Annotated in this window: 45 protein-coding genes, 1 tRNA gene and 1 other RNA gene; 9 read left to right on the top strand and 38 right to left on the bottom strand. The window is 66.3% G+C overall.

What is annotated here, in order from left to right; genetic code table 11:
• Positions 1-841 precede the first annotated feature (841 nt).
• Positions 842-1,288, top strand: an RNA gene (gene rnpB, locus GF399_09080) — RNase P RNA component class A.
• A 56-nt stretch (positions 1,289-1,344) separates the two neighbouring features.
• Here rnpB and GF399_09075 read toward each other — a convergent pair.
• From GF399_09075 to GF399_09065, 3 genes are all read right to left on the bottom strand, one after another.
• The gene (locus tag GF399_09075) at positions 1,345-2,148 is read right to left on the bottom strand and encodes a hypothetical protein (GenBank protein MBD3400471.1); all 804 of its coding nucleotides are present in this window, start codon (positions 2,146-2,148) and stop codon (positions 1,345-1,347) included.
• Positions 2,145-3,155 carry a hypothetical protein gene (locus tag GF399_09070; protein MBD3400470.1) on the bottom strand — a complete coding sequence of 337 codons (1,011 nt, stop codon included), beginning with the start codon at positions 3,153-3,155 and terminating at the stop codon, positions 2,145-2,147. The genes GF399_09075 and GF399_09070 overlap by 4 nt, the downstream gene beginning before the upstream one ends.
• Positions 3,156-3,258: 103 nt before the next feature.
• Entirely contained in the window at positions 3,259-4,098 is an 840-nt protein-coding gene (locus GF399_09065) for a hypothetical protein (GenBank protein ID MBD3400469.1), read from the bottom strand.
• 130 nt (positions 4,099-4,228) lie between these two features.
• Here GF399_09065 and selB point away from each other — a divergent pair, with 130 nt between their 5' ends.
• On the top strand, positions 4,229-6,679 hold the full coding sequence (selB, locus tag GF399_09060) for a selenocysteine-specific translation elongation factor (GenBank protein ID MBD3400468.1): 2,451 nt from the start codon (positions 4,229-4,231) through the stop codon (positions 6,677-6,679).
• A 37-nt stretch (positions 6,680-6,716) separates the two neighbouring features.
• A tRNA-Sec gene (locus tag GF399_09055) sits at positions 6,717-6,814 on the top strand.
• 148 nt (positions 6,815-6,962) lie between these two features.
• Here GF399_09055 and GF399_09050 read toward each other — a convergent pair.
• The 5 genes from GF399_09050 to GF399_09030 form a co-directional block, all read right to left on the bottom strand.
• Entirely contained in the window at positions 6,963-7,760 is a 798-nt protein-coding gene (locus GF399_09050) for a methyltransferase domain-containing protein (protein ID MBD3400467.1), read from the bottom strand.
• Positions 7,761-7,779: 19 nt separating this feature from the next.
• The gene (locus GF399_09045) at positions 7,780-8,349 is read right to left on the bottom strand and encodes a hypothetical protein (GenBank protein MBD3400466.1); all 570 of its coding nucleotides are present in this window, start codon (positions 8,347-8,349) and stop codon (positions 7,780-7,782) included.
• 6 nt (positions 8,350-8,355) lie between these two features.
• Positions 8,356-8,541 carry a hypothetical protein gene (locus GF399_09040; protein MBD3400465.1) on the bottom strand — a complete coding sequence of 62 codons (186 nt, stop codon included), beginning with the start codon at positions 8,539-8,541 and terminating at the stop codon, positions 8,356-8,358.
• Between the two features lie 135 nt (positions 8,542-8,676).
• On the bottom strand, positions 8,677-9,027 hold the full coding sequence (locus GF399_09035) for a hypothetical protein (GenBank protein MBD3400464.1): 351 nt from the start codon (positions 9,025-9,027) through the stop codon (positions 8,677-8,679).
• A 251-nt stretch (positions 9,028-9,278) separates the two neighbouring features.
• Complete coding sequence (locus GF399_09030) at positions 9,279-10,157, bottom strand: radical SAM protein (GenBank protein ID MBD3400463.1); 879 nt, start codon at positions 10,155-10,157, stop codon at positions 9,279-9,281.
• Between the two features lie 107 nt (positions 10,158-10,264).
• Here GF399_09030 and GF399_09025 point away from each other — a divergent pair, with 107 nt between their 5' ends.
• Positions 10,265-10,750 (top strand): hypothetical protein, encoded by a 486-nt coding sequence (locus GF399_09025; protein ID MBD3400462.1) that lies wholly within the window; start codon positions 10,265-10,267, stop codon positions 10,748-10,750.
• Positions 10,751-10,840: 90 nt separating this feature from the next.
• Here GF399_09025 and GF399_09020 read toward each other — a convergent pair whose 3' ends face one another.
• The 17 genes from GF399_09020 to GF399_08940 all read right to left on the bottom strand — a co-directional run bounded on the left by GF399_09020 (position 10,841) and on the right by GF399_08940 (position 26,186).
• The gene (locus tag GF399_09020) at positions 10,841-11,023 is read right to left on the bottom strand and encodes a hypothetical protein (GenBank protein ID MBD3400461.1); all 183 of its coding nucleotides are present in this window, start codon (positions 11,021-11,023) and stop codon (positions 10,841-10,843) included.
• Positions 11,016-11,264: a hypothetical protein gene (locus tag GF399_09015; protein ID MBD3400460.1), complete on the bottom strand. Its 249-nt coding sequence runs from the start codon at positions 11,262-11,264 to the stop codon at positions 11,016-11,018. Before GF399_09015 ends, GF399_09020 begins: the two co-directional genes overlap by 8 nt.
• A gap of 273 nt (positions 11,265-11,537) precedes the next feature.
• A complete protein-coding gene (locus GF399_09010; protein ID MBD3400459.1) occupies positions 11,538-11,729 on the bottom strand; it encodes a hypothetical protein in 192 nt (63 codons plus the stop codon).
• A gap of 99 nt (positions 11,730-11,828) precedes the next feature.
• Positions 11,829-12,023: a hypothetical protein gene (locus GF399_09005; GenBank protein ID MBD3400458.1), complete on the bottom strand. Its 195-nt coding sequence runs from the start codon at positions 12,021-12,023 to the stop codon at positions 11,829-11,831.
• 34 nt (positions 12,024-12,057) lie between these two features.
• Positions 12,058-12,735, bottom strand: a complete 678-nt coding sequence (locus GF399_09000; GenBank protein MBD3400457.1) for a hypothetical protein — start codon at positions 12,733-12,735, stop codon at positions 12,058-12,060.
• Between the two features lie 417 nt (positions 12,736-13,152).
• Positions 13,153-15,609: a hypothetical protein gene (locus GF399_08995; GenBank protein ID MBD3400456.1), complete on the bottom strand. Its 2,457-nt coding sequence runs from the start codon at positions 15,607-15,609 to the stop codon at positions 13,153-13,155.
• Between the two features lie 18 nt (positions 15,610-15,627).
• Positions 15,628-16,470, bottom strand: coding sequence for a 3-methyl-2-oxobutanoate hydroxymethyltransferase (gene panB, locus GF399_08990; protein ID MBD3400455.1), 843 nt, complete (start codon positions 16,468-16,470; stop codon positions 15,628-15,630).
• A gap of 29 nt (positions 16,471-16,499) precedes the next feature.
• Entirely contained in the window at positions 16,500-16,973 is a 474-nt protein-coding gene (gene folK, locus GF399_08985; GenBank protein ID MBD3400454.1) for a 2-amino-4-hydroxy-6-hydroxymethyldihydropteridine diphosphokinase, read from the bottom strand.
• On the bottom strand, positions 16,970-18,136 hold the full coding sequence (locus GF399_08980; GenBank protein ID MBD3400453.1) for an aminotransferase class I/II-fold pyridoxal phosphate-dependent enzyme: 1,167 nt from the start codon (positions 18,134-18,136) through the stop codon (positions 16,970-16,972). Before GF399_08980 ends, folK begins: the two co-directional genes overlap by 4 nt.
• A gap of 24 nt (positions 18,137-18,160) precedes the next feature.
• Complete coding sequence (locus GF399_08975) at positions 18,161-18,565, bottom strand: hypothetical protein (protein MBD3400452.1); 405 nt, start codon at positions 18,563-18,565, stop codon at positions 18,161-18,163.
• An 8-nt stretch (positions 18,566-18,573) separates the two neighbouring features.
• Complete coding sequence (locus GF399_08970) at positions 18,574-18,948, bottom strand: hypothetical protein (protein ID MBD3400451.1); 375 nt, start codon at positions 18,946-18,948, stop codon at positions 18,574-18,576.
• A gap of 113 nt (positions 18,949-19,061) precedes the next feature.
• Positions 19,062-20,000, bottom strand: coding sequence for a tetratricopeptide repeat protein (locus GF399_08965; GenBank protein MBD3400450.1), 939 nt, complete (start codon positions 19,998-20,000; stop codon positions 19,062-19,064).
• A 154-nt stretch (positions 20,001-20,154) separates the two neighbouring features.
• A complete protein-coding gene (locus GF399_08960) occupies positions 20,155-21,357 on the bottom strand; it encodes a PQQ-binding-like beta-propeller repeat protein (protein ID MBD3400449.1) in 1,203 nt (400 codons plus the stop codon).
• A gap of 562 nt (positions 21,358-21,919) precedes the next feature.
• Positions 21,920-23,047: a radical SAM family heme chaperone HemW gene (gene hemW, locus GF399_08955; protein MBD3400448.1), complete on the bottom strand. Its 1,128-nt coding sequence runs from the start codon at positions 23,045-23,047 to the stop codon at positions 21,920-21,922.
• Positions 23,048-23,401: 354 nt separating this feature from the next.
• The gene (locus GF399_08950) at positions 23,402-24,700 is read right to left on the bottom strand and encodes a hypothetical protein (protein MBD3400447.1); all 1,299 of its coding nucleotides are present in this window, start codon (positions 24,698-24,700) and stop codon (positions 23,402-23,404) included.
• Positions 24,697-25,386: a hypothetical protein gene (locus GF399_08945; protein MBD3400446.1), complete on the bottom strand. Its 690-nt coding sequence runs from the start codon at positions 25,384-25,386 to the stop codon at positions 24,697-24,699. Before GF399_08945 ends, GF399_08950 begins: the two co-directional genes overlap by 4 nt.
• Before the next feature lie 128 nt (positions 25,387-25,514).
• On the bottom strand, positions 25,515-26,186 hold the full coding sequence (locus GF399_08940) for a tetratricopeptide repeat protein (GenBank protein ID MBD3400445.1): 672 nt from the start codon (positions 26,184-26,186) through the stop codon (positions 25,515-25,517).
• A 606-nt stretch (positions 26,187-26,792) separates the two neighbouring features.
• On the opposite strand from GF399_08940, the gene GF399_08935 reads away from it, so the two are divergent.
• The 5 genes from GF399_08935 (at position 26,793) to rpoD (ending at position 35,090) form a co-directional block, all read left to right on the top strand.
• The gene (locus tag GF399_08935; GenBank protein MBD3400444.1) at positions 26,793-27,584 is read left to right on the top strand and encodes a hypothetical protein; all 792 of its coding nucleotides are present in this window, start codon (positions 26,793-26,795) and stop codon (positions 27,582-27,584) included.
• A gap of 46 nt (positions 27,585-27,630) precedes the next feature.
• Positions 27,631-28,920, top strand: a complete 1,290-nt coding sequence (locus GF399_08930; protein ID MBD3400443.1) for a hypothetical protein — start codon at positions 27,631-27,633, stop codon at positions 28,918-28,920.
• A gap of 148 nt (positions 28,921-29,068) precedes the next feature.
• The gene (locus tag GF399_08925) at positions 29,069-30,031 is read left to right on the top strand and encodes an MreB/Mrl family cell shape determining protein (GenBank protein ID MBD3400442.1); all 963 of its coding nucleotides are present in this window, start codon (positions 29,069-29,071) and stop codon (positions 30,029-30,031) included.
• A 1,388-nt stretch (positions 30,032-31,419) separates the two neighbouring features.
• Entirely contained in the window at positions 31,420-33,201 is a 1,782-nt protein-coding gene (locus tag GF399_08920; protein MBD3400441.1) for a DNA primase, read from the top strand.
• A 116-nt stretch (positions 33,202-33,317) separates the two neighbouring features.
• Entirely contained in the window at positions 33,318-35,090 is a 1,773-nt protein-coding gene (rpoD, locus tag GF399_08915; GenBank protein MBD3400440.1) for an RNA polymerase sigma factor RpoD, read from the top strand.
• 166 nt (positions 35,091-35,256) lie between these two features.
• Here the strand turns inward: rpoD and GF399_08910 are convergent, their stop codons facing one another.
• The 13 genes from GF399_08910 to GF399_08850 form a co-directional block, all read right to left on the bottom strand.
• The gene (locus GF399_08910; protein MBD3400439.1) at positions 35,257-36,312 is read right to left on the bottom strand and encodes a hypothetical protein; all 1,056 of its coding nucleotides are present in this window, start codon (positions 36,310-36,312) and stop codon (positions 35,257-35,259) included.
• A 1,112-nt stretch (positions 36,313-37,424) separates the two neighbouring features.
• Positions 37,425-38,276: an S-methyl-5'-thioadenosine phosphorylase gene (mtnP, locus tag GF399_08905; protein ID MBD3400438.1), complete on the bottom strand. Its 852-nt coding sequence runs from the start codon at positions 38,274-38,276 to the stop codon at positions 37,425-37,427.
• Between the two features lie 92 nt (positions 38,277-38,368).
• Positions 38,369-39,511: a hypothetical protein gene (locus tag GF399_08900; protein MBD3400437.1), complete on the bottom strand. Its 1,143-nt coding sequence runs from the start codon at positions 39,509-39,511 to the stop codon at positions 38,369-38,371.
• A 21-nt stretch (positions 39,512-39,532) separates the two neighbouring features.
• A complete protein-coding gene (locus tag GF399_08895) occupies positions 39,533-39,682 on the bottom strand; it encodes a hypothetical protein (GenBank protein ID MBD3400436.1) in 150 nt (49 codons plus the stop codon).
• Positions 39,682-41,679 carry an NAD-dependent DNA ligase LigA gene (gene ligA / locus GF399_08890; protein MBD3400435.1) on the bottom strand — a complete coding sequence of 666 codons (1,998 nt, stop codon included), beginning with the start codon at positions 41,677-41,679 and terminating at the stop codon, positions 39,682-39,684. Before ligA ends, GF399_08895 begins: the two co-directional genes overlap by 1 nt.
• On the bottom strand, positions 41,676-42,149 hold the full coding sequence (locus GF399_08885; protein MBD3400434.1) for a hypothetical protein: 474 nt from the start codon (positions 42,147-42,149) through the stop codon (positions 41,676-41,678). The genes ligA and GF399_08885 overlap by 4 nt, the downstream gene beginning before the upstream one ends.
• 226 nt (positions 42,150-42,375) lie before the next feature.
• The gene (locus GF399_08880) at positions 42,376-42,981 is read right to left on the bottom strand and encodes a hypothetical protein (protein MBD3400433.1); all 606 of its coding nucleotides are present in this window, start codon (positions 42,979-42,981) and stop codon (positions 42,376-42,378) included.
• Positions 42,971-44,200 carry a hypothetical protein gene (locus GF399_08875; protein ID MBD3400432.1) on the bottom strand — a complete coding sequence of 410 codons (1,230 nt, stop codon included), beginning with the start codon at positions 44,198-44,200 and terminating at the stop codon, positions 42,971-42,973. Before GF399_08875 ends, GF399_08880 begins: the two co-directional genes overlap by 11 nt.
• Before the next feature lie 2 nt (positions 44,201-44,202).
• Positions 44,203-44,658, bottom strand: a complete 456-nt coding sequence (locus GF399_08870) for a hypothetical protein (GenBank protein ID MBD3400431.1) — start codon at positions 44,656-44,658, stop codon at positions 44,203-44,205.
• A gap of 154 nt (positions 44,659-44,812) precedes the next feature.
• The gene (locus GF399_08865; GenBank protein MBD3400430.1) at positions 44,813-45,547 is read right to left on the bottom strand and encodes a DUF92 domain-containing protein; all 735 of its coding nucleotides are present in this window, start codon (positions 45,545-45,547) and stop codon (positions 44,813-44,815) included.
• Positions 45,548-45,552: 5 nt separating this feature from the next.
• Positions 45,553-47,463 (bottom strand): tRNA uridine-5-carboxymethylaminomethyl(34) synthesis enzyme MnmG, encoded by a 1,911-nt coding sequence (gene mnmG, locus GF399_08860; GenBank protein MBD3400429.1) that lies wholly within the window; start codon positions 47,461-47,463, stop codon positions 45,553-45,555.
• Between the two features lie 373 nt (positions 47,464-47,836).
• The gene (locus GF399_08855; protein ID MBD3400428.1) at positions 47,837-48,475 is read right to left on the bottom strand and encodes a hypothetical protein; all 639 of its coding nucleotides are present in this window, start codon (positions 48,473-48,475) and stop codon (positions 47,837-47,839) included.
• Positions 48,475-49,458, bottom strand: coding sequence for a hypothetical protein (locus tag GF399_08850; protein ID MBD3400427.1), 984 nt, complete (start codon positions 49,456-49,458; stop codon positions 48,475-48,477). Before GF399_08850 ends, GF399_08855 begins: the two co-directional genes overlap by 1 nt.
• Positions 49,459-50,180 lie beyond the last annotated feature (722 nt).

The following is a 50,180-nucleotide window of genomic DNA, read 5'->3' as shown; positions in this document are numbered from 1 at the left end:
TTATAATTAAACTTCGTAATAGAAAACAAAAGGAATCAATCTGTAAATTGAGCATGGAATCGATACGTCAAATTTTAGGCGATGAAAAAACTATTCGAGCATCCTTTTTTGAACCATATATCTTTGGATTCATCAAAACAGGAAAACTTACAAATATACTTATGAGGTTATAGTTACCTGTAAGATTACGTAACACATCTCGTATTCCATACGATTTAGCTACCACAAAAAACCGCTATAATATATATAAAGGAGCTATTGGAATATTGTATGGACAATACACAAGAATTTTACGACACCTACTTGAGTTGAACAACACACCAACAGAAGAAGTGGAGTTTAACAATAGGTTGTGTATTATTGCAAAAAAGCATTCATTAAGATATATACCTGTTAATACACATAAACCATATCTTAGAAGTATTTTATTATGCATCGTCAGCACAATGAACCCCAAAAGGTTCTTAGGCATTGTAAGTTTTGATTCACCAGAGCCTGATGCCTTTTCCTCAGATGACAAAGACATCCTGGCTTTGGTGCCATCACTACTTAGAAAGCTGGCAGACACGCTTACTCATTTGGGTCGGGATTAACGGAGGAACAATGACGCCCAAGCCCCGGATTAAGTGGGAGATAACTGAGGAAGAAGAGGGCACGATCATCCGTATTGGACGGTTCGAAGCTGGCGAAGAGGATGCTACGAAGAGTCGGACTAATTGCTCAAATGGATTCGGCTAGTCCTTCCTGAACGTACCCAAAGGGATGTTCTTTTCTATTCGGCCCCCAATATCGTAACCGACCAAAGCCTTGACAATCCCCCGTTTTGTGCTATCTTACCCCGTGCGGCGCGACGGGCGGCCGCGTCCCCGGGAGCCGGACTGGGTTCAACGAGCCCAAGCGGTTCCGACTAACGGGGCGAGGAAAGTCCGAACTCCGCAGGGCAGGACGCCGGGTAACCCCCGGGACGCGACAAGCGTACGGAAAGTGCCACAGAGAGGGGATCCACCAGGATCCCGCAGACCGCCCAAGTCCGCCTCGGCGGACCGGCAAGGGTGAAAAGGTGGGGTAAGAGCCCACCAGTGGCGCCGGCGACGGCGTCGGCTCGGTAAACCCCGTCCGGAGCAAGACCAAATAGGAGACGATGGGTGGCCCGCCCCAGGCGTCTCGGGTAGGTCGCTGGAGCCGCGGGAGCGATCCCCGGCGTAAGATGGATGGTCGCCGTCCCGTCGGAGGGGAAACCCGACCGCACGACGGGAGACAGAATTCGGCTTACAGTCGCGCCCACGTAACACGGGCCGCCCGCTGAGGGCGGCCCGCCTGTTCAGGCCCGTCGCGTCAGCGGCCTCAGTCGCCGTCGACGCGGTTGATCTCGATATCGCCGCGGCCCAGCACCGCCTGGATCCGCGGTCCGTCGCCACTCAGCTCGAAGCTTTCGCTCAGCAGCTCGGCCCGCGCTTCCCCGCCCCCGAGGTTCGTCCGCACCTCGCCGAGGGAGCTCTCGGCTTCCAGGCCCAGGTTTGCCGGCACCTCGGCCAGCTCGATGACAATATCGCCGTTGCCCAGCTCGACGTCCAGCCGACCGGCGTAGCCCGGGGCCAGGCGCACCGTACTGTCGCCGTTGCCCTGGGTCACCAAGGCCTCGGCGGCGTAACCCTCAGGCAGCCCGAGCTCGAGATCGCCGTTGCCCAGGGTCGCGTCGATTCCGCCGTTGACGTTTTCGACCAGGATGTCACCGTTGCCCAACTCGATGTCCAGATCGCCGGCCTCGGTGATCACGGTGACGTCACCGTTGCCACATTTCACCTCGATATCGACGCTCCGGGGCAGCTCGACCCGCAGGCGCATCCCCAGCCGCTCGCTTTCCCCGCCGCGCTCGAAAGCCAGTAGGAGCAGGCCCGCCCGGGGTTCGATGCGACACAGGTCCAGCCACTCGTTGGGGATCAGCGTCAGGCCGTCGGCGAAGGGGGTCAGCTCGAGTACGAGCCGCGCGCCGTGCCCCGGTTCGATGGTCACCGGGCCGTTTTCCCACTCGACGCGCAGGGCGTCGAACTCGGCCGCAGCGAGCTCGGTTCGCCAGCCGGGCTCGGTTGACGCGCCGGCCGTCAAGGCGCCAAGCAGGGCGATGACCAGGGGTATCGTCTTCTTCATGCCCCTCCTTCTTCGTCCGTGGAACCGGCGGCGGCCTCGGGTTTTATCGGTGCGGCGTTCTCGTCGTAACGGATGGTCAGCCCGCCGTTGGTGGTGTCGAGAAGCAACTGCGGGCCGTCACCGCTGCGCATGATACTGCCGCCGGCCTGGCCCGAACGCAGCTCGGCGCCGGGGAGATCGCAGACCACTTCGCCGTTGGTCGTTTCGGCCTCGACGGCCATGCCAGCGGGAACGGTTCCCAGGACGACGTCGATTGAGCCGTTGCTGGTGTCGCCGCTGGTGGTGCCGCTGAAACCGCCGTAGCTGATGTTGAGTGAGCCGTTGGAGGAGTCGAGCACGACATCACCGCGCTGGACGCCCTCGACGCGGAGAACGAGACCGCCGTTGGAGCTGCTCAGCTCCACAGCGCCGTCGTGGTCCCCACTGATGATGACCTTGACCGAGCCGTTCGAGGAGTCGGCGCGGATCTCACCCCTCGGGCCGCCGAGCAGGCTGATGTCTACCTCGCCGTTCGAGGTGTCGACGGAGAGCGGACCGGCCGTGTCCCGGACCAGGACGTCGCCGTTCGAGGTATCGACACGCAGACCGTCGAGCCCGTTGACGGTCACGGCGCCGTTGGAGGTGTCGATCTCGGCGTTGAAGCCCCGGGGCACCAACAACCGCAGACTGACGGCGACGGTCTGGAACAGCTCGCGGTCGTAGCGACAGAAGAGCCGACCCTCACCCAGCTCGAAGGTCAGCTTGTCCAGCCAGACCGCAGGCTCGAGGGGCTCCCCGCCGCGCCAGCCCACGGCGGTCAGACGGACCGTCTCGCCGTCGTCGGCCCGGACCTCGATATCGCCGTTGGACCAATCGACGACGAGACGCTCCATTTCCGCCGGGTCCAGCTCGCTGGTGTGCTGATAGCGGGGATCGACGTCGACACCGTGATCGTCGGCGATGGAGCAGGCGCTGAAGGCCAGGGTGCTGAACAGGCAGAGCGTTATCGGTACCAGGCTGCGGGACATGACCACCCCAGGGTTGTTGGTCTCGTTAAGATTGGATACCCGCACCCCAACCGTGGTTTCACCGAACCCGGGGAATCTACCGCAACCCCGAAAAGCCTGCGAATCAGCGCCGCCGCGGCGGCGGGGTCAACTCCACCTCGCGGGGCGCCGTCAGACGGAAGCCGACGATCGGCCGCGCCAGCCCCTTGACCCGCTGCTCGAAACGCTCGATGGCCAGGCGCTCGCCGTGCTCGACGAGGAAGCGCTGGACCCGGGGATCGGTCTGCAGCTCACTGCCGAAGACGACGTCGTTGCCGTGGGACAGCCGCTCGATGCGCGAAACGCGATTGATGGTGTTGCCGAAGAAGTCCAGCCGGTCGTTGAGGTTGACCGAGATCGCCGGACCGCGATCCAGACCGACGCGGACGATGATGTCACCCTCATGGAGCCGCTGACGCCGGTTGAACAGGGCCAGGTTGCCCTGGACACCGACGGCGGCGCGCAGGGCGTCTACCGGGTCGCGGAAGGCCGCCATCACTGAATCGCCGATCGTCTTGACCACGGCCCCGCGCTGCTCCTCGACGACGTCGAACAATACGGCGAAGTGATCGCGCACCAGACGGTAGGCTCGGGAATCGCCCAGGCGTTCGTAGAGCTGGGTCGAACCGCGGATGTCGGTGAACATAACCGAGATGTCGGCCACCTGGAGGCTCTCGTCGGTGGGCAGCACATCGTCGGGAAACAGCTCCCGGAAGGCGTGCAGGGTGAACAGCTCGACGGCCCGGGTGTCGTCATCAGACAGCATCGCCTTGGCCGGCGGCTCGGGCAGGCCGCCGACGGCCAGACCCTCGTTCAAGGAAAAGGTGATGGCCACGTTCTGATCCAGTACGCTGGTGAAGTTGGCCTCGCACATCCGACAGTAATGCTCCCCCTGGACCTCGCGCAGGCTGCGCGAGGCGTCCATCCGCCCGGTTCAGGTGGGGCAGAAGTGCTCCCAGTGGAGATCGAGCAGACCCACCTTGACCGCGCCGACTAGCAGCTTGAGGAAGTAGTGCAGATCGGCGCCCAGCTCCGCGGCCAGCACCCCCGGACGGATGCGCGCCAACTCACCCGGCTCGGCCCCGCGCAGCCAAACGCCGAACCACTCCAGCCAATCATCGTTTATCTCCAGGTTGCGCAGCTCCGCCAGCCTCGCCTCCAGCCGTTCCTCATCCAACATGGCCCCACCCCCAAATCGGTTGAACTGCATTCAGCATTACCAAAGTATAGTATCATTCCCCCGTGAGGTAAAGCGGCTCCCGTTTGTCACCACGCCCCGCGCCAGGTACAATGTAACCGTTAAACCACAGGTACCAGCGACCGCTGAAAAAGCCCCCGTCGAACCGGCAACCCCGGATAGGCGCCAAGCCGGAACTGGCACGGTTTTTGCGGAGGCGGGCGGCTATCATCGTCATCAGCGGCCGCCGAGATGCAAAAACCGTGCCAGTTCCGGCCGTCGATTTGGAACCGTTGCCGCAGCCCGGCGACCGTTTTTCAGCGGTCGTCTCAACCCGCCAGAGGATATGAGCGAGCAGGAACAACCGCGAGAACTAGGCCTGATCATCGGCACCGCCGGCCACGTTGACCACGGCAAGAGCAAGCTGATCGAGGCGTTGACGGGTACGGATCCGGACCGCCTCGACGAGGAGCACCGTCGTGGCATCTCGATCCGCCTGGGTTTCGCTTTCCTGCAGACGCCGGAGGGCGAACTGGGCATCGTCGACGTCCCCGGCCATGAGGGTTTGGTCAGGGAGATGGTCGCCGGAGCCACGGGCTTCGACGCCGTGTTGTTCGTGGTGGCCGCCGACGAGGGGCTGATGCCCCAGAGTCGGGAGCATCTCGAAATTCTCGATCTGCTGCTGGAGCGCCGGACGCGACCGCCGGGGGTGGTGGCGCTGACCAAGGTCGACCTGATCGAGGATCCGGAGTGGCTGGAGCTGGTGGCTGAGGAGCTGCGCGAGCAGCTCACGGGCACGGTGCTCGAGGGCGCGCCCGTGGTGCGGACCAGCGCCAGGACCGGCGTCGGCTTGGAGGAGCTGCGGGAGCGGTTGTTCACCGTCGCCTCGTCTTGTAAGCGTCTGGAGCGTCCCGGAGCGGCCTTCCGCCTGGCCGCCGACCGCGCCTTCACCGTCGAGGGTTTTGGTTCCGTAGTTACCGGAGCGGTTCGCTCGGGCAGCCTGGCCGTCGGCGACGAGGTCGAGCTGCTGCCCGGCGGCGCCGGGGGCCGGGTGCGCAACCTGCAGACCAACCAGCGTGACCGTCAGGTGGTCGCGGCCGGTCGCCGGGTGGCCGTCAACCTTTCCGGGTTGCCCAAGCGCGGCGTCAAGCGGGGCGACGAACTCATCGCCCCGGGCTGCTTCGCCGCGACGCGGCGGCTGGACGTCCGCCTGCGGTTGCTGAACTCCAGCAAGCCCCTGGCCGACCTGAGCGAGCTGAAGCTCCTCGCCGGTACCCGGGAGGAGCTCTGCCGGGTGGTTCTGCTGGAGGGCGGTAAGCTCAAGCCGGGCGGGGACTGCCTGGCCCAGCTCGAGCTGCGCCGCCCCCTGGTCTTCGCCCGCGGGGACCGCTTCATCCTGCGGGTGCCCAGCCCGCCGCGCACCGTGGCCGGCGGCCGGGTGATCGATCCCCTTGCTCAGCGCCATCGTCGCAGCCGTTCCAGCTACCGCGCCGCCCTGGGCGAGCTCGAGAGCGCCGACGACGCCACGGCGCCGCTGTTGTGGCTCAAGCACAACCCCCTGCCCGACAAGGCGCTGACCGCCGCCGATATCGCCCGTCGCGAGGGACTCATGCCCGGTTACGTCAAGTCTCTCCTGGCGGAGTCGGCGGAGCGGGACCGGGTCGTCCATCTGGGTGGCGAGCGCTGGCTGCACCCGCGCTGGCGCACCGAGGTCGTGGATAAACTGTCTCGTGGTCTCGCTCGTTTCCTGCAGAAACACCTGCCCTATCAACCGCTGGATCGGGGTCAAATCAAAGCCTTGCTGCGCGACAAGAAGGTCGACGACGGCCTGTTGTCCGGGGCCGTCGAGGAGCTTCTCGAGCGCGGCTCGCTGCTGCGCTACGGCTCGGCTTACGCCCCGGCTCCCCAGGGCGCTCCGCCGAATAAGCTCCTGGACGTCGTCGAGGAGCTCCGCGGGCTTCTGCGGGTGAGCGATCCCGCCCTGTTGCTGCCCGAGGCCGCCGTTGAGCTCAACCGCTCACCGGAGCGCGTCATCGAGGCGGCCCACTATCTGCGGGCCGTGGGCGAGGCGGCGCTGCTGACCGAGGTCTACCTTTGGCCCGCCGCGATCTACCGCAAGCTGCGCCGCCGGGTGCTCGATGAGCTCGAGGACGGCGGGGAGCTGCGGGTGGCCGACTTCAAGGACGCCGTCGGGTTGTCGCGCAAGTTCGCCACCCAGTTCCTCGACCACCTCTACGAGGCCGGGATGACGGACCGCCGCTCGGGTAGTCACCGGCTGTTGGACGCCGGTCGGGGCCGTTTTGACCCCCTCGACCCAGGGCTTGCGTGAAGGCTGACAATCGGTTATCCTAACGGCTACGCACCGGGGAAGCTAGCAGGCGTCTGGTGAGCCTCGCGGACTTCAAATCCGTTGTGGGGCCCTAACCCGGTCCCAGGTGGGTTCGATTCCCACTAGCTTCCCCCAATTCCAACCCGAGACTGACCGACCGGAGGCCGACGGGCCTCCGGTTTGCATATGGTATTGAACACGTGGTGGAGCAATCTGCCGGGAGTGGCCACCGCTGTCTCAGATCGCGAAGAGGGCTGATGAGGAACGGCGGGTAACGGCGCCGTCAGGTTCGCTCCCGCGCGAAGACGAAGTACTGGTTGCCGTCGGCGCCGCTGAGGCCGTCGTCCACGGCCGTAGGGCTGAAATCCGCGGCGTAGACGCCGCGGAGGTTGAAACCGGCCCCCGCGGCCTGGGCGACGAGTTCATCGAAATACCACAACCGCAACAGGTGGGGCTCGTCGAGGACCAGCCGCCGTCCGTGGTCGTCGACGACCATCCGGCAGCGCTGGTGGGACAGCCGCCGCTCCGGCTCCTCGCGCTCCACGGACCAGGTGGTCTCGACCCGCACCCCGTCGCGCTCGCAGGTCCAACCGCTCGGCTCTCCGCTCGGCGGTCCGTCCCAGGCGCAGGACAACTGGACGACGTACAACCCGCCCGGCTTCAGCGCCGCGGCTATCAAGGCGAAGTGGCGGCGGATGTCGCCGTCGGTCGGCAGGTAGCCCAGGCTGTTGATGACGTTGACGGCGGCGCCGTAGCGCCCCGGCGGCCGGAAGGCCTCCATCGACCCGGCTGTGACCCGCGCCCGGTCGCCCAGCCCCTCGTTTTCGAGCAGCCCGACGGCGTAGGCCGCCATCCGGGGATTGGCGTCATAGCCCAGCACACTGAAGCCCCGACGCGCCAGGCCGCGCAGCAGCCGTCCCGGGCCGCAGGCCGGCTCCAGCACGCGCTCGACCCCGCCGGGGACGTGCTCTGTAAACAGCCCGGCCAGGAAATCGATCTCGGCGGTCACGTCCCAGCTAAAGGCGATGTCGTAATACAACGGCTGATCGTAAAGCGGCGGATCGTAGTTCGACTCGGTCATGGCGTCTCGGCGTAAGCGTTCATTCAAACCGCGCCTCGGCCAGGCAGCAATCCTCCCAGTGATCGCCCGGGTAAACCGCCTCGATGGTCATCCTGACCCGGTCGACCCCACCGCCGGGGCGCAGCTCAAAGCTTTGGGGGTTCAAGGTGTCTTCCAGTTCGATGGTTTCGGACTTTCCCGTCGAGTAGTCCAGGCGCAGCCGGGCCGGACGGGCGTTGCCGTCGAAGAGCTCTTCGCTGGCCGCATAGCCGTTGATTATCGTCAGGCCGCTGAATTCTCGGGGTCGCTCCCAGGAGTACTCCAGCCACTCGCCGACGCCGTCGCCCGGAGCGCCCTCGTACCAGCAGGTCGATGGATCATTGTCGTCGGCGTGGACGGCGTGCAGGCGGAAGGGGTCCCCGACGGACTCGACCAGGGTCGTAGACGCACGGTGATGAGTGCGGGGATCGTACCCCTCGGGCCACTCGTAGAAAAAGCGATAGACGTCGACCTCCGTCCGTTCGTCGACCTGCGCTTCATAGTCATCGAGCCGTAAAGAAAAGCCGCCGGCCTCCAGTTCCACCTCCGCCGTTCGGGACGGTTCCGGCATGATGATCTACGGGTCGCCGTCGGCCTCAATCAGACTCTCCCAGGGCCAGTCTTCAAAATCGATCCTCAACTCGACGCGCTCGACGGCCCCGGCCCAGTATGAACCCGGTGCGAGGTCGTAGCTGTCCACGGCTACATCTAGCGCCGGATAGTAGCATTCATCGACGGGCAACCCCCAGAGTCCGTGTTTCATGCCGAGGATGCCGCCCATACCGCTCAACGGTCCCACCAGGCGGACGCTGACATCGCCGTGCGGCGGCAGCTCGACATTCCATACGGCGTAGCAGTATTCATCATCGTCGCCGTGGATCGTAAAATCGACGTTTTACTAGTCGACGCCGTCCTTCAGGTAAACGGCTATCTCGTCTCCGTAATAGGGTTCATAATACGGCAGGGCCAGTCTGACGCCGTGGTGCTGGTCGGTCAGGTTCCGGTAGAGGCAGGTTGCATCCAGTCCTACCCTACATAAATTATCACGGCGCGCCGCGAACCATATCGAAACCTCCTCCTTCACCAGCTGAATGCTCTCGTTCTCGCTCTGCGGCCACTTCCAACGGGACAGATACTCCTCGAGTCGCCAGGCTTCAACCGGAGCTCCCGAATAGAAGGGCAGTTGAGGACCGAAGTTGGCTCCGACCGCGGTTATCGTCAACAGGATGAGAAGCTGGGTCTTTTTCACATAGCACGCGCTCGACTCCTGCGTCGTACTGTCGTTATCCGCCGGCGCAACGCTCTAACAATACGTTAACACTATATAACCTCCGGATATCATTTTCCAGCTTTATCCAAGCCTCTACAACCCAGCCGGATTGACCGATCGCCCGTCAATCGCTATCGTTCGTTGAATATCGCTGGATGGGGACTCGGCGCTCGTAGTAAAGGGGCGGTCGAAACCGACCGCCCCTTCCAGCAGCTTTCGCCGGAGCTTACCTAAGACCAGTTCAGTCCGCCGTAAGCGTCGCAGCGGCTGCAAAGGTGGATCGCCTCGCGGCGGCCCCGGGCCAGCAGCTCGCGGTAGTTGCCCGCCACCGGTCCGTTCCAGATCTCCAGCACGTGCTCGAGCCTGACGTCGCCGATGACGCCGCGGCCGTGGACGTCCCAGCAGCAGAGCACGGCCCGGCCGTCGGTGTAGAAGAACATCTCGTCCAGGACCTTGAGGCAGGGGCGGTGGACGACATCGGCCGGGGTCTGGCCGGTCCAGGGCCAGTTGTAGAGCGGTACGAGTTGAACCTCGTCGGCGAGGGGCTCCCAGTGGCGGTTGAACCGCTCCCGCTCGTCGGCGTTGGCCTCGAGCTCGATCATCCGCACCTCGGTGCGGCAGCCCGTGCCCCGGGCGGCTTCGCAGAAGGCCCGGGTGTTGGCGTAGACCCGATCGCGGTCGACGCCGGTGCGGGTGACGTCGTAGACGGCCTGGGAATAGCCGTCGACGCTGAAGCGCACCAGCTCGAGGCCGATTTCCAGCAGGCGCCGGCCGCGTTCCGGGGTCAGCAGCTCGCCGTTGGTGTTGAGCTCGACGGTGGCGGTGGGGTCGCGCTTGATGTAGGCGCAGATGTCCTCGAGGCGGTTGTCGCAGAGGGGTTCGTTCTGCAGGAAGGGGCGGTAGCAGACGCCCAGTCCGCGGGTCTCGTCGATGATCTTGCGCCAGACCTCGTCGCGCATCCGCACGGGGCCGCGGTCGACTTCCTTCTGGTAGCAGAATTCGCAGGCGGCATTGCAGGCCAGGGTGGTCTCGAGCTGGATGTAGCGCGGCCGGGTGGGGAAGCGGCGGAAACGCCGGGGGGCCAGGTCGGGAAGCTGGGCGGGATTCACGGGGCACCTCGTCGTCGGTTTAAGGTTGTCAGTAGGTCGAATAGCGGCTATACTGGACTAACAGCGAAACCGGTCCGCCGCAGCGGGCCGCCAACCGGGGAGCTAAAATGCGCAAACTGTTCTACGCCGTACTGATGTTCGCCGCCGTCCTGTTGCTGACCGGCGCCAACGACGGTTACGTCTGGGGTCCCGGCGCCCCGCCGGTGACCGACGACGAGGACGAGGCCCGTGACGATGTCGTCGTCGTCGAGGTCGACGAGGACCACCGCGACGAGGTCGCCCTCGAGATGGAGAAACGGCCCGAGGTCGAGCGCGTAGAACGCGTCGAGGGCGCCTACTACCGCATCTACCTCAAGCCCTCGACGGACATCGTCTCCTTCCGCCGAACCCTGCAGACCAGCTACAGCTATATGTTCCTCAATGTCGGCTTCGAGTTCTACGGCTCGATCGAGGTCCGGGGCGGCTGCTTCGGTCCGGTCAAGCATGAGAGCAGCGGTAGCGGCGACGGCGAGGTCTGGGGGCCTTCCAACGACGACGATGACGATCGGGACGACGACCGCGACGACGGCGAGGTCTGGGGACCGACCCGCTGATCCGCTCCGCACAGACCTGTCGCGCCTGTTTGCGAGATTAAGGGACCGCTGCGCCGGTCCCTTTTTCTACCGCCGTGGCGGACGGTGCTCTCAGCTGCGGTCCCGCTTGCGGCCGACGAAGAACATGATCACCGCCAGCACCACCAGGCCCGGAACGATGAAGCGCAGCACGAAGCCCAGCAGCGGGAAGATCAGCCACAGGGCAAGGCCCGCCAGGATGAGGATCCCGAAGGCGATCAGGGCGCCCTTGGTGCCGGTGAGTCGTTTAGCCATCCCTTTCTCCCTCGATGACGACGCTGCGACGGCGTCTGCGCCGCCCCAGCAGGTAGATCAACAGGGCCACCAGGGCCAGGGGCGCCAGCAGCCACTTGACCAGAAACCACACGAAACCGACCAGGACGCTGAACAGGCCGGCCACCAGACCCAGCACGCCGATGGCCGCCAGGGCCACCAGGACGAAGGGCAGCGCCAGACCGGCCATCGAGCATCCGCCGCGGTGTTCATCTATGTTCATCCGGGCCTCCGGAGATCGAGCAACGGCTCGTGCCGCGGTCGGCGGTCAAGGTATGTCACTGGCTTGTCGCTGAACGGCTGACGAAACCCGTCGAATTAGCCTGGTTCGTGGGCGCGGGTCTTACCCCGGACACGCCTCTAAGGTTAACCGGCGGCTACTGGACGCCGATTGCCCGGTGAGCATTCATCGTCGGCTTCAACCGTTCAACAACAGCACAGGCCTCGACATGACGGCCGCTGGGCTTGCGTGGCGTGCCAGGCGCGGTAAAGGCGATTAGTAGCGCTGCGAATCCCGACGGCGGGCGACGAAATAGACGATCAACCCGACGACTAAGAGCGGACCCAATATCCAACGAAAGAAAATCCAGACCGACCAGAAGATCGAGCTGAGCAGGAAGAAGGCGCCGAGAACCGCCAGTGCGCCGATGATGACCCGGGTTCCCGTCGAATAGCCGGTGCGGCTCATCCGGCCTCCCGTAAGCAGTTTTCCGCTCCAATGATACCCGTCGGCGGCGCCGGGTTCAAGGCTGTGGCGGGTTGGGGTGGGCGGTAACCGCCGCGGCGGCTAGAAGCTCAGCCGGCCCTCGACGATCAGGTAGATCAGGTAGGCGGCTCCGGCCAGCAGGGCCAGGGGGATGACGGCCTTGATGACGGCGCCGCCGAGCTTGCTCAAGCCCTCGATGAAGAAACTCAGCAGGTAGACCAGCAGGGCCAGCAGGGCGATGCCGCCGACGATCAAGGAACCGTAATACAGAGCCAACACAAGACCTTCCTTGGGTGCGGAGTGAACTAGATCAGCGAATGAACAGACCGACGGGCAGGGCGAAGGCCAGTACGGCGGCCGATCCGGCCGCCAGGCCGGGGATGAGGCCTCCACCGCCGCGGCGGGCCAGCTTGACGGCGGTCAGCAGGAAGAGGAAAACGGTCCAGCCCACGACCAGGAGCTGATAGGCCCAACCGAAGAGAGCACCGGGGCCTTCGATCCAGGCGGCGAAGGCCTCCCGGGTGGTCGCCCCGGTGAGAACCAGACTGCCGGCGACGGCCTCGACGGGCAGGGTGGTCAGCAGACAGGGCACGCTGTAGGCGAAGCCCAGGGCGGCGAAGACCCGGCCGTAGGGCGCGGCGCGGCGGGTCAGCAACTGCAGCAGGCCGGCCGCCGCCAGGGTGGCGTAGAGGAACAGCGGCCCCTGGTAGAAGATCTGCAGACGGTACTGTTGGAAGGGTCCGAGCTGCAGGACCGAGGGGTTGAGCGCCCCGGCGCCACCGAAGAGCAGGGCGGCGACGACGTAGGTGTAGCCGGCGATCAGCAGACCCTGGACGGCCAGGCCCTTGCCGAGGGCGGTCTCGTCGTCGAGCAGGGCCTCGACGGCGCGGGCCGGCCGCAGGATCATCCAGCCGAGGAGGCGCCCGAAGCCGGGTCCGCCGGGCCGCCGGTCCTTCGTGGGTTCGGGTGCTGGGGGGGAGGGTTTCATCTGAGCTCTTGAGCCGTAGGATCACACCTGGCGGTGGGCCGGGCGCTATCAGCAAGGGGGCGCGGTACTCAGTCGCCCCGGGGTCCTCCGGGATGTGCAGCGGACGCTGAAGTCTGGATTAACGGGGCACCGTCGACCCCGTGACGCTGGACGGGCGTTCAAGCGTCAGCTACTCCAGCTCTTCCCCCGCCGAACCTGTTCGGGTTACGCGGTCAGAACACGGCTCGACAAGGCCTGTGAATTCACTGAGCTGGATACTACCACCGCGGCCGGATAGTACGCCGTGTCATCGCTGAACCGGCTTCTGGCGCACGCGGGCTCCGATGTCGTGGTTCAGGTTGTCTCGTCGGCAGCCAGACAATCGCCGGTGGTTGGTTCGCTTTCCCGCGCTGGAGTTCGGGGAGGCAAGTCGGCTCGTCAGAGATCCAGGGTGAAGGAGGCCTTGAGGAACAGGATGTGCTCGGTCTCCCAGCCCGTGGTCGGGTGGAGGAGATTGTAGGCCAGGTAGAGATAGCTGCCGGGGAGGTAGTTCCAGGCCAGCAGGGCGTTGGCCTCTTCGGTGCCGCGCAGGGTGTTGCGCTGGCCGAACAGGCGCAGCCAGAGCTCGTTGGTGAACTTGGCCGTCACCCCGGCGGAGACGAACCAGTGATCGCCGGCCATCGAGTAGTAGAGGTCGGGACCCATCAGCCGTTCGTACTCGACGTTGCCCTCGAGGGTCAGTCCGCTGAAGGGGGCCAGGGCGGCGGACAGCTCCCAGTAGTGCAGGTCGTAGCCGTAGAAATCGCCGCCGGTGTAACTCAGGCTGGCGTTGCTCCAGCGGTCCAGACCGTAGGCCAGGGTGCCGGAGTAGAACAGGTTCTCGAAGCTCCAGCGCTCGTCCTCGAAGTACTCCTCGGTTTCGTAGGCCTGCCAGTAGGAGCCGTAGAGGGTGACGCCGGGGGCGAAATCGGCGCCGGCGTAGCCGCCCCAGCCCTGGTAGGCCAGCGGGCCGCCGTCGTTCTCCTGATAGTGGTAGTAGTAGCCGCCGACGTAGGTGGTGTCGAAGAAGTCGTTCCAGATGCCCCAGAGGTATTCGCCATAGACCTCGCCACCCAGGGTGTCCAGATCGGAGTAGGGCAGATAGCCCATCTCGGCGTCGAAGTCGGGACGGATCTGCTGGGCGGATAAGCCCAGGGTCCAGTTGGGATCCTCCCACTCGGCGTCGAGGTACCAGGCCAGGTCCTGGGTGTCATTCTTCTCGTTCCACTGGTAGGCCACCTGGCCGGTGGCCAGCAGGTCGTATTCCGTGGCCATGTTGAAGTCCAGACCGACGATGGTGTCGTTGAGGCCGCAGTCGACGCGTTCGAAACCCTCGAGCCCGAAGGGGCCCTCGATGGCCTCGAACTTTTCCTTCTGGTATTTATTGACGGCGGTGACACCGATGGACGAGGCGTCGAAGACGTCGTGGGTCAGGCGCAGGGCGGCGACGTTGGCCCGCAGGGAGTCGGTCCAGTAGTCGCCGCGGTAGGTGGTGTAGTCGGCCTTGTCGAAGACCCGGCCCTCGACGTCGGTGACGTAGTAGCGCAGACCGCCGACCTTGCCGTAAACCTTGCCGGCGTAGTCGATCTCGGCGATGCGGCGGGAATAGAACAACTGCAGGGGCAACTCGAAGAGGGCTTTACCTTCGCGGAAGAAGGGTCGTTTTTCGTTGAGGTACAGCTCGTCGCGGGAGAGATTGATCTCGTTGAGATCGCTCTCGATGTGGGCGTAGTCGGGGTTGTAGGTGGCGGCGACGCTCATCGCACCGAAGGGGCGGAAGTCGACGTCGACGCCGGCGCGGAAGTTGTCGTCGATGCCGGTCTCGACCAGAGAGGGATCGTCGTAGTCGATGGCGTCCTCGACATCGTTCCAGACCCGCTCGGCGGTGGCGTAGGGGGTGATGCTGACGCTCACCGGGGTGTCGAGGTCCTCGATACCCGTCAGACGGCCGAAACGGGAGGACTGGAACAGGGTGCCGTCGTAGTTGGCCCAGACCGTGCTCTCGTCGTTGGGCAGCTCGTTGCGCCAGAACTCGATCCCCAGCCCCTCGGCGGGGTCGACGTAGTGGATGGAGCGCCAGGGGATGCGGATCTCGGCCACCCAGCGGTCCTGTTCGACGACGGCGGCGGCCTCCCAGTTGGCGTCCCACTCGTCGTCGATGTAAGTGCCGTCCTGGCTGTAGACGGCGTCGTAGCGCGTGCCCTGGGGGTTGACGATGAACCAGTAGCCGGAGCGGCCGTCGTCGAAAGTGTCGAAGAGGATCGAGAAGGAATCGTCGAGCCATAGGGGATCATCGTGGCGCACCATGTCCGCGACCACGCCGTCCATCGTCTGTTCGTAACAGGCCACGGCGAAGTAGAGGGCCTCGTCGTCGTAGAGGATCCAGACGACGCTCTGCTGACCGGCGGGCCAGGGCAGGCCGATGCTGCGGTAGATGAAGTTGCTCGTCGGCTGGGCGGCCTCCCAGACGATGTCGGTCAGGCGGCCGTCGATCTGCGGCGGGGCCTGGGTGCGCGTGGCGACGACATCGCGGGCGGCGGCGGTGCCGGTGAGCATCAGCGGGGCGAGCAACAGACATAACGCCGTGGGGTGGACTCTCATCGCTTTCCTCCGAGGCGGTTCGTTGCGCCGGACGGCGCTCGTTCCAGCCTGTCCCGGAACGGAACAAGCGAGGGCTGCCTCTCCACCGGCTCTGCGCAGGGGCTGACGACGGCGGCGTCCGGTTGTCGACGGTGGGCAACGCTCCCAGTATAGCCGACGGCGACCGGGTCCGTCACGGTTCTTGCGCTCCGCGTCCACCAGGTCGCCCGACCTGGTGGACGCGGGCAACAACCGCGCCGGACCCTCGTTTGCCATGGAGTCGGCCGGGGCGGGCTACTCGAAGCTCTGTTCAGCGCCGGGGAATTTTCCCTCCCGAACGTCGGCGATGTAGGCGCCGACGGCTTGTTCGAACAGCTCCGCCCCCTCGAGGTAGCGCTTGACGTGCCTGGGTGCGGCGTTGCCGAGGCCGAGGAGGTCGTGGAAGACGAGGATCTGTCCGTCGCAGCTCGGTCCGGCGCCGATGCCGATGGTGGGGATGTCGACGGCGGCGGTCAGGCGGGCGGCCAGCTCGCGGGGGACGAGTTCGAGAACCACGGCGAAGGCTCCGGCGGCCTCGAGCTTGCGGATTTCGCTGAGCAGCAGCTCGGCGTCGGTTTCGCCGCGTCCCTGGACCCGGTAGCCGCCGAGCTGGTGAACGGCCTGGGGGGTCAGGCCGAGGTGGCCCATCACCGGGATACCGGCCTCGGTCAGGGTACGGGTGTAGCTGTCGATGCCGGGACGCCATTCGAGCTTGACGGCCTGGGCGCCGCCCTCGGCCAGACAGCGACCGGCGTTGGCGACGGCCGCGGCGGGGGTGGTGTGGAAGGTCAGAAAGGGCAGGTCGGCCACCAGCAGGGGCAGGCGCTCCAGCGAGCCGCCGTGGGCAAGTTGCTGCAGGGCGCGATCGACCAGGGTGGTGTGGTAGAGGAGCTGCTCGAGGGTCACGCCGAGGGTGTCGTCGCGGCCCTGGACGACGTTGCCCAGGCTGTCGCCGACGAGGATCAGCTCGACGCCGGCCCGGGCGCAGACCAGGGCGCTGGGGTGATCGTAGGCGGTCAGGCAGCAGATGGGCCGTTTGCCCTTGAGCTTGCGCAACCCGCGGGTGGTGAGGCGTTTGGTTTGATGGAGACTGCTCATGGTCGGCGGGGGTGGGAGGCGGGGGCTGACTAGTGGTTGAAGTCCCGCAGGTGCCGGGCGATCGTGCGTCCCGTCGTGGGGACGAGGATCTTGGGGGCGATCTCGGCGGCGGGGGCCAGGATGAAGGGCCGCTCGGTCAGGCGCGGGTGGGGGACGCGATAGCCGTTTTCGGTGTCGCAGAGTCGACCCAGCAATAGCAGGTCCAGATCCAGGCGGCGGGCGTGGTCGCGGCGGCGGCGGTCGGCCCGGCGGCCGAGGCGGTTCTCGAGGCGGGCCAGCAGGTGTCCCAGCTCGCCGATGCCCAGTTCGGTTTCCAACAGCGCCGCGGCGTTGAGGAACCAACCCCCGGCGGCGCATTTACCGTGGGGCGCGGTCCGCAGCAGGGCGCTGACGGCAATCAGGCGGAGCGTCGGCTCGCGCTCCAGCAGGGCCAGGGCCCGGCGGAGGTTGGCGCGGCGGTCGCCGAGGTTGGAGCCCAGGGAGACAAGGGCCCGGCGGTTCATGCGCCGTGCTCGTCGCGAAAGCGGGCGATGCGCTCCAGGGCCGTTTCGAGTTCGGCGGCGGGCCGGGTCAGGGCCAGGCGGACCCAACCGGCGCCGGCGGCGCCGAAGGCCGAGCCCGGGGTCAGCACGACGCCCCGGGTGTCGAGGAGCTCGCGGCAGAAAGCGCTGTCGTCGCCGTCGCCGTCCAGACGGAGGAAGAAGTAGGCCGCGCCGCCGGGCGAGGTGTGTTCCCAGCCCATGGCGTCGAGCCGGCCGCTGACCAATTCGCGGCGGCGGCGCAGGATTTCGACGTTGCCGGCGACGTAGTCGTCGCCCTGGTCGAGGGCCACGCTGCAGGCGTCCAGGGCGGGACCGAACAGCCCGGCCTGGTGGTAGAGCTCGATCTTGCGCAGGGCGTCCAGGGCCGTGGACTGCCCGCAGGCGTAGGCCGCCCGCAGCCCGGCCATGCCGTAGGCCTTGCTCAGGGTGTGAAACTCGAGGGCGACCTCGGCGGCGCCGGGCAGGCTGAGGATGGACAGCGGCGGACCGTCGAAGACCAGCAGGTTGTAGGCGTTGTCGTAAACGATGAGGACGTCGTGTTCGGCGGCCCAGGCGACGACGCCCTCCAGGTCGCCGCGCTCGACGGTGGCGCCGGTGGGGTTGGTGGGATAGTTGAGGTAGAGCAGCCGGGCCCGCTCGGCGACGTCGTCGGGGATCTCCGTCAGCAGCGGCCGCCAGCCGTTCTGCGGCCGCAGGACCAGGGGATGGATCTCCAGGCCGGCCAGCACGGCGGCGCTGCGGTAGGAGGGGAAGGCGGGCTCGGGCAGGATGACGGTGTCGCCGGGATCGCAGAGGGCCATGAACACGCGGGAGAGGCCGCCCTTGGAGCCCGAAAGCGGGACGGTTCCGGCGGGCCGGACGGCGAAGTGCCGCTCGTACCAGTCGGCGACGGCGCGCTGGAAGTCCGGCGAGCCGGCGTAGGAGGTGTAGCCGTAGTTAGCCGGATCGGCGGCCTCGACGGCCAGCTCCTCCATCGCCTCGAGGTGCGGGGGGTAGTCGGGTCCGCCGCGGCCCAGGTCGATGATCTCCAGGCCCCGGGCGGCCGCAGCGGTCCGCCGGGCGGCGATTTCGGCGAAGATGTAGGGTTCGACGGCGTCCAGCCGTCGCGAGGGTTTACCGGCCAAGCTCGTCTCCCGGAAGAGGGATGATCAGTCGTCGAGGGTGTCGCGGACCTTGGCGATGACGACGTGGAAGTCCCGGCTGCCCTCGTCGGTGTCGATGAACAGGCGGCCGTTGACCAGGTCCAGGTGGTAGAAACCGGCCTCGAGCCGGCTCCAGTGGGTGACGGGATCACCCGGCCCGTCGCCGTCCTCGTCGACGTCGGCGGGTCCGTTACCCCAGACGTAGACGGCGGGGGTGGTGTCGAGCGCTTCGTCGTTGCCCAGCTCGACGATCTCCAGCCAACCGCCGGCGGCGTCGACCTCGGCGGCGCTGAAGGTGTAGGATGTCTCCCAGGCGTAGGGCTCGACGATCGATTCGGGGTCGCCGCAGGAAGTCAGGGCGACGGCGGACAACCCGACCAGGATCAGAACCGCGATCAGGGTCTTGCGCATGGCTCCTCCTAGTCGAGTTGGTAGAGCAGGACGATGCGATACCACTCGGTGCCCTGGCCGTCGTCGTCGATGTGCAGCAGACCGTCCTTGGCGTGCCAGTACTCGGGCTCGAGGGGATACCACAGGGTGCGCTCGGAGCCGTGGTCGCCGTAGATCAACAGCATCGGCGTGGTGTCGTCGTCGGCGGGATCGAGGCTCAGCTCGTCGAACTCCTCGTATTCGCTGCCCTCGAAGTTCCCGGCGGGTATCTCATAGACCTTCACCGAAGCGGCGCCCTCGACGCCGATGCTCATCGGATCGGGCTCGCAGGCCACCCCGAGCAGGTAACCCAGCCCGAGGACGGCGACCAGGGTGCCCACGGCGGCTAAGGGTTTTATTCTCATGATTGTCCTCCACAGCGTAACGGCCGGAGGGCCGAGGGGACGGGCGGGGCTGAAGACGGTTCTCGTTGGGTTTCGCGATTGATAGGTGCGGCGCGGTGCCGCTTAAAGGTCGGTCACTCCGTCGCTTCGGGCTCCTCGGCCTCTGCGGTCGTCCCCAGGGGGATGAAGCCGCTGGTCTCGATCGGCAGCTCGGCGTAGCGGGGGTCGAGGTTGACGGCGGTCCGGTAGTATTCGTCGGCCAGCTCGTCGGCGCCGAGAGCCTTGTGGCAGCGGTAGATGTTGTAGAGGATCGCCGGATCGCCGGGCTTGAGTTCGTCGGCCCGCGTCAGCCGTTCCAGGGCGGTCTCATAGCGCCCGGCGATGAAGTACAGGCGGGCGGAGTTGACGTAGGCGGGCAGCTTGTCCGGCTCCAACTCGATCGCCGTGGCGTAGGCGTCGAGGGCCTCGGGCATCTTGCGCAGCTCTTCGTAGGTGCAGCCGAGGTTGAAGGCGGCCTCGTAGTACCCGGGCTCGAGCTTGAGAGCGCGCAGGTAGCAGTTGCGGGCCTCGGCGAAACGGTGATGGAGATGGTGGATCAGGCCCAGGTTGCTCCAGGCCGGTGCGAACTCCGGCGCCAGGGCGATGGCGCTCTTGAAGGCCTTTTCGGCCTCGGCGTAGCGGTCCAGCTCGGCCAGGGCGACGCCGTGGTTGTAGTGGGCTTCGGCCCAGTCGGGCCGCAGGCGGGCGGCCTCGGCGAACTGATCGGCCGCCTGCTGGTAGTCCGGGGGGTCCTGGAGCATGAAGGCCGTGCCGAACTCGAGGCGCAGCTCGGCGTCGGCGGGAGCGGCCGAGACCCGTTCGGCTAGCTCGTTGATGGTCGGATCGCCGGCCTGGCCGTCGGGAGCGCAGGCGCCCAGCGCGAGCAGGGCGGTGATCGCTGTAACCGTGAACGTGCGGAAGTGTGATGGCATAGTGATGACGTAGCGCTCGAGGTGTCGGACCTTAAAGACGCGCTCCGGCGTCGGGTCGGGGTTCTCGCGTATATATACGCCCCGGCGGCGGGGGAGTTTCAAAGCCCCACCGCGGGGCGGGGCTCCCTGAACGGTTAGCCGACCGGCTAGCAGAGCGGTTCATCGGCTGAAGGGAAGCCCGGTCACAGCGAAGCTGACCAGACTCGGCGCCACCATCCCGCAGTGGGAGCGTTGCCCCGTCTCGGTTGTCGGCTTCCTACTTGAAGGCGTAGAGCTTGCCGTCCTCGGCGGTCAGGACGAGGCGGCCGGAGCTGTAGGCCGGCGAGCCGACGCAGGCCGCGGGAAGCTGGTGGCTCCAGGTCTCCTCACCCTGGAAGATATCGAAGGCGTGGAGCAGGTCGCCCTTGGTCACCACATAGACGAGGTCATCGGTCACCACGGGGCTGGTGCGGATCGGTGTCTTGGTGGCCGCCCGCCAGACCTTCTGTCCGTCAACGGCGGAGAGGGCCTCGAGGTAGTTCTGGGCCACGGTGTAGACGCGGCCGTTGAAGACCGCCGGGGTGGAGATCAGCGAGGCGATGGTCTCGTGCTTCCAGAGCAGCTCGCCGGTGTGGGCGTCGATCACGAGGAGGTAGGGCCGGTTGGAGCCCAGCTTGTCCTCGAGCTCCCCGGCCGTTTCGGGGATGGAGAAGTAGAGCTTGTTGTCGTAGAAGGCGGCGGAGCTGCCGGCGTTGCCGTAGGATTCGGTCTTCCAACGGATATCGCCGGAGCCGATGTAGACGCTCATCAGACAACCGTCGTAGGTACTGAGGTAGAGGACGCCGCGGCCGATGGTGGGCTCGCTGAAGGCCGACTCCCAGGGGCTGATCCACTTCAGCATGCCCCGGGTGGTGTCGACGGCCACCAGGTAACCCTCCTGGGTGGTCAGGAAGAGGGATTCCTCGTGGAGGCAGGGGGTCTGCAGGATGCGGTCGTCGACGCTGAAGCTCCAGCGGATCAGGCCGCTTTCGATGCCGATGGAATAGACCTGGCGGTCGGCGGCGGCGATGTAGACGTAGCCGTCCCAGCCGATGGCCGCCGGGGTGGTGATCTCGTGCTCGAGCTTCAGGGCCCAGGAACGCTCGCCGCTCTGCAGGTCGATGCAGTGCAGCTCGTTGCCGCCGCCGGCAGCGGTCAGGATGTGATCCGGGGTCAGGGTGGGGGCGGTGACGATGCCGTCACCGACCTCGTAGGTGAAGGCCGGTTCGCCTTTGAGCGCCTCGGCGGTGGGGCCGATGGTTCCGGTGTGGCCGGGATTGCCCCGGTAGCAGCTCCAGGTATGGACATCTTCGGCGCGGAAGCGCAGGAAATAGCTGTTGATGGTGTCCTTGAGCTTGACCATCAGGCGGTCGACTTCAGCCAGGGCGCCCTTGCGGATCAGCTCCAGCTCTTCCTGCGAGATCTTGATGTGCTTCGGCATCGCTCACCCCGTGGTCCGCGCCCGCCGGCGGGCGGACGGTTCCCGATTACCTCGAGCATCGTAGACCGGCATCCTCGAACTAGTCAAATTTCCTCCCCGCGTCCGCTGAGGCCACTAACCCGTCTGACCCCCGCATGATCCGCGCACGACCGCTGCAGAGATGCGGGTTTCAGGCCCTCCCGCGTCCGGTGAGGTTTCTAACCCGTCTGACCCCTGCATGATCCGCGCATGATTCGCGCACGACCGCTGCAGAGATGCGGGGTTCAGGCCCTCCCGCGTCCGCTGAGGCCACTAACCCGTCTGCCCCCCGCATGATCCGCGCACGACCGCTGCAGAGATGCGGGTTTCAGGCCCTCCCGCGTCCGTTGAGGCCTCTACCGCTGTAGGGCTGTCGGCGGCCCCGACGGGGCCTGTGTATCCATGTAGGGAGTATATCGCCAAAAGGTTACACTGTCAATGGATTAGGCTTGTCTTCAGCCGCTTGCATCCGGGCTTGGTACCGGCCTGGTCCGGCTCATGGTCAGGTTCCTGGTCCGGCGGCGCCCCGCTCCCGCGGTCGCCCTCAGTTGAACAAGTCGGCCAGGATGCGGTCGGCGACGAGCTGGCTCGCCCGCGCCAGGCGCAGGGAGTCCCCGACCTCCTCGAGGGCTCCGGCCTCCAGGTGGGGCGTCAACCCGGGAAAGGCCGCCTCGACCTCGAGGCCGAAGCGGCGTCGGAAGGTCGCTCGCGACAGGCCCTCCCGGGTGCGCAGGGCCAGCATGGCGAATTCGATCCGGCGCTCACTTTCCCTCGGTGTCTCGAGTTCGACCGCCGGTTCGGCGCCGGTCTCGACAGCCGCCAGCCAGGCCGCGACGTCGTCGGTCACCCGCCGCCGCCGTTCACCGTCGTCGCCGATGGCCGAAGGCCCCAGGCCGATGAAGGGCCCGGCGCGCCAGTAGTGTTCGTTGTGACGGCAGCGCCGACCCGGCCGGGCGAAGTTGGAGATCTCGTACTGCCGGTAGCCGGCGTCGTCGAGGACTTCGAGGGCCGTTTCATAGCAGTCGGCGGCGGCGTCGGGATCCGGCGCCGGGAGCTCACCGCGCTCTACGGCGGCGGCCAGGTCCGTTCCGGGCTCCAGCTTGAGGGCGTAGAGGGACAGGTGGTCGACGTCCAGGGCGAGGGCTCGCTCCAGGGAGCGCCGAAAGGTCGCCGGCCGCTGTCCGGGCAGGCCGTAGAGCAGGTCGACGGACAGGGACTCGACGCCGGCCCGGCGGGCGTTGCCGAAGATGTCCGTTGCCCCGGCGTCGTGCAGGCGGCCGAGGAGGCGCAGCTCGGCGTCGTCGAAGGACTGGAAGCCGACGGAGAGCCGGGTCAGGCCGGAGCGTACCAGCGCCGCCAGATAGCCGGGATCGCGGTTGGCCGCCGGGTTGGCCTCGCAGCTCACCTCGGCCCCCGTCGGCAGGTCGAAGCGCTCCCGCGTGCGGGCGATCAGGTCCATCAGCGCCGCGGCGGACAGCAGGTTGGGGGTGCCGCCGCCGATGTACAAGGTGTTGCCGAACAACGGTTCGGCCCGTGATACCTGGATCGACAGCGCCTCGGCCACCCGGTCGATCAGCGCTTGATCGTCGACGGTACGGCTGCAGAAGTCGCAGTAGCGACAGCGCCGCCGGCAGAGGGGCACATGGAGGTAGATACCGAAGCGTCGGGTCATGATCGTTCCACTGACGACCGGGATTTTGAAAGACAACAGTTCTGGGTCGCTAACCGCCAGCGGCCTGGAATGGTCGAATTGGGTTGGCCGGTCGATATCACACCAGCGACTGATTTCAGACCTTCAACCAGCGTGTGGCGAGTCAAGACCTCTACGGTCCCCACCACCGCCCGCCCCCTGAAAACGACCAGCCGAGAACCGCGCTCTTCGACTTGATGCGACCGGAACTGGCACGGTTTTTGCACCTCGGCGACCGTTGAACCGATGACAACGGGCCGCCTCCGCAAAAACCGTGCCAGTTCCGGTCGCGGCCACGTTGATAGCTGCTGTGGTCGTTTTCAGGGGGCGGGCGGCTCAGCGCAGATAGATCGGATTGGAGTAGAGCCAGAGGCGCTGGACGTGTCCGAAGGGCAGGCTGGGCGAGGTCACCCAGGCCTCGATGCGGTAGACGCCGGGCTGGCTGGTCAGATGGCTTAAGCGGCGGTCCTCGACGCGGCGGATAATCTCACCGTCGCGGTAGAGCAGCAGATAGACGCCGTCCCGGGGTGGGCAGTAGGCTTCCAGGTTTACCGGCTCGCCGCGCAGGGGATCGATGGTCAGCTCGTCGCCCATGATGGCGAAGGCTTCGCCCTGGGAGGCGGTGAAGCGGAAGCCGGCGCCGTCGCCGATCGGCGCCAGGCAGCCGAAGCAGTGTCCGGCTTCGAGGGCGGCGGTCAGCTCGTCGAAAGCCTTGTTGGGGTTGCGGGGCAAGCGCTGGGGTAGCAGCACGTAGGTCTGCAGGGTGCGGAAGGCGTCCTCGTAGCTCGGCGTCTTGATGTACCAGTCGCCGATCACCTTGGTCCGGCCGCGGACGTCGACGGAGCTCAGGCCGACGACGGGGCGCTCGGCGGTCAGCCGGTCCCAGAGCAGGAAGGGGGCGCGGTCGATGCCCAGCCGGGCCAGGGAGCCCGGACCGTCGAACAGGTTGGCGCTGGCCGCCTGGATCCAGTTCCAGGGGTCGGCGGTGCGCCAGAGGCTCGTCAGGTTGACCACTTCGAGGGCGTCGAAGCCGGCCAGGGAAAGATCGGTCCAGGGCTCCCGGGGGTCCTGGGGCATGGCGATCACGGTCAGGTGCTCGTCCAGGCGGGCCAACAGCGTCGAGGTGGCGCCGTTGAGATCGTTGTTCGTCGGCATGTCCCGGGGCCCAAGGAACCACATCCGCCCCTCGGGACGGCTCAGCTCGGCACCGCAGAAGACGAAGAAATCACCGTAGCTGCCGACCTTGCCGTCCATGCGGGCTTCCATGGTGTTCTCGTCGGTGACGACGACGAAATCCAGCCCGGCCTCATCGGCGTAGCGGGCGATCCGGCTGTAGGAGGACCGCCCCTCGCCATAGTCCGAATGGGCGCACAGACAGCCCCGGTAGGCGAAATACCCGCCCAGCCGGGGATAGACGGCGAAACGGCTCCGCGGGAACTGGACCCGCAGGTTGTAGAGCGAGAACAGGGTGAAGGCGGCGACCAGGGCCAGGATGACGTCCCTGAGCAGACGACGGGCTTCGCGGCCCTTCAGCTTATGCCAAAAACCGCCGACGAGGCCGCCCAGGCGGCGCAGCAGGGGCGGTTTCTCCCGGGCGTTGCGTTCGGCGGAGGGGGCTGTCGGCGGCGGGTTCATTCGGCGAAGCTGCCGCGGACGCCGACCCAGAGCTGGAGCGGCGCTCCATCGGCGTCCACCAGGGCGAAGACCGTCAGCCAGCGCTCGAGTTGCGGATCGGCGAAGGGCGGCAGGGGCAGCCGTTGGGAACGTAACAACCACCGTCCCGTCGCCGGTTCGTAATCGACGGCCTCCCAGGCCAGCTCGGCCAGCTCGGCCGCAGTCGGCCGGTAATCACCGTTGTGTTCGGGATGCTTGGAGAGGGGGTCCAGGTCCACGCCGGCCAGGTCGCTCAGGGCCGCCGGCGGCAGAAGGGGACGCGGCGGTTGGATGTCCAGGACCTCGACGGTTCCGCCGTCCAGCTTCAGGGCGTAGCCGTAGACGTCGGTCTCGACGACGACGGCGCCGTGCAAGCACAGCAGCTCGCCGTCGAGGTCCGGTCGGCGCTCGGTGAGATAGTAGACGTTGCGGTAGACACCGTCGTCGGCGGGTAGAAAAACCTCGAGATAGCTCAGGGCTCCCGTATCGCTGCAGGGACCGCGGACTTCGACGGCTTCGCCGGCCGCGATGTCCAGCGCTGCCGGACGGTCGCCCAGGGGCGCCCGCGGCGGCAGGGCGACGACCTCGACGCTGTTCTCCGCGGTCCGGCAGCCCGCCAGACAGACTAGGAGGATGACGGGGGGCAAAGCTGGGCGGCGTATCGGCATGGGGGGTCGCTGGTCTTTCGTCGAACTTGTCTTCGGCATAGAAGCCCGTTGCCGGTAAGCGAAACCCGTGCTGCGGAGTAACAACGTCGATCGCGCCGCGCGGCGCCGGTTTGGAACCCCGCGCGGGGTTAGTCGATGTCGTAACCGGCTTCGAGCTCTTCGGCGCTGGCGCCCACATCGCCGCCGTTTTCGGCGCTGTCGCGCAGGGCGGCGATACGGTCCCGGGCGAAGGCGGCGTCGCCCTCGCCTTCGGCCAGACTGATATAGCGCTGCCAGTGACGGATGGCGTCGAGCTCCTCGCCGGTCTTCTCCAGCAACATGGCGTAGTTCCAGTGGGCCAAAGCGTAGTCGGGCTTGATCCGCAGCGCTTCTTCGTAGGCGTCGCGGGCCAGATCGTAGTACTCCATGTGGTAATAGCAGTTGCCCAGATTGTTATGGGCCTTGTAGTAGTAGGGCAGCAGGTCGAGGGCTTCGCGGAAGTGGCTGGCGGCCAGGGAGTAGTAGCCCTTCTCCATCGAGACCAGGCCGAGGTTGTTCTTGACGAAGGGGTCTTCGGGGGCCAGTTCCTCGGCGTCCTCGTAGTAATCGGTGGCGGCGCGCAGGTCGCCGGCGGCCAGGGCCTCGTTGCCGGCCTCGAGCAGGCGGGCCAGCTCCGAGGTTGCGCTGTCGGCGACGGTGCTGACACCGCCGTCTTCCTTTTCGCTTTGCGCGGAGGAAGCGGTATTGCCGCCGGAGGAGTCCAGAAAGCAGGCGGTGCCCGATAAGGCGATGATCAACGGGATGGCGAGTGTTTTCGACACGGAACCCCCGGAGTGGTAGTGATCGGCCGTCGAGATGGTGGGCGTCGTTCGTTCGGTGGTATTCTAGCCGGGTCCGGCGACGGCGTCAAGACGTGCCGACCGGGGCCCTTCGAGCCCGCCGGCGACGGTTCGGCGCGGCGGATACCGCGCCGTCGACGCCCTGTGTTCGGGGGGACGCCAATTGCGCAACGCCTTGACATAATGGACGATAATCGATCAGCGGCCCGGCCGGTTGTTGGCAACAACGGCGGGGGCTCGAGCTGTTGCTGTTGTTATCCGGGCCCGTGAGCGGGCTTTCCGAGTAGTTGATATTGTCAAAAACCCTTGACAATTAAGGGGAATGCAGGTAAGTTAACCATGATAATAAATACCATTGCTCGACGAAGCTGACCGAAACAAGCGCCTTGTTGTCGCGTCGGGCCGACGAGCATCGGCAGACCAACCAACGAGCCGACCCGCAGCGCGAGAAGCTCCACAGCGCTGCCGCCGGGAGGGCTCAACCAGGACGCCCACCCAGGGGGTGGTGCATCCCCAATGGGCACGGCCAACCTTCTCGCCGGCTCGTTGACACCTCGAGTAACCAACCGAACAGGGACCAAACGACCGATGACGCCACCCCGCGATCGTGATCAGTCCGACGCTGAAATCGTCGAGGACCGCAAACCCGGCGAACCCCGGGTGCGTTTCCGCCGTCGTTCCAGCGGCTCCAAATACGGCTCGATCACCCATATCATCCTCCTCGGCGCGGCGATGGCCGTCGTCGTCTGGCTGGTGTTCTTCCTCGACCGTGACGGCGACGAAGAGGCCGCCCCGGCCGAGGACAACCCGACGACGCCGGTCTCCGTCGACACCGCCGAGCTGGACATCGACGAAAACCTGATCAACTACTACGCCGAGGGCTTCCAGCTCCTGCGTCCCAACACCAACTGGGATTTCATCCACGGCGGCCAACTGAGCTACAACCGCATCGACGATTTCACCGACGAGATGTGGCTCAACGCCGGCGAGATCGCCCGATTGACCCTCTTCGACGCCGACCGTGACGTCGTCAACGTCCGTGTCGGCAAGCTCAAGCTGCCCGAGGGCCAGAACCGGGTCGCCGAAACGGTCGCTCGACAGTCCTTCGAGCGGATAATCGCCTACGCCCTCAACCCCGATCATCCCTACAATGTCGACACCTGGCAGCCCATCGAGACCCTGGACTCCGGCGACCTCAAGGGCAGCTACTACCTGCTCAAGGTCACCCACAGCCGGGAAACCCAGGCCGACATGCGCTTGGTGGCCTTCTACGTGAAAAACGACTTCGTCTACTCCCTGATCGGCGAGGTCTCCTACGAGGAATACCACATCTATAAAAGCGATCTGGAAAAGATCGTTCGCGGCTTCGTCTTCATCTAGCGGATCCGGCGCCCGATAACAAGAGCTATTCGAACAAGGACAGGATATGGTTGACCAGAACTACATCGAGGAGATCCGACGGCGCAACGCCGAGCGTTCGGCCAAGCTCAAGGACAGCCTCAAGTTTGGGGATTTCAACAAGCTGGCGCCGGACGCCCCCGAGAAGACCCCGACCGACAAGGACGCCGCGCCCCCACCGCCGAAGCCCGCGGGCGCCGCCAAGCCGCCCCCGCCGCCGAGCCGCTCCGGTGCGGGCGCTCCGCCACCACCCCCGCCCCCGTCGAGCCGACCGGCCGCAACCCCGACGCCCCCGCCGGCGAGCGAAGCCCGTCCGGTACCCGCGCCGCCTCCCGGCGAGCCCCGGCCCGCCACCCCCGAGGCGAGTCTCGAGGAGTCCACCGGTCCCGCCCCCGATGAACCCACCTCGGGCATCTGGGACGAGATCCTCGGCGACGCCACCCGGACCGTCGACGATGAGCCCCCGCTCCCCGCCCCGCCAGAGCCCGCGGCCGCCGAACCCAGCGCCCCGCCCGCGGAAAGCACGGACGAAACCGACGAGTTCGTCGTCCCGGACTTCGACTCCGCCCCGGCCGCCGAGCCGGTCCCACAGCCCGCTCCCGCACCGCCGGAACCCGAACCCGCACCGTCGGAACCCGAACCCGCACCGTCGGAACCCGAACCCGCACCGGCCGTCACCGAGGGAGATGAGGGGGAGGACGAGTTCGTCGTCCCGGCCTTCGATTCCGCCCCCGCCGCCGAGGTGCCCGGCGAGCCCGCAGAACCGGTCGCCGAACCCGCCGCTCCACCCTCAGAGGAAACCGAGGAGTTCAGCGTTCCGGCCTTCGACTCCGCCCCGGCCGCCGAGCCGCCCGACGAAACCGCCGAGCCCGCCGCCGAGGTGCCCAGCTTCGACGCCGAGCCCGAACCCGAGGCGGCACCTGCAGCCGCCACGGAAAGCGTGCCCAGCTTCGACGCCGAACCGGCGCTGCCCGAGGAACCGGTCAAACCCAGCGAGGTACCCAGCTTCGACGCCGAGCCCGAACCCCAAACGGCTCCCGCAGCCGCCGACGTTCCCGCCTTCGACTCCTCGCCGGAAGAGGAAACCCCGTTTATCGAACCCGCCGAAGAAAGGGTTCCCGAACCCCGGCCCGCCCCCACCGCCCGGCCGGCGGCCGCCGCCGTTGAGGTCAAGAGTGGCGAAGGCGTCGAACACTCGATCACCCTCGAGGTCATCGGCACCGAACTGCGCCTCAAGCGCCGCAACATCAATCTGCGCGAGACCATCTACCTGCTGGAAACGGCGGCCGAGGAATGCCGCAAGCTGCTCGAGGAATAGGCCATCGCCCCGCTACGGCGGCCGAAGACCGCGTCGTATCAACGCTTAACTAACCGCTGACCCACCCCGACAACCAGGGCAGACCGCCTTGATCTTTCGCAAAATCCTGCCCCGCTACGTGGCCCTCGACCTGGGCACGACCAACACCATGGTCTACCTCGAAGACGCCGGGGTCGTCGTCGAGGAGCCCTCGGTCATCGCCGTCAACGAGTACAAGCAGATCGAAGCCCTGGGCACCGCCGCCAAACGGATGCTCGGCCGTACACCGCCCAACATCCGGGCCATCCGCCCGCTCAAGGACGGCGTGATCGCCGACTACCAAACGGCCGAACTGATGCTCAAGGGCTTTTTGCGCATCTGCCTGCAGGGCTCCTCCGTCGTCAAACCCCGGGCCCTGGCCTGCGTCCCGTCGGGCATCACCGAGGTCGAAAAACGCGCCGTGCGCGATTCCCTCAAAAACGCCGGCGTCCGCGAAATCTACCTCATCGAGGAACCCATCGCCGCCGCTGTGGGTATGCAACTGCCCATCGAGGCCTCGGCGGGCTCCATCGTCGTCGACGTCGGCGGCGGCACCACCGAGGTCGCCGTGATGAGCCTCGGCGGCGTCGTGGTCAGCGAATCGCGCAAGATCGGTGGCGACGATATGGACGCCGCCATCGACCGCTACCTGCGCAACCACTACAGCGTCTTCGTCGGTGAGCAGATCTGCGAACAGATCAAGATCAACATCGGCACCGCCGTCCGCCTCGACGATGAACGAACCATGGCCGTCAAGGGCCGTAACATGATCACCGGCATCCCCAACACCGTCGAGCTGTCATCCAACGAGGTCTTCCAGGCCCTGCGCGAAACCGTCTCATCGGTCATCGGCGCCGTCCGCTCCACCCTCGAACGCACTCCGCCCGAACTGGCCGCCGACATCGTCGAAAGCGGCGTCAACCTCACCGGCGGCGGCGCCCTGCTCCACGGCCTGGACCAGGCCATCCACGAAGAAACCAACCTCGAGGTCCGCCTGGCCCCCAAACCCCTGCATACCATCATCGAAGGCCTGGGGATGATCCTCTCCGACTTCTACCGCTACAAACGGCTGTTCAATCTGGTCCCCAGTTGATACCCCCGCCACACCGGACACAACCTCTCAGCGCTCCCCGCCGGGGAGCGCCTGATTATGTGATCCGCAAAACAAGGGGAGCCCAGCATGCGCTATACTACTGGTCTTTGATCACGGGCCGCCCGGCTCATCGCCCGTACCAGTTTTCTAAACCTGAGTAACCGCGTGACCTAACCGCTCGCGGCCTCGTAAACCTCCAGAGTATTCGACGAAGTGTGTATGCCGCAGCCTAACCGCGAAGAGAACCGCTGGGGGAAAGCTCGGGCAACGGTTGACAGGCCGCCCGAACCGGTATCACGACGTTAAAAACCGCTCATGCCCCGCCCTAGCTACACAAAACGTTACCGATCGCTTTCGGGTTTCCGATGAGGTTTCCGATGAGGTTTCCGCTGAACAGTCCTGAATGGCTGATCTCGAATGATAAGGCTACCTGACGCTCCTCGATAAGATAACCAGCGCCCGGCGATGGAGCGAACAGCCCCCGCTAGTTAGAGCCGTTTTTACCGTGAATCCCTTCCAACTGCCTTTCTCTAGTTATCTCACGGGTCTTTGCAGGTTCACACTCGTTCGGTGATCTTAATACCAACATTACTTGACCGCTCGCCGCTAGGAGCCTGTTAAAAAGTAAGGAGAACAGATAACCTGATCGGATCAAATCAGACTAACTATGCGCGGTTTAACCGGTCTTCTCCACCCACCGGAGATACTGCGTTGTTGATCAAACACGCGCTTCGTATGCCCATACTGGTTGTTATTAGATGACTTAGACATCGATCGCCAACCGTCGCCCGGGTATAGGCAAACCTGCTGTTATCTGACCCTCCTTTTAGTTCCCGCCTATGTTATCCGTCACTTTATGACTACGCGCTTTGTGACAGCCATGTGAGGATCATCGCTCGCATTATCAGCAGATTACCAGCATGATCCGCTCCAGACGGGGTATATGATCGCAAAGAAAGGTCTCGATACGTATGGGTCTATTGCCGAAGCGATCCCTACCCATTCTACGCAAGATAAACTGACCGCCGTGGTAAAGCGAACGCTGAAAACGACCGCCTCCCGCTACCCCCGGGACCGCGGCGGATCAGCCCCCGGAACCGGCACGGTTTTTGCGGAGGCGGACCGTCGCTGCCGCTCGCACGTGCGCCGAGATGCAAAAACCGTGCCGGTTCCGGGGGCGCTACGGCTTCGTTTGGGCAGTGCAACCGCCGGGGGTCGTTTTCAGCGTTCGCTTTACCGCTTCGCTTTACCTCGAATAGCAGCCGTCAATGAGAAAAGCAGATTTCCGGTCTGTTAATAGAGCCGGCTTTTTGCTACAATCTAAAATTCTTACTTGACAGAGGGTAAATGAGCGACTAACTTGCCTCACGTTCCAAACACAAGGCGCCGTGGCCATCGACGACGCCAGCATTGATCGTGTGCGCTGGGCGGCCGACATCGTCGCCGTCGTCGGTGAGTACGTCCAGTTGAAGCGGCGGGGGCAGAACCATGTCGGACTCTGCCCCTTCCACGAGGAGAAGACCCCCTCCTTCAACGTCAACGCGGCGCGGCAGTTCTACCACTGCTTCGGCTGCGGCGTCGGCGGCGACGTCTTCAGCTTCGTGATGGAGATGGAGAACCTCGGCTTCGTCGAGGCCGTGCGGCTGCTGGCGCGCAAGTACAACATCACCCTCACCGAGACCGGCTCCGACGCCCGGCGGGGTGAACGCGAGGGTCTGCTGGAGCTGTTGGAGCGCGCGGCGGCCTTCTACACCCGGTTGCTCGATTCGGAGGCCGGCAGCCGTGGGCGGGAGTTCCTCGAACGGCGCCGGGTTCCGGCGACCCAGATCAAGCGCTTCGGCCTGGGGCTGGCTCCGCCGGCCTGGGACGAGCTGACCAAGGCCCTGAGCAGGTCCGGGGCGCGGGAGGAACAGTTGCTCAAGGCGGGTCTCTGCGCCCGCAGCGAGCGCAGCGGCAGGCTCTACGACCGCCTGCGCGACCGGGTGGTCTTTCCGGTGCGCGACGTGCGCGGACGGGTCGTGGGCTTCGGCGGCCGCGACCTCTCCGGTGACGAGCGAGCCCCCAAGTACCTCAACTCCCCGGAAACCCCACTTTACCACAAGGGCGAGCTCCTCTACGGCCTGGACCTGGCCCGCAAGGGTATGCGCCAGGCGCCGGCTATGTTGGTCGAGGGCTACCTGGACGTCATCAGCCTCCACGCCGTCGATGCGGCCACCGCCGTGGCCCCCCTGGGTACGGCGCTGACCGGTGAGCAGGCCAAACTGCTGGGCCGCTTCGCCGGCGATCACGGCGTGACCGTGATCTTCGACGGCGACAGCGCCGGCCAGTCCGCCGCCCTGCGCTCGTTGGCCGGACTGGTCAACGCCGACCTGGCCGTGCGGGTGGCCGTGCCGGCGGCGGGCGGTGATCCCGACGACGTGGCCCGGGAGGGCGGTCGCGCCGCCGTCGACGAGCTGCTGAACGGGGCCCTCGAGCTGGACGATTTCCTCACCCGCAGCCTGGTGGCCCGCTACGACCTGAACTCCACCGCGGATAAGCTGGCCCTGGTGGACGAGCTGGCCGAACTGCTACTGCTGCTGCGCGAGCGCGTGGCCGTCGATCTGCTGATCGATCGCTTCGCCGGCAAGCTCGGGGTGACCCAAAGCGCCCTGCGGGCCGATCTGCGCGACAGTGTGCGCCGTGGTCGCGAGGGCCGGGCGCGGCGCAGCGACGACCGGTCCGCCGCTCAGCGGAAGCCACCTGCTCGCCGCCCAGACGTCAAGCTGCGGCGGGACGTGAGCCTGCTGCTCTGGCTGCTGTTCAACGACACCGCGTGCGGGCGCCGGATACTGGCCGAGTCGACGGTGACCGACTTTCCCGTCGAGTTCCGCCCGGCGGTGGAATTCGCCGCCCGTTGGGACGACGACGCCCCGCCGCCGATTCCCGCCGCCGCCGCCGAGCTGGACGAGAACCTTCGCCCGGTCTTCTATGAAGCCGTTGATGGAGTCCTGGAAGACGATGAACGCGACGAGGCCCTCGAAGCCTGCCTGGCCAGCCTGCGTCAGCAATCCCTCCGCGCCGAGCAGTTGCGGTTGCGCGCCGAGCTACGCGAGGCCTACCGGGTCGACGACCGGGCGCGGATCGAAGAGCTGCTGCAACGCAAAGAGGAGCTGGAAAAGCGCAAGTCTTAACGCTATACTAACTTTCGACGTAGCATAGCGCAGCTTTTCCATCGAAAACGACGCTCATAAAACCTATTCTCCATCCCACCCCGCGTCTGGATGATAAACGCAACCCCGAGGACGTGATGACCGAAGACACCCAAAGCAAGGAACACGGGTTCAACATCCCCGCGACCGAGGACATCGAGAAGCTGATCCGCAACGCCCGGGACAAGGGCAGCCTGACCTATTCCGAGCTCTACGACGCCCTGCCCGACGATGTCGTCAACCCGGAGCAGATCGATGAGCTGTTGATGCTCTTCGATGAGATGGACATCGAGATCATCGACAACTCCAAGGCCCAGATCACCCGGGACACCGAGGAGGACAGGGAGAGCGCCCTGGCCAAGGAGTATTCCAAGGCCCTCTCCGAGGCCGAGAAGGTCCGCACCGACGACCCCGTCCGCCTCTACCTGCGCGAGATGGGTCGGGTGCCCCTGCTCTCCCGCGAGGGCGAGATCGAGCTGGCCAAGCGCATCGAGTACGGTCAGAACGTGATCCAGGATGCCGTCTTCAGCGTCTATTCCACCCACCACGACCTCGACGCCCTCTCCGATAAACTGCGCCAGGGCGAACTGAAAATCGAAAAGGTGGTCAAGATCAACGCCGAGGGCCGCCTGCCCCTCTACAAGCAAAAGGAATACATCCGCAAGACCTGCAAGTTCCTCGGCGACGCCTACGCCGAGCACCTCAAGATCACCGACGCCCAGCGCCTGGCCCGCGAGGAAGGCCTCGAGATCGATCCGCTCCAGATCGAAGCCCACGAGCAGCGTATCCGCGAGCTGCTGCTCCACGTCAAGTTCTCGCCGCGCCAGATCATCCGCTTCGCCGACCGGATCATCGATCTGCTCAAGCTGATCAACATCAAGAAACGCGATTTGCGCGCGGTCTGCCGCCGCTTCGATCTGACCCAGGAACAGGCCTACACCCTGGTCGACGCCGACCAGGGCGAACACCCCCAGGTCGACGGTTTCCGCGACAAATACAACCTCAACGAGGAAAGCCTCAACCGGACCATCCAGCGCATCCGCAAGGCCGTCGAGAAGGTCCGCCAGGTCGAGCGCCAGGTCGGCATGAACGCCGACGAGCTGCGCGAGGTCGTGGCCCGCATCCGCGAGGGACGCCAGGAGGTCCACGACGCCAAGATGATGCTGGTCAAGAGCAACGTCCGCCTCGTCGTCTCGATCGCCAAGAAGTACACCAACCGAGGCCTGCACTTCCTCGACCTGATCCAGGAGGGCAACATCGGCCTGATGCGCGCCGTGGACAAGTTCGATTACAAGAAGGGCTACAAGTTCTCGACCTACGCCACCTGGTGGATCCGCCAGGCCGTCACCCGCTCGATCGCCGACCAGGCACGCACCATCCGCATCCCGGTCCACATGATCGAGGCCATCAACAAAGTCATCCGCACCAGCCGGCAACTGCTGCACGAGCTGGGCCGCGAGCCCACGCCGACGGAGATCGCCGACGAACTGGGGATGAGCTCGGACAAAGTGCGGCGCATCCTCAAGATCGCCCAGGAACCCATCTCCCTCGAGACGCCGATCGGCCAGGAGGAGGACTCCCACCTGGCGGACTTCGTCGAGGACAAGAACGCCGTCAGCCCGGCCCGCACCGCCGCCTACACCATGATGAGCGAGAAGATCGAGAACGTCCTCGGCTCGCTGACCCGGCGGGAGGAGAAGGTGCTGCGCTTCCGTTTCGGCGTGGGCGACGGCTGCCCCCGCACCCTGGACGAGGTCGGCACGATCTTCAACGTCACCCGGGAGCGCGTGCGCCAGATCGAGGCCAAGGCCCTGCGCAAGCTGCGCCACCCCAGCCGCTCCAGCAAGCTCAAGGCCTTTTTGGAGCTCTGACAACGGTTGCGAACCCCAAAAACCGGGCCCGCGGGCCCGGTTTTTCTTGTTGCCGGACAGGCTCGGCCTTGCGCCGGGCCGTCACGCTTCTTGCATTCCCGCCGGACCTGCTAAGGTCCGGCGGGGCAAGAACCGCGCCGGCCCTCGTCGCAGGTTTCAGCGCCGTCTACTGGTCTTTGATGGCGTATCGCAGGCTGTTATCGGAGCGGTAAACGATGTGCGGGCGGTCCTGGCCGTCGACGGCCAGGGCGACGAAACAATCCGGTACGCTGTCGCTGTCCGCGACGCTGACGGCCCAGCCGTCTCCGCGGGGGAAGGCGTAGTTGAGCAACCCCCGGTCGGCGTCGATGTAAGCGACCCGCGGCTCGCCCTCTGAAGTGACGTCTATGTCGATACCGATCCCGTAGTTACCCATCTGTTCGTCGATCGTCTCGAACTGCCAGCCGCCGCCGTCATTGTAGGCGTACAGCAGAACCCGCTCGGGATAAGCGTAGTAGGCCAGGTGCAGGCCGTCCCGGTCGTCGACGGCCAAGTCGCAAACGGTTCCCTCGTCGACGACCTCGCTGGTCCAGTCGTTGCCGTCGTAGACGGCCAGCTTGACCTCGTCGGAGTCACGTCTGTGATAGGCGATGCAGGGACGGCCGGCTGAGTCTAGGCCCAGCGAGGTATAGAAACCGGTAAGCCCCTCTATATCTAGTATTTCCAGCTCCCAGCCCATCGCGGTTTGGCGGGCGCACTTGAGGTCGTAAGCGGTTGGATCCTGATAGGCGATGTGCGCCGCACCGGCGTCGTCCCTGACCAGCGAGGGACAGTTGCAGGCTCTGTCGACGGTTTCCGTTTTCCAGTCGTCGCCTCCCCAATAGAGGTAACTCAAACCTCCGCCGATGTAGGCGATGAAGGGTAAACCGTCGTCAACGGCGATGGAGGTGCCCTGGCTCAGACCGATCGATACGAGGCAGCCGTAGTTCCAGTAGCCGTTGGTCCGGCGGGCGTAGCGCAACTCGGGCGGATCTACCGAGCAATAGGCCACGTGGGGGCAGCCGTTTTCGTCGAGGGCCACTGCGGGTGCCCGGCCGACGTTGCCACCGTCGTCGATGATCTCGAGGCGCCATTCCCCCTGTTGCTCTTCATCGTCACCGCTTACGCTCTCCGGCTCGCAACCCGTGATCAGGGCGGTTACGAGCAGGGCCGTGAGAAGGCAGCTGGCGGCTATCCGATACATTTGTCCTCCCGTTTGTTCAATAAAGATCAATACGATATAAAAGCTTGCCCAAAGAACTAACTCAACGAACTGTTCATGGTTTGGGAAACGCTCGCATATAGCCGATACCTACCGGGAGCTCAACGGTGACGCTGCGCAGTAGCAACAATCGCGCATTCAGCGGACGGCAGCGAACTGCGGGATTGAGCAGCGCTGCATGATGTCGGGATCGAGCGGCTTGCCGGCAGCCATCCTGGTGATCAAGCAGCACCGCCAACCGGCGCGCTATGGTCAGCTTGGGTGTAGCGCACCCCGCCTTTTGAACTCTTACAGACCGGCCCTCCCCGATGCCACCGGCAAACCGCAACCCGGCAGTTACCGGCTCCGGGCCGCCGTCACCGCATCAAGACGCCGGGGCCGTTCGGGCTCGGCAGCAACTACTCACAACGCTGTGAGCCAACGTGGTACACGCCCTGTGTGCCGCTGATCGCCGTTGGCTGCATCGGTGATGAATGCACAGCGCTTCCCCGTCGTCGGGCGGTCTCCCGGGCTGAGTGGCTCTGCAGCCTTAACGGCCGGTGAGCGTTTTGCCACCTCCAGCAAGCGTATTCGACGATTTGATTGCGCTGACTTCAACTGTGAGCTGATCCGCAGCAGTGGATCAGGACTGCTACAACTCGACTATCCGCCTCATATTTACGAATCTTAGGAAAACTAGCAGCTGAATTTGCGCCTGTCAAGTTGAACAAACCCGCGACAGTGCTAGGGGTCTGCTCAGCCATACTGCGCCGCGCCACGGGGCGCTAGTTGAACGCTGAGCTCCTGGATCGCCGAGCCGAGGTTCTCTCCCGCGAAAATGCAACCGCTGACACTCGACGCCCCCGCCCGGTCGGTCTATGAGGCGGCGTTACCGACGGGCAGATGACGAGGGCCGGCGCGCTTCTTGCCCCGGCGGACCGGCAAGGTCCGCCGGGCATGCAAGAAGCGTGACGGCCCGGGGGGATGCATACTGGAGGTACTGGGTTACGCAGGAGGTCCGTTGACGGTTTTATCTGCTGGGAGGCCCTCCAGGACCCGGAAGTGAAAAACCGGAACCCTGAGGTTCCGGTTCGAGCGGCGGGTTGACGGCGCGCCTACTTGAGGTACTTGCCCGCTATGGGCTTCAGGCGTTCCTTGACGGCCTGGGGGACGTGCTCGGGCCGGGTCAGCATGGCCTGGGCCAGGGCGTTGTGCGCCGGATACTCGGCCTCGAGATCGATGGCCGGCACGATGGCCTGGATCAGGTCCTTGGCCGTCTCGACGTTCTTGGCGAAGTTCTCCATCACCATGTCCGAGGTGACGTCCTCCTCGTGCCAGCAGTCGTAGTCCGTGGAGAAGGCCAGGGTGGCGTAGGCGATCTCGGCCTCCCGGGCCAGGCGGGCCTCGGTCAGGTTGGTCATGCCGATGATGTCGGCGCCCCAGGAGCGGTAGAGCCGGCTCTCGGCCCGGGTGGAGTACTGGGGACCCTCCATGCAGATGTAGGTACCGCCGTCATGGACGGTGACGCCGAGTTTTTTGGCCTGCTCGACGAAGATCGCCCGCAGCTCGTTGGAGAAAGGATCGGCCAGGCTGACGTGAGCCACGATGCCGTCGGAGAAGAAGGTGTCCCGGCGGTGGCGGGTGCGGTCGATGAACTGGTCGGGGACGACGAGGTGGGTGGGGGCGATCTCCTCCTTGAGGGAGCCGACGGCGCTGACGGAGATGATATAGCGCACGCCGAGCTGTTTGAGCGCGCAGACGTTGGCCCGATAGTTGACCTCGGTGGGGGTCAGCACGTGACCCCTGCCGTGGCGGGGGACGAAGGCCACCTCGCGGTTGTCCAGCCGGCCGACGACCACGGCGGCGCTGGGCTCGCCGAAGGGGGTGCTGATGAACTTCTCCTGCTTGTCGGTCAGGGCCTCGATCTCGTAAAGGCCCGAGCCGCCGATGACGCCGATCTTAGGCATTCTTCCTCCTGGCTGCGACGGTGGTGGGGGATTATGGATCGACGGGCCAAGGATACCACAGCCCGTCGGCGCCGGTGAAGGGCCGCTGATCGTCAGTGCTCGACATAGGCGACGTCCCGGCTGTAACTGAAATCATCGTCGCGGCCGGGGCGGTGACACTTGGCGCAGACCGGGGCGGCGACGGGCTCGACCTCCCGGGATTCGTAGGGGTGTTCGGGACCGGCGCGGTGACAGGCCTGGCAGCCGACGTCGGTCAGCTGCGGGGTGCGCTCGGCGTCGGCGAAGCCGCCGGGCTTGCCGAAGCCGGTGGTGTGGCAGCCTACGCACTCCAGATTGCGCTCGTCACCCTCCTCGACCAGAGTGGCGAAGGCGTGGGCGTGGTCGGTGTCGCGCCACTGCTCGAGCTCGGCTGTATGACAGGCGCCGCAGTCATCGGGACCGAAGAATTGTGGTTGCGCCGTGGCCACGTAGTAGGCTTCCAGCCAGTCGCGGTAGCGCTGCTCCTCGTAGGCCCGCAGGCGTTCGAGAACGGCGGCGCCGCGGCCCGGGGAGCGATCGACGGGCAGGGCCTCGTAGGAAACGATCTCGCCCAGGTTTTCCGCTGAGCGGCTGAGGGTGACCACGCCCAGGTAGCGTCCCAGGCGGCCGGGCCAGATGATCGGCGCGCCCTCCGTGGTGTCCGGCCGGCGCTGGAACAGGCCGGAGTGGCCGCCGACGATCAGGTCCAGGCGCTCGGCGTAGTCCCGGGCGGCGTAGACCTCGTCCTGGACGCCGAGGTGGGACAGCAGGACGACGATGTCGCAACCGGCGGCCTCCAGGGCCTCGAGTTCGTCCTCCAGCGCGGACCGCCAGGGCGTCACCCGATACCGCAGCTCGGCGAGCAATTCCTCCAGCCCGTGGATCTCCTCGTTGATGACGGCGACCAGCCCGAGCTTGACGCCGTCCCGCTCGATGATCAGCGAGCCCGGCGGCCGCGTCAGGTCGTCGTCCAGCGGTTCGAGGTTGGCGCAGAGGATCGGCAGCGTCGCGCTCAGATCAGCCACGCTGAAGGTGCCGTCGAGCAAATCCTGGTCGCCGAGGGCCAGGGCGTCGTAGCCCAGCAGTTCGTAACAGTCGAAGATCGTTCGGGCCTTGGCGGGCTTGTCGTCCAGACCGAGGAGATCGCCGCTGTCGAGGAGCAGCAGTTCGGGATGGCTTTCCCGCAGGGTATCGAGGGCGCCGGCGCGCTCCGCCAGTCCGCCGAGGACGGACCCCGGTCAGCCGCAACCGGCCAGCTTGCCCCGGGTGGCCGAGGTCAGCACCAGGACGATGACATCGCCGTCGTCGTCGGCCGGGGTATCCGCCGCGTCGAAGAGCAGCAGGCCGACGAGGGCCGACAGGATGATCAGGGCCAAACCGGGACGCATCAGTCGCCCTCCAGTAGTTGCCGGAAGCCCGCTTCGTCAACGACCTCGAGGTTCAGTTTCCGGGCCTTGTCCAGCTTGGAGCCCGCGTCTTCGCCGGCGACGACGAGATCCGTCCTGGCGGAAACCGTCGAGTTGACCTTGGCCCCGGCCGCGCGCGCCCGTTCCTGATACTCGCGCCGCGGGCGGGAGAGGGAACCGGTGAAGACCACGGTCAGTCCGCTCAAGGGACCCCGGGGCTCGTCTTCCTCGACCTCCAGCCGGGGATCCAGCCCGTAGCCCTTGAGGCGTTCGAGGAGTCGTCGGTTGGCCTCGTTGACGAAGAAATCGTTGATCGAGGCGGCCATCGTCGGCCCGACGCCCTCGACGGCGGTGAGCTGTTTTTCGTCGGCGGCGGCCAGGGCGCCCAGGGAGCCGAAGCGCCGCGCCAGCAGACGCGCCGTCGTCGAGCCCACCAGAGGGATGCCCAGGGCGAAGATCAAGCGCGGCAGATCGGCCTGGCGTTCTTGCCTGATCGCCCGGATCAGGTTGGCGGCAGATTTCTCGCCAAAGCCCTCCAGTTCGGCGACCGTGTCGGCTTCCAACTCGAACAGGTCGGCCGGCCCCGCGATCAAACCGGCCTCGAGCAGCTTATCGACCACTTTGGGTCCCAGCCCCTCGATGTCCAGGGCGTCGCGACAGGCGAAATGCTCGATCCGGGCCCGCACCTGGGCCGGACAGTCGGCGTTCAGACAGCGCACCGCCACCTCGTCGGGCAACTGGACCGCTTCCCCGCCGCAGACCGGACACTCGTCGGGCATCTCGAAGGCCCGCTCCGTACCGTCACGGTAGTCGGTGAGCGGACGGACGACCTCGGGGATGACGTCACCGGCGCGCTGGATCTCGACCCGGTCGCCGATCAGCACCCCCAGCCGCTCGACCTCGTCGGCGTTGTGCAGGTTGGCCGCGGAGACCGTCACCCCGCCGACGGTCACCGGCTCCAACACGGCCACCGGGGTCAGCACCCCCGTGCGGCCGACGGAGACCTCGATATCCTTGAGGACGGTGACCGCCCGGCGCGGCGGATACTTCCAGGCCACGGCCCAGCGCGGACTGCGGGCCACGGCGCCCAGCCGCTCCCGGGCCGCCAGATCGTCGACCTTGACCACCACGCCGTCGGTCTCGTGCTCCAGCTCGGAGCGTTCGTTAAGCAGCTGGGTGTAGTAGGCCTCGACCTCCTCGACCCGGGTGACGGCCGCGGTGGGATGGTTGACCGGAAAGCCCCAGTCCGCCAGGCGCTCGAAGCAGTCGCCATGGCTGCTCAGCCCGAGTTCGCGCGCTCCGACGAGGTTGTAGGCCAGAAAGCGCAGCGGCCGCCGGGCCGTCACCTTGGGGTCGAGCTGGCGCAGGCTGCCCGCGGCGGCGTTGCGCGGGTTGGCGAATTCCTTCTCCCCGCGCTCCGCCTGGGCCTCGTTGAGGGCCAGGAAGTCGTCGACCCGCAGGAAAACCTCGCCGGTGACAACGATCTCGGCGGGAACGTCGCCGCGCAACTGCAGCGGTACGGCGCGGATGGTGCGCACGTTGGCCAGTACGCCCTCCCCCGTGCGGCCGTCGCCCCGGGTCGAGGCCTGGACGAGGCGGCCGCTTTCGTAGACCAGTTCGACGGCCAGGCCATCGATCTTGGGCTCGCAGAACAGCAACGGAGTCGCGCCGTCCAGCCCCTCGCGCACCCGCCGCAGCCAGTCGGCGAACTCCCCCTCGTCGCTGACGTTGGCCAGGGAGAGCAGCGGCCGCCGATGCTCGACGGACTGGAAACCCGCGGCCGGCTCGGCGCCCACCCGCTGCGTCGGCGAGGCCGGCGTGACCAGCTGGGGATGCTCGTCCTCGAACCGCTGCAGCTCACGCAGCAGCTCGTCGTACTTCGCGTCGGTCAGCGACGGATCGTCGAGAACGTAGTAGCGGTAATTCGCCTCGCGCAACCTCTCGGCCAACTCGCGGTGTCTTTCCCGATAATCGCTCAACCCCCGTCACCTCCCCGCTTCGAACGCAGCAACCGATAGAACACGGCGGTCACCTCGGTCTGCACCAGGATGAACAGCAGCCAGGCCGCCGACCAGCAGGCCGCGGCGGGCAACAATCCGCCGTCGACGACCGCCTCCCTGACCAATAGCGGCAGCAGGTTGACGAACACCCAGAGCGCCGCGCCGAAGATCAGGGCCTTGAGCCAGGCCCTGCCCGGCAGCAACGGATGCAGCACGCTGTAAAGAAAACCGGCCACGGCGGATTCGGCCAGAATGAACAAAACGTAGACTACGATCTCCCCCGCGCCGACGCCCTCGATGAGCCCGGGATGCAGCTCCGTCAGGCGCGGGCCAAGATCGAACAGCCGCAGCAGAATGAACTGCAACGTCAAGCCCGCCGTCCCGCCCAGCACCCCGGCCAGGATGCCGTGGAGGTTGCGACGGCCGACCCTGTGCTGTCTGGGGACCATAGTCAGACACCTGGCTTAGCGTGCTCGAGCGTCGCACCGCGCCGACCTGCCGCCTTCGGCTTCGCCGCACACCGACCTGGAACGCCGGAACCGGCACGGTTTTTGCATCTCGGCGCCGCCGCGAACGGCGGAACCGTGGCGCCTTCCGCAAAAACCGTGCCGGTTCCGGCGGGCGGGCCGTTGGGCGTTCGCGTCGACCGGGCGGCGGCTGGTCGGCGCTTTCCCGCTACGGTTCTGCTTTTTCCAGGACGAAGGGGGCGCTGGTCTTGTCGAGGAGCTCGCCGTCGAGGGCGTCGACGGTGAAGACCAGCTTGGCGAAGCCGGCGTCGTCACGGGCCAGCAGGGTGATCTCCCAGCGCGGCTCGGCGGCTTTGGCTGGGCCGAATAGCAGATAGCGTTCGCCGAAGATCTCGTTGTCTTCGATGAAGCCTTCGACGTTGTGGCCGCTGATGACGGCGGCGGCGGCGGCGCTGTCGATGAAGGCGTCAGCGTTCCAGGGCGGAGGGGTCTCGCCGACCTGAAGGGATTCGGGCTCGTAGGGGGTCTGGATCAGGCCGTCGCGACCGAGATAGACGCGCAGCAGGCTGTTGGATTCGGGGGAGTGGAAGCTGTAGATCCAACTGGAGCACAAGCCGTCGGCGAAGGCGCCGCCGGATGCCATGCCGAGGATTTGGTACAGCCGGGCGCCGGGCAGGAGCTCCGCGGCCCGCGAGCGGACCTCCTCGAGGCGCTCATGGGAGCCCAGGGCACCGGTTCCGGCGGGGCGCTCCGGTCCGGGACCGCAGGCGGTCAGGCAGGCGAGGACGAGCAGGGGCAGCGGTTTAAGCCTCATCGTCGTTCTCGGCGAAGCGGAGTTGAATCAAGCGGCGCAGCTCGTCGTCCAGGGTGACGTTGCGCCGGGCCATGACAACGGCGGCGGTCTCCAGGGCCTGTTCGAGGCGGTAAACGCTGCGTCCCCGGCGGCTGAGCCAACTGAAGGGCGGCAGCCAACCGGAGAGGGTGCCGACATCGAAGATGTTGCAAAAGGCACCGATCGATGTACCCGTGCCGATCAGAGTGCCGATGCCGGTCTTGGTGTGATCGCCGATGAAACAGCCGAGCTTGAGCGCGCCGCTGTCGACGCGCCCCGTCGGTGTATGGACGCGGACCGATTTGTAGTTGTTCTTGAGGTCGGAGTTGGTCGTTCCGGCGCCCAGGTTGACCCACTCGCCCAGATAGGCGTGACCGAGGAAGCCGTAGTGGTGCTTATTGACGTGATCGGAGAGCAGGCAGGCTTCGAGCTCGCCGGAAATGCGGCAGTTGTAACCGATACTGGTGCCCGGGCGGATAACGGCGTTGTCGACGAGGGTCTCGGGGCCGATGAAGCAGGGGCCTTCCAGGCGGGCGGGGGCCTTGAGGCGGGCTCCGGCGGCGACGACGACGGGGCCGTCCGTGGTATCGAAGATCACGTCGGGCTCAACGTCGGCGCCTTTCTCGATGAACACGGCGCGGAAATCGCCGATGATCCGTCCCGCCTGAACACCGGAGCGTCCGTGGGTGTGGTTCTGGAACCCGCCCATCAGCTCGTCGGCGTTGGCGTTGACCAGCTCCCAGGGATGGCGCAACAACGTACGTGTATCCGGGTTGAGCGCCAGGGGCAGCAGTTCGGCGGCCAGGGCCGCGGCGTAGCCCCGCTGGTGGGGTTCGAGCCCCCCGGGGGTGGGTGAAACGCCGGCCGGGGTGCGGAACCATACCAGCCGCAGGCCCTCGTCGTCCTCGATGAATTCACCGGCGGCCTCGTCTTCGGCGGCCGCCCGCGCGGCGACGGCGTAGGGATCGGCGGCGGCGGCGTTGACGAAGACGGTCTCGTCGGTGACGACGCCGGGCTGGAACAGCGGACGGCGGCAGAGCGGGCGCAGCTCGCTGCGCGGCCACCAGCGGGCGCCCGGGAAAGATGCGTCGAAGCGGTCGGCCAGCTCACCGTAGCCCAGCTTCAGGCGCCACAGGGGGCGCAGGCTGGTCAGCGGTGCCAGGGTGCGCTGACGCTGGTCCTCGAAGACGACGACGAGCATGCCTACTGCTCGATCTGGGTGGCGGCGATCCAGGCGTCGGCGTAGCCCGAGCTGCGGGCCTTGTTGCGGAGGGTCTCGGCGGCGGAGCGGTTGGAGCAGTTGCCCACCCGGACCTTCCAGTAACCATCGAGGTACTCCACGTAGGCGGGCTCACCGAGCACGCGCTCGGCCTCGGCGGCCAGCTCGCGGGCGGCGCTCTCGTTGGTCGAGGCCACCAATTGGACGCGGAAGCCGTCGGCGGTTTCGGTCAACTGGTGGGTCTCGGGATCGGTTTCATCGGGCACGGTGAAGGTGACCAGATCCCCCTCCTCGACGGTGTCGGCGTCGGTGATGATCTCACCCTCGATGACGGTGTCCTCGATGACCTCGTCGTCGCCGTCGTCGTCGTGCTTGCAGCCGGCGATGAAGGCGGTGAGGAGCAAGCAGACGAGCAAGATAGTTGCTTTGCGCATGACCATCCTCCCCAGGGGAAGTGAGGCGCGGGGTTCATGGTTTTCGGGAGCTCAAATGGCGGTCGCCGGCACCGCAGGATCGGGGACGTTCGGTGTCAGGGCGTCACCCACGTTTGCTACCACTGGATTATAGCCCAAGGCCGCCGGTCGGGCAACCGGCCTAGAGCCAAGCCAGACCGAAGGCGACCAAGGCGCCGACGACGGTGTTGAGAGAGTTCTCCAACTCGTTGGACAGCTTACCCTCGGGCAGCCAGGCGCCCAGATAGCTTTCGAAGCTGCTGCCGACGAGGCCGGCCAGGGGGGGAATCCAGACCAGGCTCCAGGGGATCAACCCGACGCCCGCCGCCAGCAGCCCCATCAGCGCGGCCAGCCCCAGACCGCCGAGGGTGCCCTGCCAACTGACCGCCCCGGCGGTCCCCGGCTCGACCCGGCGGAAGGTGGTGATCAAGACGGGTTTGCGGCCGTAAAGCTGGCCCAGCTCACTGGAGCCGGTGTCGAAGACGGCGGTGGCGAAAGCGCCGACGAAGGCCAATACGAGGGGGAGGGCCAGGGCGGGCCAAGCGGCGCCGATGAAGGGGCTGGCCACGGCCAGCAGCGTCGCGCAGGCGGTGTTGGCCAGGGCGTGCTTGGCCCCGCGGCGACCGCCGCCCTCCTGAGCCAGACCGCGCTTCTCCTTCTCCTTGTACCCCAGTTTCGTCGCCAGGGTTCCCAAGACGAAGAAACCGACCAGGATCAGCCAGCCCCGCCAGCCCAGCCCGGCGAAGACCAGCTCGCCGAGCAGCAGGCCGCCCAACATCCCGGAGACGGAAACCACCCCGAGCAGACCGGCCAGCAGGGCGAAGGGCAGATGCAGCCAGAGGGACAGCAGCAAGTTGTCGAGGATCGTCTGCCACACGGTCGTCAGTCCTCCTCGGCGGGTTGCAGGCGTCGCCGACGCCGGAGGTAGCTCAGCAGCGGCGTGATGTCGGCGGGATTGACCCCGGGCACCCGGCGGGCCTGACCCAGGGTGCGGGGTCGCTGGCGGGACAGCTTTTGCGCCGCCTCGGTGCGCAGGCCGAGGACCTCGTCGTAGTCGATGTCGGCGGGCAGGCGGGTGGCGGCCAGACGCTCCTCGCGGCGGGCGGCCTCGGCGTGGCGACGCAGGTAGCCGGCGTAGCGCAGATCGTTGACGGCCACCCGCAGGCTTTCGCGGGCCGGGCCCGACGGTGTCAGCGACGAACGCAGCTCCGCGGGCAGCCCGTCGTCGCCGCCCGCCAGGACCGTCAGGAGTTCGAGGGCATCGACGTCCCGGCGCGGCACCAACTGGGCGGCGCGCAGTCCCGCCAGTTCGGGCCGACCCAGGCGACGGCAATCGGCGGCGTCGAGGCGGCGGCCGTCGGCCCATGCGACCAGCAGATCACGCCAGCGATACTTGCGTTCGCTCCGACGGGCCCGGTCCTCACCGATCAGACCCAGCTCGGCGCCCAGGGCGGTCAGCCGGCCGTCGGCGTTGTCGGCGCGCAGGGCCAGCCGGTGCTCGGCCCGGGCGGTGAACACCCGGTAGGGCTCCGCGCCCCAGCGCTGGATCAGGTCGTCGATCAACACACCGATGTAGGCCTGGTCGCGTCGCAGGGTGAACTCCCGCCCGCGTCCCTCGACGTACAGCGCCGCATTGATCCCGACCAACAACCCCTGGGCCGCCGCCTCCTCGTAACCCGAGCTGCCGCAGAGCTGGCCGCAGGCGAACAGGCCCGCGATCCCCTCCACCGCCAGCGTGGCCGAGAGCTGATGCGGCGCCAGGCAGTCGTAGACCACGGCGTAGCCCGGCCGGGTGACCACGGCGCGCTCCAGTCCGGGGATCGCCGCCAGCATCGCCAACTGCGTTGGATAGGCCAGACTGGTGGCCAACCCCGAGACGTAATACTCGTCGCCGTCCAGCCCCGTCGGCTCCAGGAACAACTGGTGAACCTCGCGCTCCGGGAAACGGACGACCTTGTCCTCGATCGAGGGGCAGTAGCGCGGGCCGACGCCCTCGATCAACCCCGTGTAGAGCGGGCTCTGCTCCAGTCCCCGACGAATGGCCTCGTGGACCGCCGGGGTGGTCGCCGTCAGGTAGCAGGGCAGGAAGGGACCCGGCGGCGGCGGTCCGCTGAAGCTGAACCGCGGCGGCGGCTCCTCGGGATCCTGGCGGACCAGCGCACCCGTGTCGACCGTGGCGGCGTCCAGACGCGGCGAGGTGCCCGTCTTGAGCCGCACCAGCTCCACCCCGCACTCCAGCAGGCTGCGCCTCAGGGCCGTCGCGGCCCGGGCGTTGTCCCGACCACCGGCGAAGCTGTTCAGGCCGACGAAGATCTCTCCGCCGAGGAAGGTTCCCGTGGCCAGCACGACTGCTCGGCAGCTCAGCTCTACGCCCATGTCCGTCCGCAAGCCGACGACATGATCGTCCTCCACCAGCAACTGCGCCGCATGGCCCTGCAGGAGCCGCAGGTTGTCGGTAGAGAACAGCAGCTCCCGGGCCGCGGTCCGGTAACTGCGGCGGTCGCATTGGGCCCGCGGGGCCTGGACGGCGGCGCCCTTGCTGGTGTTGAGCGTCCGGGTGCCGATCGAGGCCGCGTCGGCCAGGCGGCCCATCACCCCGCCGAGGGCGTCGATCTCGCGCACCAGATGACCCTTGCCCACCCCGCCGACGCTGGGGTTGCAGGGCATCCCGGCGACGTCCTCAAGGTCGGTGTTGAGCAACACCACCCGGACGCCCAGCCGGGCGGCGGCCACGGCGGCCTCGAGGCCCGCGTGTCCGGCGCCGACGACGACGATGTCGGCACGTTCCGTCATCTCGTTTCTCCTAGACCTCCGGCCCGCTCCGCGACCCCTGAAAAACTACCGGTGGCCGATTCAACGCAACTGCCCGTCGGCGCGCCGGAACTGGCACGGTTTTTGCATCTCGGCGCCGCAGCGAGCGACGGCACGGTTGCGCCTCCGCAAAAACCGTGCCAGTTCCGGCGCCGCGGGGTTGAGCGTTTACGACGGTTAGCGGCCGGTAGTTTTTCAGGGGTCGCGGAGCGGGTGTTGTTGCAGGCGGCTCGTTCGTTGACACGTCGCTCGCCGCCGGCGGCGTGTCGTCAAAGCGCGGTTCTTGCGGGGAAGCCTGTTCCTTTGAGCAACGGGGCGGCCGTCGGCCACCCCGTAACAAGTGTGGTTTTGCTTTTCAGAAGGCCAGGCCGGCCAGAAAGCTGAAGCCGCCGATCTGGTTCTGCTCTTCGCTCCAGGCGAGTTCGAGTCGGGCCTCGACGTTGACGCGGAAGTTCTCGTCGCGGAAGAGGTCCAGACCGGCGGCCAGGTGCGGGGTGAAGAGGAGCTCGGTGAACTCGCGCTGGAAGCCGTCCTCGACGTGCTCACGTCCGGAGACGTGGAAGACGGTAAAACCGACACCGCCGCCGGCGTAGGGGCTGAAGCGCTCACCGAACTGGTAGTAGACGCCGAGGCCGACGGGTAGAGCCCAGAAGGAGGGTTCATCGACATAATCGGGGGGGTCCTCGACGGTGGCGGCGTAGAGGCCGACGCTGCCGACGGCCTTCCAGTCGCCGGCCTCGAGGTTGATCAGGGCCTCGAAGCGCCAGGCCAGGGAGTCGAAGCCGAGGTAGTTGTTCTGGCTGAAGGGCAGGAAGCCGCCGAAGCGGCCGCCGAAGAAGACGCCCTCGGTTACCGGACCGGAGGCGCCGGAGCCGCCGTGGGCTTCGTCCTCGGGGACGACGATGGTCCCGAGGGTACCGGGCAGCATCTCGTCCTCGGCTGCGCCGCCGGCGGCGAGAACGAGGAGCAGGGTGAGGGCGAGTAGACGTCGCACTAGTTATCTCCCCCGTAGAAGCGGCGGGCCCAGCCGGTTTGCTTGAAGGCGGCGATACGCGGGATGCCGCCGGGATCGACGGCGCGTTCCCGGGCGATCAGCAGGCTGAGCAGGTCTCCCAGGAGGACCAGGTGCAGGGCGCGGAAGACGGCGGGTCCGGCGGGAGCCGTCAGGACGACGCTGTCGCCGTAGTCGTCGAGGATGGTATCCAGGGGCGGCGCTTCATCGCCCAGGGTCAGCACGATCCGCCGGGGCGGGTCGCCGGGCCCGGCGGCCTCGACCTCGTTGTGGGCGGCCTCGGGCAGGGCGTTACACCAGCAGAACTGCTTGGCGTTCTCGTTGAGCTGCTGCTTCCAGCGCAGGGCGGCGGCGGCGCTCAGGGGGCAGGTGCCGTAGACGACGAGCTGGCGCCCGGCCAGGGCTCGGGCCAGTTCGCCCAACCAGGTGTAGTCGTCGTCGGCCAGACCGTCGCGGCTCGCCCGCAGTTCATCCACGACGGCGTCGGAGCGCCAGAGCGCCGTACCGAGCAGGCGTTCCCCCAGCCGCAGGCAGGCGCCCAGCAGGTGGCCGAAGGCCGCCCGCGGGGGCATGCCGTCGGGAACGCTCAGGCGGGTGGCACCGTGTTCGTCGAGCAACCGGGCCAGCTCGCCGCCGCCGGTGACGCCGTAGACGGCGCTGTGGCGGTCGAGGGCGTCGCGGACGGTGCGCAGGGTCTCCCAGGTCCCGCCGGAGTGGGAGACGGCGAGCAGGGCGTCCTCGGGCCCCAGCCAGTCGGGAGCCCCGGCCCAGCGCCAGGGGATGAAGGGACCCAGAGCGGCCAGGAATTGGGCCGAGACGCCGCTGCCGCCCATGCCACAGACCAGGATCCGCCGTGGCGCCCGGTCGGGCGCGGTGCGGTCTTCCAGACCCAGGGGCTCGGCGGCCAACTGCTCCGGCAGTTCGCGGGCCCAGTTCCACATCTGACTGGCGGAGTAGGTTCCCATACGGGCGGATTATAGCAAAAACGCGGCTCCGGCGTCGGCCGGTCGTCGAGTTGTTTTAACAAGCAGGGCCTCCCCTACGCTACCTAGCCATTCCGCCGGGAGGAGACACCTTTGATGCAAATCGCTAAGAAGGTGGAGGAATACACCGGCAGCGGCTTTGAGCGATTGCTGTTAGCGGTGGTCGACGAGCAGTTCTAAATGGTTGGGGTTGAACGGTAACAGTAGCAGCCGCTCCCCGATGAGATTAACGGCGCCCGGCGGTGGAGCGAACAGCCCCGGGTCGTTGGGGTCGGTTTGACAACCCTGTCTCCCCTCAAGCCCCGCCACAATAAAATGTCAAGGGATTATCACCAAATTATCAACAAGCGCGCAGTCCACTCCTGAGAATGTGTAGCGCGTTATCGGCGTCTCGATGGTTGAAGCTGAACGACCTTCCAGTGATCAAGAGTCTGTAGTTACGCTTGAATCCTCCATGGCAGGCTTTTAGGCGGCGTTAGGCGAAGCCCCGGAAGTTCTCGAGGCCGTTGTTATGCGTCTGTCCATCAGCGAAATCCTGTTGGTGGCTGATGCGCCTGTGGTGTAAGCCGTTGAGTGACAGTTTCTTATGGGCCCGCCGGCCGTCGGCTTATCGGTGTAGCTGGTCGGGTCGAGCTCGGCCCGGCGAGCGGCGGCGTGGCGCCGGCGGATTCGCTTGTCGTAACAATAAGCCGTATTACGATGGC

It is taken from the genome of Candidatus Coatesbacteria bacterium, assembly GCA_014728225.1.
Lineage (GTDB): Bacteria > RBG-13-66-14 > RBG-13-66-14 > RBG-13-66-14 > RBG-13-66-14 > WJLX01.
Note: the sequence above shows the minus strand (reverse complement) of the source record. Positions and strands in the feature narration are given on the sequence as shown.

Bases quoted from the DNA above. Each gene is read 5' to 3' on its own strand.
- GF399_09050 (MBD3400467.1), bottom strand. From the start codon at position 7,760: ATGACCGAGTCGAACTACGATCCGCCGCTTTACGATCAGCCGTTGTAT.
- GF399_08910 (MBD3400439.1), bottom strand. From the start codon at position 36,312: ATGTATCGGATAGCCGCCAGCTGCCTTCTCACGGCCCTGCTCGTAACC.
- folK (MBD3400454.1), bottom strand. From the start codon at position 16,973: ATGAACCGCCGGGCCCTTGTCTCCCTGGGCTCCAACCTCGGCGACCGC.
- GF399_09015 (MBD3400460.1), bottom strand. From the start codon at position 11,264: ATGAACATAGATGAACACCGCGGCGGATGCTCGATGGCCGGTCTGGCG.
- GF399_09025 (MBD3400462.1), top strand. From the start codon at position 10,265: ATGCGCAAACTGTTCTACGCCGTACTGATGTTCGCCGCCGTCCTGTTG.
- GF399_08870 (MBD3400431.1), bottom strand. From the start codon at position 44,658: ATGGTCATGCGCAAAGCAACTATCTTGCTCGTCTGCTTGCTCCTCACC.
- GF399_08880 (MBD3400433.1), bottom strand. From the start codon at position 42,981: ATGAGGCTTAAACCGCTGCCCCTGCTCGTCCTCGCCTGCCTGACCGCC.
- GF399_08960 (MBD3400449.1), bottom strand. From the start codon at position 21,357: ATGCCGAAGCACATCAAGATCTCGCAGGAAGAGCTGGAGCTGATCCGC.
- GF399_09040 (MBD3400465.1), bottom strand. From the start codon at position 8,541: ATGAAACACGGACTCTGGGGGTTGCCCGTCGATGAATGCTACTATCCG.
- GF399_08885 (MBD3400434.1), bottom strand. From the start codon at position 42,149: ATGGTCCCCAGACAGCACAGGGTCGGCCGTCGCAACCTCCACGGCATC.
- GF399_08995 (MBD3400456.1), bottom strand. From the start codon at position 15,609: ATGGCAAACGAGGGTCCGGCGCGGTTGTTGCCCGCGTCCACCAGGTCG.
- GF399_08950 (MBD3400447.1), bottom strand. From the start codon at position 24,700: ATGAACCCGCCGCCGACAGCCCCCTCCGCCGAACGCAACGCCCGGGAG.
- GF399_09000 (MBD3400457.1), bottom strand. From the start codon at position 12,735: ATGAAACCCTCCCCCCCAGCACCCGAACCCACGAAGGACCGGCGGCCC.
- panB (MBD3400455.1), bottom strand. From the start codon at position 16,470: ATGAGCAGTCTCCATCAAACCAAACGCCTCACCACCCGCGGGTTGCGC.
- GF399_08850 (MBD3400427.1), bottom strand. From the start codon at position 49,458: ATGGGAACCTACTCCGCCAGTCAGATGTGGAACTGGGCCCGCGAACTG.
- hemW (MBD3400448.1), bottom strand. From the start codon at position 23,047: ATGACCCGACGCTTCGGTATCTACCTCCATGTGCCCCTCTGCCGGCGG.
- GF399_09010 (MBD3400459.1), bottom strand. From the start codon at position 11,729: ATGAGCCGCACCGGCTATTCGACGGGAACCCGGGTCATCATCGGCGCA.
- GF399_09070 (MBD3400470.1), bottom strand. From the start codon at position 3,155: ATGTCCCGCAGCCTGGTACCGATAACGCTCTGCCTGTTCAGCACCCTG.
- GF399_08970 (MBD3400451.1), bottom strand. From the start codon at position 18,948: ATGAGAATAAAACCCTTAGCCGCCGTGGGCACCCTGGTCGCCGTCCTC.
- GF399_09045 (MBD3400466.1), bottom strand. From the start codon at position 8,349: ATGCCGGAACCGTCCCGAACGGCGGAGGTGGAACTGGAGGCCGGCGGC.
- GF399_08945 (MBD3400446.1), bottom strand. From the start codon at position 25,386: ATGCCGATACGCCGCCCAGCTTTGCCCCCCGTCATCCTCCTAGTCTGT.
- selB (MBD3400468.1), top strand. From the start codon at position 4,229: ATGCGCGCCAACTCACCCGGCTCGGCCCCGCGCAGCCAAACGCCGAAC.
- GF399_08975 (MBD3400452.1), bottom strand. From the start codon at position 18,565: ATGCGCAAGACCCTGATCGCGGTTCTGATCCTGGTCGGGTTGTCCGCC.
- mnmG (MBD3400429.1), bottom strand. From the start codon at position 47,463: ATGACGGAACGTGCCGACATCGTCGTCGTCGGCGCCGGACACGCGGGC.
- GF399_08895 (MBD3400436.1), bottom strand. From the start codon at position 39,682: ATGCGTCCCGGTTTGGCCCTGATCATCCTGTCGGCCCTCGTCGGCCTG.
- rpoD (MBD3400440.1), top strand. From the start codon at position 33,318: ATGACCGAAGACACCCAAAGCAAGGAACACGGGTTCAACATCCCCGCG.
- GF399_08930 (MBD3400443.1), top strand. From the start codon at position 27,631: ATGGTTGACCAGAACTACATCGAGGAGATCCGACGGCGCAACGCCGAG.
- GF399_09020 (MBD3400461.1), bottom strand. From the start codon at position 11,023: ATGGCTAAACGACTCACCGGCACCAAGGGCGCCCTGATCGCCTTCGGG.
- GF399_08875 (MBD3400432.1), bottom strand. From the start codon at position 44,200: ATGCTCGTCGTCGTCTTCGAGGACCAGCGTCAGCGCACCCTGGCACCG.
- GF399_08925 (MBD3400442.1), top strand. From the start codon at position 29,069: ATGGTCTACCTCGAAGACGCCGGGGTCGTCGTCGAGGAGCCCTCGGTC.
- GF399_09065 (MBD3400469.1), bottom strand. From the start codon at position 4,098: ATGGACGCCTCGCGCAGCCTGCGCGAGGTCCAGGGGGAGCATTACTGT.
- mtnP (MBD3400438.1), bottom strand. From the start codon at position 38,276: ATGCCTAAGATCGGCGTCATCGGCGGCTCGGGCCTTTACGAGATCGAG.
- GF399_08935 (MBD3400444.1), top strand. From the start codon at position 26,793: ATGACGCCACCCCGCGATCGTGATCAGTCCGACGCTGAAATCGTCGAG.
- GF399_09075 (MBD3400471.1), bottom strand. From the start codon at position 2,148: ATGAAGAAGACGATACCCCTGGTCATCGCCCTGCTTGGCGCCTTGACG.